Genomic DNA, 57,671 nt, shown 5'->3' on the forward strand with positions numbered 1-57,671 from the left:
CCGCATAAGCTCCGCTCAGGCGCCATTTGCTGCGCTTACGTTCCGGTTTTTCTTCTTCGGCGGCATCCTGGGGAGCACTTATTGCCGCTTGGGCCAACATGCCAGCTGACACCGGAAGCGCTTCGGCCTGCAAGGTTTCGGGGCGACGAAATGCGGCTGCTACCGTGTTTTGCGCCGCGGCCGCAGACACTGGCCGTACGGTTAGCCAATTTGCCCCCCGCTCATTCTGTGAGCTTCCAATGCCTGGCACCGATGAGGCAAAGGCAGAACCATAGGCCCCATTTCCAGCCTGACGCTCAGCAGCAGTCAGCGAAGTACCCGTAGCGCCTGAGCCTGAGCGGGTGCTGTTGGTAGCCACGCTGCTGCCTGACTCAGACTGCCTGATTCCTACAGCCGATTTAGCGGCCCGCAATAAGGTAGTGGCTACATCATTCGTTGCTGATTGCGCCGTGGCTGCCCGGGTTGCCGAAGCGGTGGCAGCTGAATTCCGTTGCTGGGTCACTGCTGCCAAATCAGTGGACGTGGTAGCGCTATTTCGTGACTGACTAGTGGTGGCGCTACTGCGCGGTGTGCGCAGCGGAGTATCAGCAGCTGCCTCAGTAGTAGTTGCCTCCACGGGGCGAGTAGTGGCAGCTATTTCTGTGCCGGGGGGCAAATGTGTGGCATTATGGAGCAGCAGCCAGGTGCCGCAGCCCAGCACCAGCAGGGCGCAGGCCGCCGCCACCCAGCGGTGCAGCAGCAGACGCCGCCGATACGAGTCGTTCTGCCGTACCAGCATCTCATGGTCGAGCTGCTCCCAGACGTGCTGACGAGGCGCTACTTCTGCCTCGCCGAGCTTCTGTCGGAACAAGTGCTCCAGGTCGCCGGTGGACCGGGGCTCGTTGGGCGTATGATTATTTGCGGAAGATGCCATTGCTGCGATGCGCGTCGAGGCGCTCTAATTTAGTTTTCAAGATGACCCGGGCCCGGGAGTACTGCGATTTGCTGGTGCCTTCGGAAATGCCCAGCAACTCACCAATTTCCTTGTGCCCATAGCCTTCGATGGCAAACAGGTTGAATACCATGCGGTAGCGCGGCGCCAACTCCTGCACGAGGGTCAAAAGCTCTTCAAATGCGTAGTTGGAAAGCGTAAACTCCTCCCCCGCCAGATCCTCGGGGTACTCGCCCTCACTCATGGCTACCAGCCCGCTATTGCGACGGTGCTGACGCAGAGCAGCATTAATCATGATGCGCCGAATCCAGAACTCCAGGGGGCATTCGCGGCGAAACTTGCTGAGGTTGGTAAACACCGTTACGAAGCCTTCCTGCAATACATCCTCCGCCTCAAAGGTGGTTTGGGCGTAGCGCAGACACACGGCCATCATGCGGGCTGCAAACCTGTCGTACAAATGCTTCTGCATCAGACGGCTTCCGGCCAGGCAACCATCAATGATTTCGGCCTCGGTGAGCTGGGAAGGCGGCACAAGCGAGCGGACAGGAGCAGGCGGAGGCGAAGCAGCCACCGAAGCCGACGAATTGCCCCCCGCAAGCAGGTTGCGCAGCCCTCCGCCACCCATCGCAAACGATAAGGCGCTCATCGAGTGAGGTGGCCGCCTGGGCCGCTGTGGCTGAACATAAAGTCGATTGGGCCAGGATAAAGTGGCTGCATACGCTGCGTTTCGTAATAACGTATCGGTAGAATAATCCGCCATATACTAGCGGGCTTCGGTGAGTAGAGGCTGCTACCCGCCCCAAGGGTTGCATGCCTGTGCCCGAATATTTTTTAAAGTTGCTTTAAAGCGCTGGGGGGCTTTTTTAGCCGTGAGGAAAATAATTTTCGAAACAATGTTAGTACATTTAATGTACATACATATATTTGCAAGCCACCTCTTTCCGCTGCCTTGCGTAAATCAGCACCCTGCTTCAGGAAAGCTGCTTACATCCGTACCAACTCATTTTTCATCTTTCATCCGTTCCTCATGAAAACTATTGTTCTGTTCTATTCCACGTATGGCCACGTGTGGAAATTGGCCGAGGCCGTAGCCGAAGGCGCCCGCCAGGTAGAAGGCAATGAAGTAGTAGTAAAGCGCGTACCCGAGACGCTGTCGAAAGAAATTCTCGACAAGGTTGGAGCCACGCAGGCCCAGCAAGCTTTCAACCATGTGCCTGTAGCTACCCCCGAGGAATTGGAGCAGTACGATGCCATCATTATTGGTACGCCTACCCGCTACGGCAATGCTTGCGGCCAGATTCAGGCCTACCTCGACTCAACCGGCGGCTTGTGGGCTCGCGGCGCCCTTGTGGGCAAAGCAGGTGGCGCATTCGTGAGCACCGCTACCCAGCACGGCGGCCAGGAAACAACGCTACGCGCGCTGCACACGGCATTGCTTCACCATGGCATGGTCATCGTGGGCTTGCCTTACGCTTGGCAGGGTCAGATGGGCCACGAAGAAGTAACCGGCGGTACCCCTTACGGCGCCAGCACAGTAGCTGGTGGACAAGGTGAGCGCCAGCCCAGCGCAAACGAATTGGAAGGTGCCCGTCATCAAGGCAAGTACACCGCCGAAATTGCTAGCAAGCTTTCCAGAAAATAAGCGTTACTTGCGACCTATACCCTGAACGCACATATTGCAACAACCAGCAAGCCACCCATTTGAGGTGGCTTGTTGTGTTTTAGGGCATTCCTGTAGCATTTGCTCTTTACTGGCTCCAAATTTCCCAGGCAGCCTCGGCCTGTAGGCAGAGCATCTCGAAGCCGTTTTTGGTTTGAGCACCGGCTTCGCGACCTTTTTGGAGGAACAAAGTTTCGCTCGGATTATAAATCAGGTCGTAGAGGTAGTGGGCTGGCGTGAGAGCCTCGTACGGGATAGGAGCGCACGCATCTACCTGCGGAAAAGTACCCAACGGCGTGGCGTTGATAATCAGCGAATGCCCTACAAGTACGTCGGGCGTGAGGTCATTATAGGTAAGGCCAGTCCCGAGTGGGTTACGTGACACCAGCCAATACGGAATCTCTAGTTCCCGCAAGGCTGCCTCTACTGCCTTCGATGAGCCACCGGTGCCAAGCACTAGTGCTCGTGCTGCAGCGCCACGCAATGGATAAAAAGCGCGCAACGACTCCCGGAAGCCAATGTAATCGGTGTTATGCCCAATATAGCGGCCGTCGGGCGTGCAATCGATGACGTTGATGGCGCCAATACGGGCCGCCGCCGATGATATCTCACTCAGGTACGGCCATATCTGCTCTTTATATGGAATGGTTACGTTGAGCCCCCGCAGGCTGGGGTGCTCAGCCAACAGCTCCGGCAAGGCCGAGATAGTGGGCAGCTCAAAGAGCTCGTAGTGGTGGTCGTCGAGGCCCAGATTCTCAAATTTCTGGGTGAAATAGGTTTGCGAGAACGAGTGGACAAGCGACTTGCCAATGAGGCCAAATTCCTTCATACAATAATTCACACTAGCTAGACTGAACTCTGACGCTTACCGCATGCAATAATAGAAAACCGCCCCAACGGATTACCATTGGGGCGGTTTATTTCACGAATAAAATCAGGAATTAAGCTACGGGCCGCCGGCTGTTTTGGCGCGACTTTACAAACTCAAATATCACGGGCAGTATTGATAAGCCGATGATGGCCAATACGACCAGCGAGAAGTTTTTCTGTACAATCGGGATGGTACCGAAGAAATAGCCCGCGCCCGTCAGCGAAACGACCCACAAAACGCCCCCCACCACATTGTACGACAGGAACTTGGTGTAGCTCATGGTACCCACGCCCGCCACAAAGGGCGCAAACGTGCGAATGATCGGGATGAAGCGGGCCAGAATGATGGTTTTGGCGCCGTGCTTCTCATAAAACTCCTGGGTACGAATGAGATGCTCACGCTTCAGGAAGCGGGAATTCTCGCGAAATACCCGCGGCCCCAGATAGTCACCGATATGATAGTTGAGCGTGTCGCCAAGCACTGCCGCTACGATAAGCAGACCCATCATTACCCACACATTCAGGGGAGAGCCGGGCAGGGCGGCCAGCGAGCCAGCCGCGAACAGCAGCGAGTCGCCGGGCAAAAAGGGCAGCACTACTACGCCGGTTTCCACGAAGATAATCAGGAAGAGAATGGCGTATGTCCACGTTCCGTAATCCTGGATAATGGCCCCGAGATGCTTGTCGAGATGAAGAATGAAATCAATGATGTCCTTGAGGATTTCCATGAACCAGGAATAGAAGACGAAGTTATTTTACTGCAAAGAAAGCAGGCAGCCGGCAAAGTTTCTGGCTGGGGGGCTTTTTCGGCTGGCTTTAGTGTATAGCTGGGGCAACTGTTGCCTTACTATCGGCGCGTCGGCTCAGGGCCTGGGCTACAATGCTGGCCACCAGAATTTGGAGGGCGTGATAAATCATCAGGGGCAAAAGAATCAGGCCGGCCGTGCGCGCATCCGGGAAAAGCACCTTCGACATTACGGTACCCTGAACCAAGGACTTTTTGGAGCCACAAAACAGCGCTGTGATGGTGTCTTCGCGGTTAAAACCTACTAACCGGCTCAGCAGCAGTACGCACCCGTACACTAAAAAGAACAGCACCAACATAGCCGCGCCCAGCCCAAAAAGGTCGCCGGCGGAGTAGCCCCGGAAAATGCCTTGGTCAAACGACTCACAAAACGAGGTATATACAATCAGCAGAATAATAGCCTGGTCGAGCATGCGCAAGGGCCCGGCAAAGCGCTGCGCAAACTGATGCAAGCGCGAATGCAACAGTATACCCACCGCCACGGGCAGTAGCACCTGCAACGCCAAATCTAAGATAGTGGAGCCTAGGCCGCCGGAAGTACCAGACGTTAGAAAGAGCGCCATCCAAACGGGCGTAATAAACACGCCCAGCAAGCTGGAAATACTGGCATTGAAAATTGCCGCCGGCAGATTACCCTTGGCAATTGAAACCATCACGACGGAAGAGGAAACCGTGGAAGGTAAGGCAGCCAAATAAAAGCCCCCCAGCCACAGTAACTGGCTTTTTTCCGAATCAAAAAGCGGCTTTACTACTAATAAGAGCAGCGGAAACAACAGAAAAGTAGTACCCTGCACAACTAGGTGTAAGCGCCAGTTGCTCAGGCCAGCCTTCAGTTTTTCGCGACTCAGGCGCAAGCCGTAGAAGAAGAAAATGACCGATACGCCATAGTGCGCAATGCGCCCCAGCGGCAGTGGCCCCTCTTCAGCCCCAAACTCCGGCCACAGGTAAGCCAGGCCAATAACGCCGATCAAGCCCAGCAGGAACCCATCGAGCCCCGCCCGCAGCGCCAGCTCCCGCAAGCGTTGCATGGGACTGCTGGGGGGCATTTTAGCGGTCGGAGCGGATGGGGACATTAGCTGCAATCAATTTATATAAGTACCTTTTTTGTAAGAATGTCATGCAGAGCAACGCGAAGCATCTCGCGTGCTGATGGCTGATTAGTAACCTTACTAAACACGCGAGATGCTTCGCTCCGCTCTGCATGACCACCTTTTTAATTTTACAACGACTGCAAGACTTAAGACTTTGTGCCTTGAGTTGAAGATACGCGCCATATTTTGCCCCCCGCGTCATCCGCAACCAGCATCGAGCCATCGGGCAGCACGGTTACTCCTACCGGCCGGCCGTATACTTCCTTGGTGCCTTCGTTTGCCACGAAACCCGTCATAAAATCCTCGGGCTGACCAGCTGGCTTGCCGTTCTGAAAGGGCACAAACACCACTTTATACCCCGTAAACTTCGAGCTGTTCCAGGATCCATGCTGCCCTATGAAAGCGCCATTCCGGTATTTGGCCGGGAAGCCGCTGGCGTCATAAAAGGCCAGACCCAACGATGCCGTATGCGGACCCAAGGCTACATCCGGCACTATTGCTTTGGCCACTAGGTCGGGCCGCTCGCCCTTGCGGCGTGGATCTTCGTTTTGGCCGAAGTACGAGTAAGGCCAGCCATAAAAGCCGCCTTCTTTCACACTGGTCATATAATCGGGCACGAGCTCGTCGCCTAGCTCATCGCGCTCATTCACGGCGGTCCAGAGTACTTGGGTGCCGGGCTGCCAATCCATGCCCACGGGGTTGCGCAGGCCGCTGGCGTACACGCGCTTACCGGATCCATCAGGATTAATTTCCAGAATCAGGGCCCGACCTTCATCGTTTTTCTCGCCCTTCTCCATCACATTACTACCCGACCCTACCGACACGTAAATCTTGGAGCCGTCGGCGTTGGCCAATAAGTTGCGAGTCCAGTGGTTGTTGTAGCCGCCAACAGGTAAATCCAGGATTTTTTGCCCCCCGGCCGTGATTTTGGTTTGACCGGCTTTGTAAGGAAACCGCAGCACGGCGTCGGTATTGCCTACGTAAAAATTATCGCCTACTACCAGCATGCCAAAAGGCTGATTCAGGCCCGTCAGAAAGGTTTCGCGCACCTCGGGCTTGCCGTCTTTGTTGGCGTCGCGCAAGAGCGTGATGCGGTTGGCGCTGGACTCCTTCATCGACCCTGACTGCTTCAGACCTTTTGCCTTTTCGCCCTTCGCCGTGGAGGTTTTTTCTATAGAGTTAGATTCGGCAATAAAAATGTCGCCGTTTGGGGCCACATAAATCCAGCGCGGATTCTGTAAGTCAGCAGCAAATTCCGTCACTGTAAATCCGGCCGGCACCGTTGGCATTTTGCCTTTAGGCCAGCCAATTACCTTACTGAAGTTCTTTGCCGACGGCGTAGCGTATGGTTCGGGCAGCGCAGGCGCAGCCACCGAATCAGTAGATGCGGCGGTAGCGGCAGCCGTTTCTTCTGTTTTGGGCGACGATTGATTGCAGGCGAATAAGGCCGCCAACGGTAAGTAAAGCAGGTAATTTTTCATAATAACCAAGTGAGCAGTGGTTGCTTAGGTGCAACAACAGCTTACGCACGCATGCCTGCTGAGTTAATACCTCCCTCACTAACTTCCGGGCATTACCTGATAAGCTGTAGCTAAAAAAGCCCCCCAGCCACTGCACATGGCAGTCTGGGGGGCTTTTTTGAGCAACCGTATATCTTACGCAGCCTATCCGCGCGGCATGGAAGTGCCGGGTCGGCCGGTCTTTACTTCCGGCTTGAACATGGGGTCTACGCCGTCCATATCAAGGAAGTGCGTGAACGTGTCACCGCGCAAGCCCAGCCGGATGGTTTCCAGGCTTACCACCTCATTAGGCGCGATATTTCCCAGATTAACATTGCTGCCCAGCAACTTAATAAACCATACCTGCTGGGCCTTCTGAGGAGCTTCCCACAGAATTTTCTCAAAAGGAATTTTGGTCAGAATTTCCTCTACCAAACCCGAACGTACCTCGCCGGTGCTCCGAAACAAGCCCACATTGCCGGCCTCACGCGCCTCGCCAATTACCTTGATGGAGCCAGCATCCAGCTCCGTTTGCATCTGAGCAATCCACTTGTAGGGAGGAATTATTTTCTCCGCATCCTTCGAACCCACCTCCGACAATACATTCAGGTCTTTGGCCAGCGTGCGGATGTACTCGCACTTTTTGTCGTGGGGCAACTCCAAAGAGCCATCCGAAACCTCTGCGTACTCCATTCCAAACTCAGACAGTAGCCGGCGGTAGTCATCAAACTGATTACGAATAATAAAGGCCTCAAACAGGGTTCCGCCGAAGTACACCGGCACACCGGCTTCTTTATACACTTCCAGCTTGCGCTTCAGGTTAGGTACTACGTATGAGGTAGCCCAGCCCAGCTTCACAATGTCGGTGTATTCGCCGCCTACCTCCAGAAAGTCTTCTACTTCACGGATACTCAGGCCTTTATCCATAACCATGGTGTAGCCTTGTTCGCGGGGTTTGGCGGTACGCTCGGGGAGTTGATCGAGGTGATAATTCATGCGCTTTGGTTCAGATGGAGGTAAGCCATAAAACCAACTATCATCCTGAACGAGGTAGAGTTCAGGATGATAGTTGGTTTCAAAGAGTTTAAATTTGAGTTATCTACTTCCGGTACTGATCAATCAGTCGAGCCAAGGCCCGCTGCGATTCCAGCTCCGGGAAGTACTCGAAAAGCAAACGGTGCTTGTCGAAGTCCAAAACTAGCGCATTTTCCAGATTCTCGTAAGCTTCGCGGTAGCGGCCAGCCGCCAGCAGATAAGCGCACAGGCGATATTGTAGCTCAGCTTCAGCAGGTTGTATCTCCACAGCATTACGCATCAGATCGATGGCGCCGTCGTAGTTGCCCTGCTCATAGAGGATAATGCTCCAGTTTAGCCACGCATCTTTGTTGTCGGGGCCTACCTGCGTAGCGCGGTCGTAGCACTCCACGGCACTCACCACATTGCCAACCTGATATTCAGCAGCGGCCAAGGCCAGCCAATATTCCACGCTTTCGTCGTAGAGGGTAGTGGCTTTACGGAAGAAATGAGCGGCTTCAAACCAGCGCTCCTGGGCATTCAGCACGACGCCCATCCCAAACCAAGCCTCATCCATTTCTGGATCGAGGTCGATGGCCCGCTGGTAGTTGCGCCGTGCCTGGTCCCATTCGGCCATTTTCTCGTAGCACTCGCCAATGTTACACAGCGCTTCTGCCGTAGGCTCACCAGCCGAGTAGCTCAGGTTGAACTCATCAATAGCTTCCCGATACTTTTCCTGGCTTACATAGGTGCTGGCCAGAAAAGCGTGCGCCTCATAATAGGTAGCATCAACCAAAATGGCGTACTCGAAAGCCGCCACTGCCTGATCATACTGCCCCAGGCGATAGTAAGCCTGACCCAGATTATACCACGCCGGAGCCGAATAAGGATCTTCATCGGTAAAGCGACGGAAAAACTCCAAATTCTTCTCCAGACGCTCGCTCACCTCCAAACAATAGAGCAGTTCCTGCACTGCTATGTCATTGTCGGAGTTCAGGCGCAGGCTCATCTTGTAATACTTGGCCGCACTCTTAAACTTCTGCCAGCTCTGGTAAGCCAGACCGAGGTTGAAGTAAATATCCTCGCGCTCCGGTGAGTGCTCAGCGGCATCATGAAAAAAAGCTACTGCCTCAGCAAACTCGCCTTTCTGCGTGGCAATAATGCCGCGGGTAACGGCTACGTCGGGGTTGGTCGGATCGAGTTGGGCTACGTCTTCAATCTGCTGGGCCGCAGCGGAGTATTCGCCCTTCATGGCTAGTACCTGCGAGCGGTCGATGAGCAGTTCGGTAGAAAAGGGATACTGGGCTATAGCAGTCTCACAGGCATGTAACGCCTTATCGTACTGCGTGTTGGTCGTATAATGGTCGATGATATTCTCAAAATCGGCCAGATCAAAAAAGACAGATTCGTTCTGGGCTACCATGCGTTCAAACCGACGCACTGTATCCAGCACTTGCTGCCTTTCCTCAAAGTTTTCGTTCATTCTCATTCGTATGCAAGACTCAAAGGTCGCCAAAACGGCAGACTTTGCCGGCGTCGGGCGGCGGAATCACTGAAGATAACGCTGCTGGCTTATGATGCAATAACCACACCGGGCGAAGGCTGGTTCGCTGATGTCAGGCCTGCGCAACACCACTGCACTGTTTCGGCCAGCGGACGGAATTGTAAGCCCGTAGCTGCCTCTACTTTGGCTGCACTGTAAATCACTGAGCGCCTGCCCGCACGGGCAGTATCTTTGGTGATGAGTGGCCGTGCACCCGTCAGCACGGAGCGCACGTGCTCCAAGCGCCAGATCGTTTCGGCTGCCCAGGTAGGTACGGCCACTGTGGGGGGCTTTTTGCCGAAGCACTCTGCCGCCTGAATCAAGAAATCGCGCAATGGCACTGCACCGCCACTCAGAATAAAGCGCTCCCCAGCTACTTCACTTTGAAAGGTCAGGCGAAGCATGGCCTCCACGACGTCGCGCACATCTACATAGTTCAGGCAGCCTGGCGTATAAAAGGCATGTTCCTGGTGCGCATATCGGAAAAGGCGGGTACTACTGCGCTGCCAATCGGCGGGCCCGAGCACTACCGAAGGATTCACAATGACAGCAGACAGACCTTCCGAAATCCCACGCCACACTTCCAGTTCTCCGAAGTACTTGGAAGTGGCATACGCATTATGTCCAGCGCCTAAATCCCATTTAGCCGTCTCATCTACCACAATATTTGCCCCCCTTATATCCAGCTTTGCTGCTGCAGGACCACCCAACGCGGCCACCGATGATACATGGCACAGGCGAATATCCGAGCTTTGCTCCAGGCAGGCATCTACCACGGCAGCAGTGCCCTCTGCATTTGTCTGCTGCAGTTTCGCTGCATCCTGCGGAGCATACGAAACCAAGCCAGCGCAGTGAAAAACGTGGGTAACCCCGGCCAATGCGGTGCGTAGTAGGGTGGTGTCACGCAAGTCACCTTCTATCCATTCCACTTTATCGGCATGCTGTATGGCTGGCACTTGCTGCCTGTAAAGCGCCCGCACTACATAGCCCTGTGCTACCAAGGCTGGAATCAGGAAACTGCCCATCAATCCGCTACCACCAGTGACAAAAACCATACATATCAGGGAGTTAGGTAGTTGAGTGGTGACTAATTAATTGATCAGACAGCAAGCATCTGATCAACTAATTAGTCAATAGCGTATTATTTAGGAGAGGTAAAGCCAAGACCTTTTTCAAATAAGCCAAAGGCAGCACTTTACTACGCAAAGTTTCGGTGTGCTTGAGATTGTGCGCATCCGTACCGACAAAATCTACCAAGCGAGCATCAATGAGCTTCTCGGCTACACGCTGGGCCCCGGAGGAATAATAACCAGCTAATGAGTTGAGGTTAATCTGAAATAATACCCCGTTATCATGAATCTTTTCCAACTCAGAAAAGCGGCCATATAAATAAGTGTAGCGCTCAGGATGCGCCAACACTGGCTGATACCCCTGCGCTTTTAGCCGGAAGATAATATCCTGCATGTTGAAGGGTTCGTTCATGTAAGACGTTTCCAACAACAGATATTTTTTAAGGCCACCAAAGCTTAGGAGCTCTTCTCCGCTATCTAATTTGCCCCCCAGCCATTCATCTAAGTAGTATTCGGCGGCACATTCTAGCTGTATGTCCGCGAAGCCGGCAGTCGTGGCGGCTTCCTGCATCTGCGCCAATGCAGCGTGAACGGTAGTTGGAGTATTCTTATAAAAATCTCCCATAATATGGGGAGTCATAATCAGCTTACGGTAGCCTAATGCCTGCATTGCTTCCAGCAAACCCAATGATTGCTCAATGGTTTCAGCCCCATCATCCAAGCCGGGCAGCAAGTGCGAGTGCATATCAACTCCAAGCTCCGCCAGCAAGTTTTCGTAAACCAGCGACGTAGAAGCCGCTTGGCCGAAAAGCTTGCGTAGGAATGAAGCCATGTGCTAAATGAGAGTGAGAGCTGATTTTAGGAAATACGCTGCCTCAGGCGGCTAATTATTCCCTTGGGAGGTGTCGGCTCGTCGTAGTAGCCCTGACCATAGCCATAGCCATAGCCATACCCGTAGCCAGCCAAGCCAGTAGCGCTGGCGTCGTTCAGAATAGTGCTGAGGCGGGTAAAGTTATTCGTCCGCATGAGCTTATTGATGTTCTTCAGGAAGGCTTTCTTGGAATACCCTGCCCGCACAATATAAAGCGGGATATCAGCTTTACGCATAATAAGAATACCATCCGTAACGAGACCAACAGGCGGCGTATCAATCAGAATTACATCATACTGCTGATGTAATTCTGCCAGTAATTCGTCAAACTTAGGGTTTAGGATAAGCTCCGACGGATTTGGTGGTGTGGGACCAGCTGATATAAAATCCAGCGTTGGAATATCGGTATGCTGAATGCATTCCTCCACGGTGTGTTTTTCAATCAGAATAGTGCTAATGCCCCGCACATTCTCAGTACCGAAAGCTAGATTCACCTTCGGCTTCCGCATATCAAGGTCTAGGATAATAACCCGCTGCTCGGACAACGCAATTATGCCCCCCAGATTCACCGTAACAAAGGTTTTACCCTCCCCTGATACAGTTGATGTAACCGATATAATGCGCTTCTTTCGCGCTGACCCTATAAAGTCCAGATTAGTACGAATGGATCGGATTGACTCTGAAATAGCAGACTTAGGGTTTTTATCTACTACCAGCTTTGACACGGTCATCTTTTCCTTGTCGTAGGTTGGAATTACCCCGAGCAACGCCGCTGAGGTCATACGCTCCAGTTCCCGCGTATTCGTCACGGTATCATGCAAGAAGTAGCGGACTGCAATTAATCCAAGTCCTAACACAATGCCTCCCGCCAAACCAATAGCATAAACCATGGCACGAACCGGCGAAATGGGCGCGCTTGGCAAGCTAGCCGGGGAAAGAATCTGAAAATCGGCCGTCGTACCAGCCTGGCCAATCCTGAACTCTAGCTCCCTATTTATTAAACTTACATATGTCTTTTCATAAAGTTCAAATGGACGTTGCAAACGTGCTTGCTGCGTTGCTTTCTCCGGCAGTCCTGCCAGCTTAGCACTAAGCTCATCACGTTGACGGTTCATTTTATTTACCTGCTCCTGCAAAAGCTCTTTATTTTGATCTAGGAGTCGGCGAATCGTATTCTTTGTAAAATCTAGTTGAACACGTCTTTGCTTTACAGCTTCTGTCGTTTCTTTATAAGAGCGCAATACTCGACGTAGGTCCCATTGCTGATTATTTAGGGCTTCGATTTCCTGCATCAAGCGATTATCCTCCAACTCAGCCAGTCCAGGTATACTCTGGGCAACTGTGGAATCCTCATTACTGGTTATCTGATCCTGCTCTACCAAGCGCGACAAATCTTCCAGTAGACTCTGCCTTTGCAGTAGCTCTTGTCTTTTTTCTTCTTGGTCGGCTATCTTATTGATTACAGTAGCTGCATCGCCCCGCACATCATATGTTTTATTTTCACGTGCAAAAGACTGTAAATTATCTTCTGCCTGCTGCAATTTATCGTTTGTAACATCTGTCTGCTCGCCTAAAAAGCGTAGACTTTTGTCGGATGCTTCTTTCTTTTGCGCTAGTTTTTCCTGTAAGTAAACAGTGTCTATCTTATTGACAATATCCTGCGCTTTTAAAGGATTAAAATCGGCAAACGCTATCTGAACAGTATGAGCTTCAGGATTAACAATCTCAACCGAAATGTTCCTATTCAGGTAACCATTCACCGAGCCATCATCTAGAATGACAAAGTAGAACTGTGCTTCTAGCGCACTTGCGTCAAAGAAAGAGGAATCAGTAGTCAGCTTTAAACTAATACCAGGAATATTAATAGGTTGGCCTACTATATAATCTCCACTTATTTCTTCTTTAGCCTCCAAATAACTTAGTCGAAACTGAGTAGGGCTAAGAAAATTAACATTCAGCTTCCGATTATAAAACGCTGGGTCTTTAATCGCATATTCAACTTTGAAAGGGGACCTTTTATAAAGCTCTGATTCTAATACAGTTCCCTCTACATAATAATTGACGTCAAGCGCTAAAGAATCTTTGAGACGGCGATAAATTAGATTCGACTTAATTAACTCTACCTCACCTGAGAGATTAGCCAACTCCTGACGCTTCTCTACCGCGCCGCCAATACTACCCATGCCCAATACTCCAGCCTCTGTTCTCTCATCAATCTTGATGACCGATGAGGACTGATACACAGGCTTTGTATAGCGTAAAAACAGCCAAGACCCTGTCAGACCCAAAGCAATAAGCAACGCAATCCAAGGCAAGCTTTTGCGGGCTACCTGAAGCAAGGTGGTAATGTCTAACCCATCGCCAGCATCCTCTTTTTCTTCCGCTTCCATACCGCCCGCGTTGCGGATCATCTCTTCCAGCTCAGTTTCTTCTTTCGCCGCCATCAGGGCATTCTATTGGTTGAAGGGAATAAGCTTATCGTCAACAAGAAAGACAAGCTTAATTATTGTATACCCTTGTTATAATATACAGGGTACTAAGAACACTTATAAGGCTAGTCACTAGCCCAAATACTGGACCAGCATCTGTCAATGCCTCATAAAACGGCCGTCGTACAGGCTCAACATAAACTATGTCGTTGGGTTCCACCTGTAAATTCGCGCGACGCATTCCTTCAAACGTAGACAGATCAATGACTTGTATCTGCGGGTTCTTCAAATCTCCCCGAATGAGGCGGATGTTGGTCGTACGTCCTACTCGATTACCACCTGTTCCTATTGCCCCGCCATCAATGCCCCCGGCAATGGCTAAAACCTCAATCAAGTTCATATTATCATTGGTCATCGGGATGACCTGACCCCCAGTGCCCCCAACAGCCCCAAGCACGATAATACGGTTATTAGTAACCCGCGTCACGACGAAAGGCTGCTCATAATATTGGCTATAAGCCACCTGTAACACACTGTCAGCTTCTAAAAGCGTGTAACCACTTAGCTTTATATTCTCTACCATCGGCAGCTTTACTATGCCATCGTCTTGCACAAGAAACTCAGAGCCGCCACTTGTAGTACCACCTGAGCTTTGTTGACCTGTCGTGGTACGTGTACCAGCTCCTGGCCGAGTTGTGGCGCCTCTTAGTCCGCCGGGGTTGCCAAATGGCAACTCACCATTAGGATCTAATATTCGCTCGCCTTTATTAGTGTATACCCGAACATCGAGGTAATCATTGGACTGGATGATGTAGTTACGTTCCGTCCTATTTATGGTCGTACGCAGCCTAGCGGTGTCGACTGTTGTACCTTCTAAACGAAATAGTACATTTTGGCGGTATATCTTTGATGTCGTGCAGGAAAACGACAACAGAAACGATAAGCTTAGCAACCCAACGGATAGGAAGCGGCGAAAGATGGGATGTAGCATGCGGGCCAAAAAAGCCAGAGACAGATGAAATAGTGCCGGGGGAACAGCCAAGAAACAGCTTAATTTCTCCCGATAAACCTTCAAAGTAACCGAATTAGCACACCCTTTCAAAATCGGGGCTGGATACCTGCCTGTGGAAAACAGCTTCTCTTAAAGCAAAGTACTACTTTTGCGAACCCAAAACTGGCTCTTGCTGGTTATGCCATTACCACCCACCATATCACTTCCCCACCCATGGAATTAGTAGCTACCGAGAACCAAACAATGATTGCCCAGATGGTGCGCGACTTTGGCGCGACCCACATTAAACCGCGCATGATGCAGTGGGATGAAAGCCAAGAGTTTCCCATCGACGTATTCAAGCAGCTTGGTGATTTGGGCCTGATGGGCGTGCTGGTGCCACAAGAATATGGCGGCTCTGGCTTTGGCTACGTTGAGTATGTGACTGCCATAGCTGAGTTGGCTAAGATTGATGGTAGCATCGGCTTGTCGATGGCCGCTCACAACTCTTTGTGCACAGGTCACATTCTGCAATTTGGATCCGAGGAGCAAAAGCGCAAGTGGTTGCCCAAATTAGCTTCGGCTGAGTGGATCGGCGCGTGGGGCCTGACGGAACCCAATACAGGTTCTGATGCTGGCAACATGCGTACAGTGGCTGTTGAAGACGGTGACTTTTACGTGCTCAACGGAGCGAAAAACTTCATCACCCACGGTAAGAGCAGCAACATCGCTGTAGTTATTGCCCGCACTGGCGAGGTAGGTGACTCGCATGGTATGACGGCATTTGTGATTGAGAAGCCTACCGAAGGCTTCACACACGGCCGTAAGGAAGACAAGCTGGGAATGCGCGCTTCCGAGACTACTGAGCTAATTTTCACCGACTGCCGCGTACCGAAAGAGAATATTCTGGGCGAAGTAGGCGAAGGGTTTATTCAGTCGATGAAGGTGCTTGATGGGGGGCGAATTTCTATCGCAGCCCTCAGCCTGGGTATTGCTCAGGGGGCTTTTGAGGCGGCTACCCAATATTCTAAGGAGCGCCACCAGTTCAACCAGCCTATCTCCAACTTCCAAGGCATCGCGTTCAAGCTAGCTGATATGGCTACCGAGATTGAAGCCGCAGCATTGCTTACCTATCGGGCTGCGGATATGAAGGACCGTGGTCTGAATGTGACCCAAGAGTCGGCTATGGCTAAGCTTTATGCCTCGGAGGTATGCGTACGGGCTGCGAATGAAGGGGTGCAGATTTTTGGCGGCTATGGCTATACCAAAGATTATCCAGCGGAGAAGTACTACCGCGACTCCAAGCTTTGCACCATCGGTGAAGGCACTTCCGAAATCCAGAAGCTGGTTATTGCCCGCACTCTACTGAAGTAGGCTTTATTTGGTCTTATTCTTTCGGGGGCTCAAATAGCTATTGATTAGGAATCTGCGTAAGCATTTTTAAATCTTCAAAAGATGTGATTATCTTTGCCCCCCTTAATAGAAAGTTTTCAACTCCACTGCATATATGATCATCGTTCAAATCAAAGACAACGAGTCGGTTGACCGGGCTCTGAAGCGTTTCAAGAAAAAATTCGAGCGCACGGGTGTGCTGAAGGAATTGCGTCGTCGTACGTTCTTCCAAAAGCCTTCTATCACGAAGCGGAAGCAGAGAGAGAAAGCTGTGTACAAGCAGACCATGTACGCTACTGAGAATTACTAGCGTTTAGCTTATAAAGCTTTTCGTGACAACCGGCTGATTTGCTTACGTAAGCGAATCAGCCGGTTTTTTCGCGTCCAAAAATTCCGATTTAAATTCTTACATTGGATAATTGCCCCCCAGTGGCTGAACTCCTGCGTATGAATTTGTTTTTCGACTATCTGCGGTTTGAGCGGCGCTTCAGCCCGCACACCGTAATCTCTTACCAGACCGATCTTCGGCAGTTCTCTGAGTACCTGCTCGCTACTTATGAGCTGCCAGAGCCGGCGCAGGCCGATCATACTCTTATTCGGTCCTGGATAGTGGAGTTGATGCAGCAGCAGCGTGACCCACGCACGGTGAATCGTAAAATTGCTTGCCTTCGCTCCTACTACAAGTACTTATTGCGCACGGGCGCTATTCAGCGCAATCCGATGCTGCGCATTACTTCGCCCAAAACGGCCAAGAAGCTTCCCGACTTTGTGCCAGAGGATACGCTCAATGGCTTACTCAACAGCTTTGAGTTCGCCGATTCGTTTGTTGGCTCCCGCGATCAGCTTATTCTGGAATTGCTTTACGGTACTGGCATTCGTCTTTCGGAGCTGATTGGTATTCGTCACGACGATATCAGCTTGGCAGGTCGTACGGTGCGCGTAACGGGCAAAGGCAATAAACAACGGGTAGTACCTCTCAATCCGACGCTTCTTATAGCGTTGGAAAACTATATAGCGCGCAAGCAGGCTGAATTTGCCCCCCCTGACAACGCCCGCGGTTTTCTCCTCGTTACAGATAAGCTAGAGCCCCTGTACGAAAAGCTTGTGTATCGCACCGTGAAGCAGTATTTAAGCCAGATAACCACCGCTTCGTCGCAGCAGCACCCGCATGTGCTGCGCCACTCGTTTGCTACGCACCTCCTCAGTAAGGGTGCCGACCTGAATGCTATTAAAGAGTTGCTTGGGCATGCAAACCTGGCGGCTACTCAGGTGTACACCCATTTGTCCATCGACAAGCTCAAATCTGTGTTTGACAAAGCCCATCCAAAGGCTTAAGTAACTAGTTGAGTGTTTTCCTTTCTATTTACCAAACCCCTATTTCCGATGAAAGTACAGATGCATTCGGTGCATTTCACCGCCGACCAGAGCCTACTTGATTTCATCCAGAAGCGTCTCGACAAGCTCGAAACCTTCTACGACCGTGTAACCGAAGGCGAGGTTATTATGAAGCTGAACAATAAGGACGGTATTGATAACAAGACCGTTGAGCTCAAAGTGCTAGTGCCTGGCAGTACGCTGTTCAGCCAAGCGGATGCGGCTACCTTCGAAGCGGCCACCGATGAAGCGGCAGAAGGGCTACGTCGTCAGATAAAAAGACACAAAGAGAAATTGACCAGCCACTAAGGCTAATTAGGATACAACATAAGGGCGCCCTTCCACCGAGGAAGGGCGCCCTTATTATTTAACGCAAATGCCTAATTGGTTTACAGACCAAACTCGGCTTTAATCTTATCTACGTAATCTAGTTTTTCCCAGGTAAAGGTTTCATATGTGCGGGTTTCACCGTTGGCGAGCGTCACTTGGGTAGTGCCAGCTTCGCGGCCCATGTGGCCATAAGCGGCGGTTTCACCAAAAATTGGGTTCTGCAGACCGAAGCGCTGTACGATAGCGAATGGACGCATATCGAATAGCTTATTCACCTTATCGGCAATTTCCCCATCGGTAAGCAAGCTATTGCTGCCGTTGGCTTTGGTGGTCCCGTACGTAGTCACATAAAGGCCAACTGGCTGGGCTACTCCGATAGCATACGCTACCTGAACAAGTACTTGATCAGCTACGCCAGCAGCTACCAGGTTTTTAGCGATATGACGAGCAGCATAAGCTGCTGAACGGTCAACCTTCGAGGAGTCTTTACCCGAAAAAGCCCCCCCACCGTGAGCACCTTTACCGCCGTAGGTATCCACAATGATCTTACGGCCGGTTAAGCCGGAGTCGCCGTGGGGACCGCCAATAACGAATTTGCCGGTGGGGTTGATGTGATAGGTAATCTGGTCGGTGAAGAGCTTCTGGACATCGGCGCTCAGGCCAGCTTTCACACGGGGAATCAGTATGTTGCGGATATCTTCCGAAATGCACTTCAGCATGCCTGCCTCCGACTCGTCGAAGTCGTCGTGCTGGGTGCTGACCACGATCGTGTCGATTGCCTCGGGCGTATTGTCGTCGGCGTAGCGAATGGTTACCTGCGACTTGGCATCGGGGCGCAGATAGGTCATTTCCTTGCCTCCCTTGCGGATAGCGGCTAGCTCACGCAACAAACGGTGCGACAAATCCAGCGCCAGCGGCATATAGTTGTCGGTTTCGCGTGTTGCGTAGCCGAACATCATTCCCTGGTCGCCGGCACCCTGCTCCTCGGGGCTTTGGCGCTCTACTCCCTGGTTGATGTCGGGAGACTGCTCGTGCAGGGCCGACAAAATGCCGCAGCTCTCAGCTTCAAACTTATATTCAGCCTTGGTATAGCCGATACGCCGAATCACGTTGCGGGCAACTGACTGCACATCTACGTAAGCCTTGGATTTCACTTCGCCGGCTACCACTACTAAGCCAGTGGTTACCAGCGTCTCGCAAGCAACTTTAGAATCAGGATCCTGACGAAGAAACTCGTCGAGAATGGCGTCAGAGATTTGATCGGCAACTTTATCGGGATGGCCTTCCGAAACAGACTCGGAAGTGAATAAGTAGGACATCAGGGTCGGGATAGAACGTCGTCGGTAGAAAAGAAATTTGCCCGTGCGCCAAGAGGCGCAGAGGGCCGCAAAGCTAAGGGAAAATGACGAAGGAAATAATTAACTCAAAAAGCCCCCCAGCCTCAATTACACATAAGCCGGTTACCAACTTTTACTTTAAACCTGCGTTTGGGTAGCCAATCATACATTTTACCTGACTTTCCATGAATACTATTGTTCGTTCATTTTTTGTCTTTCTAACGCTTTCAGCAGCAGTGCCGGGCTTCGGTCAGCAACGCTCACCGTACCGTACCGACTTCGGCATCGACGCGCCTATTACGGGCGCTTTGATAATAGGAACGGCCGTTGGGCTAAATGGAATGCAGAAAAAAGATGGCATAAGCGACGCTGAAGCTTTTGCCCTGCGCCGCGAGGACGTGAACCGGTTTGACCGCTTTGCGGCGGGCTATTCGAGCGAAAGTGCCAAGCGCATCAGCGACTATCCATTCTATGGCTCGCTGGCTGCTCCGGTAGCGCTGTTCCTGCTTGACCGGGATATGAGCAAGAAGTTCGGGCAGTTAGGCGCACTCTATATTCAAACTCTGGCTGTTACGGGCACCTTATTCACTTCTACTGTAGCGCTGACAGAGCGCAGCCGGCCCTTGGCCTACAATGCCAGCTTAGACATAGATCAGCGCAGCAACCGCAACTCTACTAATTCATTTTTTGCGGGTCATACGGCCGCTACGGCCACGGCTACCTTCTTTATGGCCAAAGTATTCAACGACTTTCACCCCAACTCTCAAGCCCGGCCGTATGTGTGGGCTGCCGCCGCGGCCGTGCCTGCTACCGTAGGCTACTTGCGCCTGCGCGCCGGCAAGCACTTCCTTTCCGACAACCTTATTGGCTACGCGGTAGGTGCCGGGGCTGGCATACTGGTGCCGCACTTGCACAAAGTGAACCGAAGCGGCAAAGGCTTTTCGCTATTGCCAGTGCAAGGCTTCACCCCAAATGGCTATTCTTACAGCGGATTCTCACTGACGCGGCAATTGTAGGAGTCTTGCATTATGCAGCAAAAAAGCCCCCCAGAATACTCTGGGGGGCTTTTTGGTTGGATACCAATTCAGTAGCAACAAATTGTGATGTCAGTGCCTGAATTGATTCACGATCAAAACTATTTGGCGCAGTTTTAGACCCGCGGGAGGAGTTGACGGTTACCCCCACTTTTCGATTCCTATTTGCTTAAATGTTTACTCGTTTATTATTCAGTATTGTTCTGTTCGCGGCTACGAGCGCTGTCGTTCAAGCTCAGGTATTCGAACCCGGCTACTTAGTTACTTCCACAGGAGATACACTATCAGGTGAGGTAGAAAATGCGTTTTGGAGTAATCCAGCCAAGATTGTGCGCTATCGCACTACAGCGCATCACCCCATTAAGACTTATTCAGCTAATCAGTTACGGGCCATTGCTTTAGCTTCGGGCAGGCTACTGCGCTATGAATTGCTTCCACTAGACCGTGGCGCCCAAACCGATATTCATCGCCTGCCGAAGGGATTATTTTACCAACAGCGCCCTGATTCAGTATTGGCAGATGTACTCATCGATGGCCCCACCTTTTTACTAGGGGTAACTCTGGATGGAGTTCACCATTATTTCATACGCCGGCCTGAGAAGCCCTGGCTTGAGATGACTGAGCGGCTCTACATACGCAACGGTAAGTCACAGGTAATGGATGGCAATAACTACCTGAACCAACTGCAACTGTATTTTATCGACTGTCCGGAGGTATTGGCGCAGCTTGCTCATACGCCTTTCACGGAAGCTGGCATGATTGCTTTGGTGCAAACTTATACCGGAGCTTACATGCCAAATGAGCTTCAGAATCGCGTCTACTACGAGCCAGAGAAGGCTGGACGCCTGCGGACGACGATTTCGGCGGGCGTATTGGTTGGTGGACGCTTTAACTCTCACCGCCTGAAAACCACACAGGCCCTGGGGGTTGAGCGCCCTGCGCTGCAAGGCGTTGATGCAGATGGGCAAATGCATCTGCAAGGAGGAGCCTTTTTGGACGTGGTAACTCCTGCCCGCCGCTCGGGTTTACACCTCGACATCCTCCTGAGTCAATACGGACGCAGAGGCACATTATCCATGTTGCCTACCGGACGGGTAGCATCGGGTACATTTTCTTGGCGCGGTACGCTACTGGCTACTCACGTCGGTATGCGGGGTTTCCGATCATTGGGAGAACATTACCGGGCCTTCGCCGGCACTGGTATGGAGCTAAATTGGTTTTGGCAGGAAAAAAATACGCTGCATTATACCGGCCAAAGCAGTGGAGGGCCAATGCCACCTTCCTTCACGTATAAATTTGTGGATGGGTTTGCACGCTCCTTTGCTCCTTACTTGGAAGCTGGTGTCCAAACAAAACGTTTCTCATTTAGCCTCAACGGCCGAGTTTATCGCAAGAATCCTTACTGGGACCATCTTATCCTTCGGGATCCGAATGACTTGGCCAACTTCCAAGGCTACGAGTATACCGGGCGCACCTGGAGCGTAGGGCTTTTATTGGGCTACCGCCTAATAGGCAAACCAGATACTCAACTAAAGTAATACAGCAGAAAAAAGCCCCCCAGAAATCCTCTGGGGGGCTTTTTGTTAAACAATTTAATTTCCGCCAGTACTGGTACCCGTGGCACCCGATGGAGTTGACTTGAGGTTGGTGTTAAATAGCTTCAGGATGCGCTTGTACTCATCAGTCCAGGAACTGGGCTCCACGAAGCCGTGGTCTTCCACCGGGTACACGGCCAATTCCCAGTTCTCTTTCTTTAACTCGATAAGGCGCTGCGTGAGGCGCACGATGTCCTGAAAGTGCACGTTCGTATCGACCATACCGTGGCACATGAGCAGCGCGCCTTTCAGGCCTTCGGCGTGGTAGATGGGCGACGAGCGGGCGTAGGCGATGGAATCGTTGTACGGTTCGTTGAGGATGTTGTCGGTGTAACCGTGGTTGTAGTGGGCCCAGTCGGTGACGGAGCGCAGGGCAGCGCCGGCTTTGAATACGTCTGGCTCCGTGAACATGGCCATGAGCGTAATAAAGCCCCCATACGAGCCGCCATAAATGCCAATCCGCTGCGGGCTAACGCCATATTTTTCCGTAAGCAGCTTTGCGCCATCCACATGGTCGGTGAGGTCTTTGCCGCCCATAAAGCGGTAAATGCCCGTGCGCACATCGCGGCCGTAGCCGCTGGAGCCACGGTAGTCAATGTCAAGCACGGTATAACCCTGGTCGGCCAGCAGATTGTGAAACATATACTCGCGTGAGTATTGGCTCCACCACTTGTGTGCATTCTGCAAATAGCCGGCGCCGTGCACAAAAATGACGGCTGGACCTTGGGCTACAGCATTAGCTGGCCGGTAGAGGCGGGCGTACACATCGGCGCCGTCGCGGGCTTTGATGGTAATAACCTCCGGGTCGCGCCAGGCGTAGCTTTTGAACTCAGAGGTGAGTGAGTTGGTCAGCTGGCGCATTTTGGCCCCCGGCTTATTATCCATCACAAATAGCTCCCAAGGCTTATTGGAGTAACTATAACGCACGGCCAGCGTCTTCTCATCGGGCGAAACAGTGACCTCATGCGCGCCGGGCAGCGTCGTAATCTGCGTCATTTGCCCCCCAGATACCGGCATGCGGTAGAAATGCTGCTCTCCCGGATGCGTTTTGTTGGCCGAGAGGTACCACGTCTTTTTATCCTTGGAAAGCTCAGCCTTCTGAATCTCGAACTTACCACTGGTCAGAGCTTTACGCTGCTGATTGGTCACGTCCACGGTATAGAGGTGAGAGTAGCCGCTTTCCTCACTTTGAAACCACACACGCTTGTTATCCGGTAGCCAGCCCACATTGCCAGCGCCGTAGCCGATACCAGGTCCGTTGATCCAGGCTTCGTCGCGCTGACGGTCGAGCAGCGTGATTTTCTGCGTATTGGGGTCGAGGGCCACAATCCAGCGGTCCTTGTTATCAGCGGAGCGCATGACCAAGAAGGCCCGCTCGCCGTTGTCTGACCAAAATGGACCAAAAGGAGCTACGCGGCGCAGCTCCGTAGCTGGCTTTTCGGCTTTCTGGGGGGCATTTTTGGCCGTTTTAGTCGAGTCAGCAGCCGTTGGGGCTTTGGCTTTCAGTTGATATTCTTTCCGGTAAGCGGGCTGCTCGTCTAGGCCCTTCAAATCGCGGTAGCCGAGTACGAATGTGGTATCGCGGCCAATGTCGTAGATGCCCAGCTCCATAGCGGTTTGGGGGGCACCTACCTTGGTACGCGTAGACAAGTCCTCTGTGAAGCCCGAAGCTGTTACGAAATTAGGTACGATGGCTACTTTCTCGCTGCCTGGCTCCTGCACCAAAGAGTACGTTACAAAGCGACCATCGGGGCTAAGCTGGAGGTTTCGTACCGTTTTGAGGCCCAGATAAATGGCTTTCGGACGCAGCTTGTTCAGGGCTTTTTGCACGCGCTGCCGATCCTGCTGGTCTTTGTCGCGCTGCTTAATTACCTCAAACAAAGCCAGCTGCTGAGCCTTCAGATACTTCTCCGACTGATCAGTGGGCGAGCCTTTCGTGGGGTTGTTGCCCTTACGAAAATCGGTGCGCTGCACGGTTTCGCCATTGGCCGGATTCCAGGTAAATAAATTGCCCCCCCGCGTGTAGCTCACCAACTGACCTTGCAGGGCAAATGCCGCATCCGACTCACGCTCCGCCGTGTTGGTCACGCGCCGGGCCTTGTTGGTTTTCAAATCGAGCAGGTAGATGTCGCCCTCCTTCTCGTACACTTTGCGGGCGAATTTCTGGTCGTACACACCCGTGCTGGGGGGCAAATTTAGCTGGTCGCGGAAGCTGATTTTGCGGGGCGTGCCACCGCTGGGCGCAACTGCATAAAGCGAATCGCGACGATTTTTGTCGGGGTTCCAGCTGAAATAGATGCGTTTGCCATCTTCACCCCAATAAATATTTGAAGGAGCCGTACCAATCCACTGCGCCGGGTCGCGCATGATTTTATCGACCGTAAGCGGCGCGAGCGAAGCAGCCGGCGCGGCGGTGGGAGTTTGAGCAAAAGCAGCAGAAACCGGCCCCAACAAAGCCAGCGCCCGCACGACGAACGAAACGCGCATCAGGTATTTAAGAAAGATGAAACATGAAAGCTTACCGCAAAATACACAAGCTTGCGGCAAGGACAGGCTAAAGCAGCGGGCGTTGCAGTCGTGTGCCGCTAGTGCAAACTAAAAGTTCGCGCTAGAGCCTAGTGGCTGGTCGGCACGCCGTACGGATTCGAGAAGCGTATCTCCAAAAACCGCTCGGGCTCAGCCAGGGGGCTAAATCCGAACTGCGTATAGAGCGTGTGCGCATCCAGCGTTGCGAGCAGATGCCGCCGCTGCCCCTGCAAATCGGGGTGAGACCACACGCACTCCATCAGCCACTTCGATAAGCCTTGGCCGCGAAACTCAGGCAGCACAAACACGTCGCAGAGCCAGGTAAATGTTGCGCGGTCGGTAACGACGCGGGCAAAGCCCGCCTGGCGGCCATCGGGAGCGAACAGGCCAAAGTTGAGCGAGTGGTGAATGGCCCGATCTAGTAGCTCGCGGGGCATATTGCGAGCCCAATACGAGTCATTTGCCAGGAAACTGTGAATGACGGCCAGGTCTAGGCGGGCGGGATCTGTGGAGATGAAGTAGCCGTCGGTGCGTTGGTGAAGGCTGGAAGGCATTGCTTGAAAGGGTAATTAAGTGTTAGGCGGTCATGCAGAGCGGTAGCGAAGCATCACTAAAAGTTAAGCGGGGGGTGTTTTTCATCAAAATCCGTTGCGTCCTGATAGGCTTTGACCAGCGCCAGCAGTTTGCCTTCTTCGAAAAGCTGCCCGCCAAAAGTGATAGTGCTGGGCAGACCGTTGGTGCGGAAGCCATTGGGCACTACCACCGCTGGGTGACCTGTGAGGTTGGTAATCACCAGGTTAGGACCACCAAATGAAGGCGCTACATACACATCAAAGCCCTGCATGCGCTTGTCTACCTCTTCAATCAACTGACGCCGAACCCTTTGGGCCTGGATATATTCCACGGCTGGAACAAAACGAGCCGTCCGAAATGAATTTGGCCAAGCATTGCGGCCTTGGTTCACCATTTGGGTAACGCGGCCCGAACGGGTGAGTTCGTCGAAGGCAGCAGCGCCCTCGGTACTAAGCAGGAATGTTAGCTCCCCAGCAGGTAGCCCCTGCAAGTCGAGCGGAACGAGCTGGACGCCTAGCTTACGCAGCACTTCCAGCGAGGCCTGATCGTTGGCTTTGGTGGGATAGTCGCGGTCAAAATCTGCTTTCAGATAGCCAACACGCAACTTTTTGATATCGGTATCGAAAGCATACTTGAAGCCGGCAGGTACAATAGTAGTGGCAGGGTCGCGGGCATCGGCGCCTACGAGGGCAGCAAAAACCAAAGCACAATCTTCGGCTGAGCGCGCCAAGGGGCCTACTTTATCCATGCTCCAGCTAAGCGCCATTGCTCCGGCCCTACTTATGCGCCCATACGACGGCCGCAAACCCGTTACGCCGCAGGCGGTGCTAGGACTCACGATGGAACCCAAGGTCTCGGTGCCAATGGCGTACGGCACCAGCCCCGCCCCCACTGCCGATGCGGAACCGGCTGAAGAGCCGCTGCTGCCTTGCGTAATATTCCAGGGCGAGCGGGTTTTGCCCCCATACCATACATCGCCCATGGCCAGCTCGCCCAAGGTGAATTTGGCTACCAAAACGCCCCCCGCTTCACGCAAACGCGTCACCACGGCTGCGTCTTCGTCCAGCATCTGGTCTTTGTAAGGCACCGAACCCCAAGTGGTTTTGTAGGTTTTGGTGCTGAATAAATCCTTGACGCCGAAAGGTATGCCGTGCAGCGGACCGCGGTATTTACCGGCCTTAATCTCTTTATCGGCCTGCCGGGCCTGCTGCATGGCCAGCTCTTCGGTAAGGGTAGTGACGCAGAGCAGCTTGGGGTCGTATTTTTTGAGGCGAGCCAGGAAAAACTGGGTTAGCTCCTCCGAGGAAATCTGCTTGGTGCGCACCAGCTCGCTTAGTTGGCGCACGGTGTAAAAAGCCAGATCGTCGCGGTTGGCGGGCAGCTTTATTTTGGCCGTGGGGGGCAATTTTCCGGCGTCATCCTTGGCTTTGGGCAACATAGATTGGCGCAGGCGCAGCGGCACGGGGTCAAAGACGAGCGTAGGCGCTACGCTGTTGGGCAGCTTCGCCTGGCGCAGCTGCTCGTAGTCTTTGCGGTTGTCTTCGAGGTCGCGGCGGGTGGAGTCGAGTTGGGCGTCGGTGAAATTCAGGCCCAACAGGCCCTGCGCCGCCTGAAGCATGGGAACTGTGATGGGAGGCAAATCGGCGGCGGGGCGGGGCAGCATGGCACCCGCGCCGAAGCTGACGGCACCGATTGCCAGCAGGGGCAGTATTTTTTTCATCATCTGAAAGAAGAGTGGGTAGGCGAAGAAGGAGATGGGAAAGTACGGGAGAATAAAAATAATCCCTTGCAGGGCAATACTAAGCTAATCCGAAGGTGTTATTCATTCGTTAGTTTCTGTACACTGTTCAGCTTCAGCTATTTATTCAAGCCATGAAAACCCTCGCCGCTTCGCTTTTGCTGGTCAGCAGTTTGCTAACTACCGCTGCCTCCGCCCAAACCATTACGTTTCCGGTCGGCAGTACTACGGTGTCGGCCACACCGCTGGCTACCGGCCTTAATATCCCGTGGGAGCTGATCTGGGGGCCGGATGACTTCATCTGGATGACGGAGCGCGGTGGGCGTATTAGTCGCGTGAACCCAACCACGGGGCAAGTGCTGCCCTTGCTGAATGTGCCCGACGTCGCACCCACCGGCGAAAGCGGCTTACTAGGCATGGTGCTCCACCCGGATTTTGCCACTACCTCGCCCTACCTTTACATCGTGTACAATTACAACGATAACGGGCTGAAAGAAAAGGTGGTACGCTACACGTACAATGCGGCTACTACCTCACTTAGCGCCCCGTTGGTGCTGCTGGGCAATATTACCTCCACCACCACGCACAGCGGCTCCCGCCTGCTCATCCTCCCCGACCGCACCCTGCTCATGACCACCGGCGATGCTCAGCTTCGCTCTGACTCGCAGAATCCGGCTTCACTCAACGGCAAGATTTTGCGGATGAACCTGGATGGCAGCATTCCCGCCGACAATCCTACGCCGGGCAGTCGGGTGTATACGTTGGGCCACCGCAATGCGCAGGGCTTAGTGCGGTTACCGTCGGGCCGCATTTACAGCTCGGAACACGGGGAAAACTCCGATGATGAACTAAACCTGATAGAGCCGGGCCGCAATTATGGCTGGCCCAACGTTCCCGGCAAATGCGACGGCAGCGAAACTGCCTTTTGCGCCGCCAATAATGTTCGTGAGCCTCTTTTCATCTGGACCCCTACTTTGGCCGTGGCTGGGCTGACTTATTATGATTCGCCCGCTATTCCGGAGTGGCGCGGCAGCCTGCTGATGGCGACGCTGAAAGCTTCCAGGCTGGTGCAGCTTCCGCTCAATGCTGCCGGCGACGCCATTTCAACGGTTACTCCGCCGGAGTTTTTGATAAACAGATATGGCCGCTTGCGGGCTTTGTGCGTTTCGCCGGCCGGGCGCGTGTATGTGGCTACCAGCAACGGCGGCAACGACCAGATTGTGACGCTGGAAAACCGGGGGTTTGTGCTGAGCACGAAGTCGGAGGCGCGGAATGTGGCATTGGGGCTTTGGCCGAATCCGGCGCGCCAAACGGTAGCGTTACGCTTACCGGCCGCGCCTACATCGGCTACCTCCGCCACGATTCATGATGCGCTGGGACGCGTGGTGCGCACGGCCAGATTTGCCCCCCAGCAAGCAGAACTGAATCTAAGCTTGGCTGGATTACGGGCTGGCGTATATGTAGTGCAGGTGCGCAACGCGACGGAGCAATACGCGCGGCGGCTGGTGATTGAGTAACGCTATTGGGCTTGCTCTACTACGAGCTGGTGCCGCTCGTTCTTCACGGCATTGGTCAATGTCCAGCCGATTTCCTGGCTAAATGGATGCTGGCGCACCGGGCACTCCGACATGTGGCAGTGGGCGCAGGCAGTAGCGTTGCAAGGGTCGGCGTGCACAAACATCTCCACATCCACATCGAAGCGCTGGCGAATGAGGGCTTCGATGTCGTTTAGCTCATTGTGAATTTCATCGAGGCTGAAGTAATACGGCATGGTCATGTGGCAGTCGATGTGCAGATTAGCGCCATAGCGTAGCACGCGCAGGTTGTGCACATCAATCCAGGCCGGGCGGCGAAACTGCTGCAGCTCCCCTATTACCTCCCGGACTATTACTACATCCGACTCATCCATGAGGCCGCCCACCGAGCGGCGCACCATACGCAGCCCATTTACCACAATAAAGCCCCCCAGCAGCAATGCCGCTCCCGCGTCGAAGAGTACGTTGCCGGTAGCGGCCACCAGCAGCAAGGCCACGCAGGACACAATGGTACTTACCGCATCAAGATAGAGGTGCTGCCCATCGCCCACCAAAGCCACTGACTTAAGCTTACGGCCGGATTTAATTAGCAGAAAGCCAACGGCTAAGTTGGCCAATGCCGTAATGCCAAGCAGGGCCATGCCTAAGTCGGGGCGAGCAACGGCGTGCGACTCCAGAAAGGCCAGCGTGGCGCTATAGAAAATATAAACGCCGGCAATCAGGATTAGGGCGCCCTCAAAGCCCACCGACAGATACTCCACTTTGCCGTGGCCGTAGGGGTGGTTTTCATCTTTGGGCAAGCCCGATAAGTACAGACTATACAGCGCAAAGCCACTGGTAAACACGTTGATAATAGATTCCAACGCGTCGGTGAGTACGGCTTGGGAGGCCGTGAGCATATAGGCGTAGAACTTCACGGCTACCAGCACGGCACTCACTACAAGCGACAGGATGCCAAGGCGTAGCTTAGATTCGGAAAGCGTCATAGGGGGGTGAACACGAAAGCGGGGGGCAAAAGTCCATTAAAAAATCTACTTCGCCGGTGAACGAAACATTTTAACTATAAATCAGTAGTTAAGGTAAATTGAAAAATATATTTAGGTTAGTCTAAAAATAGCGTACTTTGTGAATAACTCTTCTACTAATACAGTGTCTCAACCTGTTAAGGATTTTATAGAAACGCCCCCCAAGCCGCCTGTTTCCGAGCATCCGGGCTGGCGGCAGGCGCGTCATGCGCCTTCTTTGCAGGAAGTATATGCGAGCATAAAGGTGCCGGCTCACGATGCCTCCTTCTGGCGCAAGCTTTTTGCTTTCTGGGGGCCGGGGCTTATGGTGGCCGTGGGCTACATGGACCCCGGCAACTGGGCCACCGATATTGCCGGTGGTGCCCGCTATGGCTATACACTGCTGTCGGTTATCCTGATTTCCAACTTGTTTGCCATGCTGCTCCAGCACTTGGCGGCCAAACTGGGCATCGTGACGGGCCGCGACTTGGCCCAGGCCTGCCGCGACCATTACTCTAAGCCTGTAGCGATGGTGCTGTGGGTGCTCTGCGAAATTGCCATTGCCGCCTGCGACTTGGCAGAGGTTATCGGATCGGCTATTGCTTTGAATCTGCTGTTTGGGCTGCCGCTGCCGTGGGGCGTGGTGCTCACCATTCTGGATGTGCTGGTAGTGCTGTATTTCCAGAATAAGGGCTTCCGCATCATTGAGAGCATTGTGGCAGGCCTGATTGTGGTCATTTTTGGCTGCTTTCTGTATGAAATCATCGCCTCCAATCCCGATTGGCTGGGTATTGCGGCCGGTCTGGTGCCTCAGACCAGAGTAGTAACGGACCCCGGCATGCTTTATATCGCCATCGGTATTCTGGGTGCTACCGTGATGCCGCACAACCTGTATCTGCACTCCAGCATCGTGCAGACCCGCGCCATCGAGCAGACGGAGGAAGGCAAGCGCATGGCCATCAAGTTCGCTACCATCGACTCGACGGTAGCGCTGTTCCTGGCATTTTTCGTGAATGCGGCCATTCTGGTAACCGCTGCGGCGGCGTTTCACCGCAATGGCTACTTCAATGTAGCCGACATTAATGATGCGCATAAGCTGCTGGCGCCGGTGCTGGGCGCGGGCGCGGCCAGTGTGCTGTTTGCCGTAGCCTTGCTGGCCTCCGGCCAAAACTCAACCCTGACTGGTACGCTGGCGGGGCAAATCGTGATGGAGGGCTTTCTGCACATTCGTCTGAAGCCTTGGATGCGCCGCCTGATAACCCGCGCTATTGCTGTAATTCCTGCACTCATTGTCACCATTCTGTATGGAGAGAAAGGAACGGGTGAGCTGCTTGTGCTTAGCCAGGTTATCCTGTCGCTACAGCTAAGCTTCGCGGTGGTGCCGCTGGTACTTTTTACGGGCAGTAAGCTCAAAATGGGCGTATTCACCAATTCGCTGCTGGTCAAAGTACTTGCCTGGACCGTTTCGGCTATTATCATTACCCTGAACGCTTATCTGCTGCTCGAGATGTTTCTGGGCTAACCCGAAAGCGCAGCTGTTCTAAAAAGCAACTGCGCTTTTTTCGCTTCACAGATTTAGACTAACCTAAATAAAAATTATTACCCGATCTAAACTTCTTTTTCGCTTTAGCTATGAAACACTTTTTCCTGCTGATTTTCAGTTGCCTGCTTACTCTCGCAGCAATGGCACAGTCGGGCAAGGTGCGCGGCCGGATACAAGCGGAAGGCAAGCCGGTGCCTTTTGCGAGCGTCGGGGTGAAAGGCACCACGTTGGGCGCCACGGCCATGGAAGACGGCATATTTATTCTCGACAATTTGCCCCCCGGCAACCACCGCTTAGCTATCAGTGCTATCGGGTACACTGCTACTGAGCGGGCCGTGAGCGTAACAAGTGGACAAACGAGTAACCTAAACGTAACGCTGCAAGCCAGTACCGGGCAAGAGCTGGGCGAGGTGGTCGTATCGGGCACATTGCATCCCGTATCGCGGCTGGAGTCGGCGGTGCCGGTGGAGGTGTACAACCCCACTTATTTTAAGAAGAACCCCACTCCTTCCGTATTTGAAGCCTTGCAGACGGTAAACGGGGTGCGGCCTCAGCTCAACTGCAACATCTGCAACACCGGCGATATCCACATCAATGGCCTGGAAGGCCCTTATACCATGGTGCTCCTGGATGGCATGCCCATCGTGAGCGGCCTGAGCACGGTATATGGCCTGACGGGTATTCCGAATAGCCTCGTGGAGCGCATTGAGGTAGTGAAAGGTCCGGCGTCTACGCTCTACGGTTCCGAAGCGGTGGGCGGCGTTATCAACATTATTACCCGCGATCCGGAAAAAGCCCCCCAGGTGTCGGCCGATGCCTTTAGCACGGGTTGGGGCGAGCACAACGTCGATCTGGCGCTGAAGACGCGGGTGGGCAAGGTTACTTCTTTGCTCGGGGCCAACGGATTCGTTTACGACTCGCCCCGCGATGCCAATGGCGACGGCTTTACCGATATTGCCCTGGCCAAGCGCATTTCGGTGTTTGACAAGCTAACGCTGGCCCGGCCCGAAAACCGGGTGGCTTCGCTGGCAGCGCGCTACTTATACGAAGACCGCTGGGGCGGACAGATGCAGTGGTCGCCGGAGTTTCGGGGCGGCGACAGCCTCTATGCCGAGTCTATTTATACGAGTCGGGCCGAGGTAATCAGCGCGTATCAGTTGCCTATCCGGGGGCCGCAGGTAATGCTGAGTACTTCGTTGAATACCCATAATCAGAACTCCGTGTATGGCACCACGGTGTATAAGGCGCAGCAGAACATTGCCTTCGGACAGCTTACGGCGGCTCACACGGCTGGCCACCATCATCTGCTGCTGGGCTCAGCGCTACGCTTCACGTACTTCGACGACAACACGCCCGCCACGGCCACCGGCGACACGCTGGCATCCAAAAATGCCCCCCAGCGCATCTGGCTGCCGGGTATATTCATGCAGGATGAGCTGCGCTTCAACTCCAGGCACACGCTGCTACTGGGTTTGCGCTACGATCATAACTCGTACCACGGCAGCATTTTTACCCCGCGCCTCAACTATAAGTTTTCGCCCAACGACCGCCAGACGTTCCGGCTGAGCATGGGCAATGGCTACCGGGTGGTGAACGTGTTTACGGAAGATCACGCGGCACTTACCGGGGCCCGCACCGTTGTTATTCGCAACTCCCTTCGGCCCGAGCGCAGCTACAACGCTAACCTGAACTACCAGCGGCTGCTGCCGATTGGGCAAAGCCTGCTGAGCTTCGATGCCAGCGCTTTCTACACTTATTTCACGAATAAGATTACACCCGACTACACCTCTGACCCTACGCTGCTGATTTATGACAACCTGCGCGGGCACGCCGTGTCGCGGGGCCTCACGCTGAATGCCGACCTCACGTTTGGCTTTCCGCTAACTGCCATTCTGGGGGTTACGGCGCTGGATGTATACCAGGTCAGCGCTGACGCCAGCGGCCAGACGCGGAAGCAGCGCCAACTACTCACGGAGCGCATATCGGGTACGTTCGCGCTGAGCTACCGCTTTGCTGCAGCCGGCCTGAGCGTAGATTATACGGGCAACGTGTACGGGCCCATGCGCTTGCCTTTACTGGGGGCGCTGGACCCACGGCCGGCTTCGTCGCCCGCGTTTAGTATTCAGAACATTCAGGTAACCAAGCGGCTGGGCGATAAGCTGGAAGTATACGGGGGCGTAAAAAACCTGCTCAACTTCCGCCCCACTTCCGCAGCCATTGCCCGCGCCTTCGACCCTTTCGACAAGCAAGTGCAGTTTGACGCGGCCGGACAACCCGCAGCGACTGCCGAAAACCCGAATGCCCTGACGTTTGACCCAAGCTACGTGTACGCCTCCAACCAAGGTATTCGGGGCTTTCTGGGGTTGCGGTACACCGTGTTCGGGGGGCAAAAATGAGTGAGCTTGCGAGACAGTTTTACCAGTAACATAGAAATAAATCCATCTTCCAGACTGGTTCTGCGTAATGTGGCCCGCTCCGGGTTGGGGTTTTGCTTTCAAATCAAATGAATAAGCTCTACTGGCTATTGTTGGCCTTGCTGCCCCTAACTACGGCATATGCCCAAAAGCCTGAAAAAGGCACCAAGATGGATGGGTACTCGCTGTTTCGGCCGGTACCCCGCGATTCTATGCGGGAGCTGCACCCCGACCGGCCAGGTATCACGGAAAGTCCTTTCACCATCGACCCGGGCCATTTTCAGGTAGAAGGCGACTTTTTACGTCTTCTCACCAGCCGCAGCGCCGGCAACCGGAGCCGTACCTGGCAGGTGGCGCCCCTCGTGCTCAAGGTCGGCATATCCGATCAAATAGATTTTCAGGTTGCGCTGGAGTCGTATACGATAGAAAAAGAATGGGCTGAAAACGAGCCCCAGCAGCGTCGCAGCGGCTTTGGCGACGTGACGCTACGCCTCAAACGCAACCTCTTCGGCGATGACGATGAAACCCGCGCGGCAATGTCGGTCACGGGTTTTGTGCGCTTGCCAATGGGCGGAAGTCAGGGCGCGGGCAGCACCGAGATGGGGCTGGTGCTGCCGCTTAACTATCATCTGACCAAAACCTGGGAGGTAACGGCTCAGCTGGAAGGCGACCGGGCCTATGATCGGGAAGCCGAGCGCCACTACTTTCAGTTTGTACCCGGAATCACTGCCGAGCATGCATTTTCGGAGGCATTGGGCCTGTTTGGCGAAGTAATAGGCCGCTGGAATGCCCGCGAGAATGACTGGCAGGCCACCTTCAACATTGGTCCGGAGCTGAAAGTGGGCGAAAATACTCAGTTCGATGTGGGAGCCATACTACCCCTCACGCCCGGTGCGGAGCGCGAGTTTTTTGTGGGTGTCACCGTCAGGATATAGACTGCGGAAGTTAAGTCACTGCAGTAAACAGGGGCTGAAGCATTTGGTAGTACTTCAGCCCCTTTTTAGTTCCGTATCGTTCAGGAGTGGCGGATCAGGTATTCTTATCTGTCATTAGGGAACGAGTGTTGGCCTTCCAATCAGTTATAAACCAGGTAACTACAGATACCACACCTAACGCCAGGGAAAGGTTGCGCTCAGCGCTGCCAGCTTCGAAATTGAACAAAAACGGTGCAGCCAACAGGGCAATTCCCGTCAGCAAATCGAGCCAGCCATGCACAGGGAATGGCACCAAGCGGAGAAGGCCAAATCGGAAGTCGGTCATAAGGGTGAGCAGCAAATAGCCCCCCGCCATCAAATAGCACGCGGTGTCTACAGCGGGCTCCAAATCAAACATGATGGGTGCCATTGCCAGGACGGTGATGAAGGCTATATCAATGACGCCATGCGCTATTGGTGATAGGATTTTCATAGATAACCAGGTTAGTTAATAAAGAAGGAATGACTGAGATCAGTACGATAAGCATGGTGGAAGGATACTATCGATCTTGTAGGAATCACGTCTCATTCTGAAGCAAAAAGCCCCCCAGCGGAGTAGCTGGGGGGCTTTTCTGCTTGGTAAAAGTTGCTAATGATTCGACATAACCGTTTTATGGCTGCGAGTTTGAGCGCGCCAATCGGTCAGGAGCCATGCGCCCAGAAACACGCCCCCCATTATCATGAAGAAGTTACGGGCAGTTTCGTTGTCGTCGTTGAAACCGAAGATGAAGGGCGAAGCCAGCAACACCAAGCCGCTTACCAGCTCCAAGCCGCCGTGCACGGGGAATGGAATTACGTGCGCTATGCCCATTGGGAAATCGGTGAGCAGCGTGACAACTAAGTAGCCAGCAGCCAAGATATAGCAGACAGTGGCGTACATACCTTCAAAGCCGAATATGGTAGGCGCCAAGGCAAAAAGGAGTATCGTGCCATAGTCGAGGATACCATGTACACGAGGCGAGATTACTTTCATAGCTGGTAGGAGTTAAGATGGACAGGAATCTCTTAACTCTTACGGACTTGATAATCAAAGGGTATTGCTCAACTGCCACGCTCTCACCTAACCTCATGTGTAGAATAGACACCTCGGGAAAAGCTACTAAAATCGCCCCCCCAGCACCACGTTACGCTTATAAGTATGCGTCTCGCCCCCAGCCACCCGATACAGCTCAATCAGCAGCACATAGGGCCCGATAGCAGCTTTACGGCCTTGATCGGTGAGGCCATCCCACCGCAAAAACCCACTATTAGGTAAGGTTTCGTTGCGCAGCAGGCGACGAGTCAGCCGCCCTTGCGCATCATAAACGGTAATAGAGGCCGCGTAGCCTGGGTAGTCGAAGCGGTAAGTGAGCGTCGTAAAATCTTGCTGGCCGTCTTCGTCGGGGGTAAATATCTCGGGTTCAATCTGGAAGAGCTTCGCCCCGGTAGGGTCGGCCTGGTACTGCGAGTTGGGCCGGCCAGGGGTACCGTACCCAACGGCGCTGGCCGCGGAGTGAAAATTGCCCCCCACGCTAGGTTCCGCCGCCCGAATTCGCTCCAGCGACACGCCGTTGCGGTCGCTGAGTAAGGGCAGATGCAGCTTTTCGTCGTAGCTGAAGCGGTCAATTGTCTGGCCCTTTGCGTCCAGTACTACTACCGTAGCGGCATCGTCGGGGAGGCTGGGAAAGCTGGCCATGGTCAGGAACGCCGCCGGGTCATGGGTTGGATATTCACTTTGCACCACGTCGGGGCGGGTAGTGAGCACCAGCAGCTGGCCCGGCGCCAAGCCATACGGTTCTGCGCTGATAGGGCTGGCGCTCAGGCCCGCGGCTTGCTCCACGCCCAACTGCCAGCCCTGCACATCCAGATAATTGGCCGAACGATTCAGCAGCTCCACAAAATCGACGCCTCCCGTGCGTGGATTGAACAGGATTTCATTGATTACAACGTCGCCAGCTGTGGCCGCTATGGGCAAGGCAAAGGCTGTGGAGGTAATCGGCCCCGCGCCATTCCCCGCGCAATCGGTGGCGCGGTGCACGGCCACGGTCAGCGGCTGGTTGGGGGGCAAATTGGTAGCCAGCAGCAAATCGACAGCACGGAAATCGGGGCCCTGCGGTACTATCCGCGTGATAGGCACAGCGGGTGTTAAGGCATACAGCCCAACGTTGGTGTTGGCCAAGCTATCCAGCTTCTCCCCGAAAACCAGGCGCACCGTAGTCGGAGTCAGGGCCACGGCCCGCTGTAAGGTGGGCGCGGTACGGTCAGGGTTAGTAGTCCGCACCGCGTTGACGCGGCCGGGCGTCCCGCCACTGTCGTTGGTGCTGGCGGTCCAGTTGCTGCTGCCGGCGCAGGGGTTGGCAGCATCTACCATTTCCAGCGACCAGCCGCCTTCTTTTTTGCGCAAATCCTTGTACCAGGTATCCGAATACGTGATTTCAAACAAGGTTTGTCCGTTGCGGGCGCGCAATACAAGCTGGTCGCCGGCATTTGAAAGGCTGGGGAAATTCGTCAGCCCAAAGACTTTCCCGAAAGCGGCAAACTGACTAACGCGCGTGCTGCCACAGACCACAGCATACTCGCCCGGCAGCAGCACGGCCCCAGCCAGAAAGACAGCGGCCGTAGCGCTGCCCGGCTTCAGCAGCCGCAGACCCGCCAAATCAAGCACCGTACTTGCCGTGGGGTTATGAATCTCGATGTACTCCGACGCGGGCAGCCCCACCACCGGGGTGTCATCGGCCATTATTTCGGTAATGAGCACCTGATTGAAAGCCGGCACCACGGCAAAACCCTGATTTACAAAAGCAGCAGTAAGCGGCCCAGCAGCCACTATTCCGTTAGCATCGGTGATATTGCGCGCTTCGAGCGTATTGTTTCCCAAGGGAAAATTGCCCCCCAGCGTCAGGTGTACCAGGGCCGGATTGTCTGCATCGGTTTGGGCCGTAAGTACTGCCGGCCCGGCTACGAGGCGGAAGCTGGCAGCGCTGATAGCATCAAGGTTTTCACTGAATAAAGCATCCAGCTGGTGGGGGCCGGTGGGCGTAGCGCTCAGCAGAGCGGGCGGTACCGTATCAGTAATCCGAAAATCGTCGAAGTAAAAGTTGCGGTTGTTGGCGGAAGAGTAGGTCAGGCGCACCCCGAAAAAGGCGCTGCGCTGGTGCGTGGCATCGGTAGCCGTGCCGCCGGAAGCAAAATTTTGCCCCCCAGCCAGGTCGTGTTCCAGCACCCAGACATTCTGAGCAGAGCGAGTCACACGCACACGCACTACGTTATTGTTAGCAGACTTCAGCGTACCATCCTGACCATTAATAACATATACAGGACTACCCGTGGCATCTTGCCGGAACAAGCTAATCTCATCTGGCGTACCTCCCAGCCGCACGAAGTAGCCTTTGGTGCCGCTCGTTTTTAAGCTGGCCTGATCGGCCATGAGCCAGACATCGGCCAAATTGCCCCCCGAGGTAGCCAGGCGCAGATTAGCATAAAACTCCCACGTAACGCCGCTGGCCGCGGTGCTGGCCGTTACCAGTTGCAGCGTAGTGCCGGTGGTGGCGGGTCCGTTGCTTTGCAGCTGTTCGCCGCTTACCTGAAAACTGCCTTCATCGCCGGCCCAGGTTGGGTTTTGGTTGAGATTACCGTCGGCAAAAGACTCAACAAGCTGAGCATTAGCAGCTATGGAAAAAACTAAAGGAATTAAACCCAGTATGAATGCTCGCATGCTTACTATCGTCGGCGGTATCGCTACCTATATAAGTTTGTGTGCTGACCGGAGAAGCGGTATAACAAGCTGCCTATAATTTGCCCCCCAGCGCGCCGCGCGCCTATGCAAGAAGGATACCGCGAAATGAAAGTCGCTTCGCCCCTATCTTTGTGTAGGAGCCGTAGGTGCGGCCAATGTTTAGAAACCCAATTTTCCTATGAAAATCGCCGTAGTTGGTGCCACCGGCCTGGTCGGGGGCGAAATGTTGAAAGTGCTGGCCGAGCGCAATTTCCCGGTCACTGAACTGCTGCCCGTGGCTTCCGAAAAATCGGTAGGCCAGGAAATCGAGTTTCAGGGTAAAAAATATAAGGTAGTAAGCATGGACGCGGCCATTGCGGCTCGACCGGCGGTGGCTATTTTTTCGGCGGGCGGCGGCGTTTCAAAAGAACAGGCTCCACGCTTCGCAGAGGTTGGCACCGTCGTTATCGACAATTCCTCGGCCTGGCGCATGGACCCTACTAAGAAGCTAGTCGTGCCCGAAATCAACGCCAAAGAGCTTACCTCAGCCGATAAGATTATCGCTAACCCCAACTGCTCTACTATTCAGATGGTATTGGCCCTGCACCAGCTGCACGAGGCTTTCCAGATCAAGCGCATTGTAGTAAGCACCTATCAAAGCGTAACCGGTACCGGCAAAAAAGCTGTTGATCAATTGATGGAGGAGCGGGCGGGCCAGACGGCTTCCAACCCCGCCTACCCCCACCCCATCGACCTGAATGTGCTGCCTCACATCGACGTATTTGAGGACAATGGCTACACGAAGGAGGAAATGAAAATGGTACGCGAAACCAAGAAAATCCTCGGCGACGACACTATTCAGGTAACCGCCACGGCCGTGCGGATTCCCGTAATGGGGGGTCACTCGGAGGCTGTAAACGTAGAGTTTGCGCAGGAGTTTGAGCTTTCCGACGTGTACCGTATTTTGCGCGAAACCGATGGCGTGGAAGTGGTTGACGACGTAGCCCAAAACCAGTACCCAATGCCCAAAGACGCTCACGGCAAGGACGCTGTACTGGTCGGCCGACTCCGCCGTGATGAGTCGCAGCCGCGCACGCTCAATATGTGGGTAGTGGCGGATAACCTCCGTAAAGGAGCTGCCACCAACGCCGTGCAGATTGCGGAGGCAATGATGAAAATGGGATTATTAAGGAGTTAACGCCTCTTTATGCTATATGCCGCATTTCTGATAAAGACATGCAAGGGACTAGTTCCTAGTGCACAGGGCTATAACCTTACCGACAAAGCTAATTTGTGCATCATGTCGCTAGAGGGAGCACCCACTAGCCTGCGTGATAAAATGGTACCAGTTCAGTAGGCATTTCTTTGCCTAGAAAAAAGCCCTGCTAGTTTGCTAGCAGGGCTTTTTATTTGTTTGCTGATGATCCTATTACGTTCCAAAAATGCCCCCCACGAAGTCTAGCACTGCCCGTCGGGTAACTTGCGGCCGCTCAAAGAACCCAACGTGACCCACGCGCTCCAGAAACAGGGCTGTGCTCACAGGCGGCAGTGCTACCTGCTCCAAAGACGTAGCTAACGGCACCGCCGCATCTTCCTTACCCACTATAAATAGCACTGGAAACGTGGCTTTGCGCAACACTTCCGTACGGTCGGGCCGGTTGCGCATGGCTCGCATACCCCCAACTATACTAGCCTGTGAGGTGGCGGCACCTATTTCTTCCAACTGGCGCCGGTAGGGCATCATGGCTTCCTCGTTGGCATTGGCAAACAGCGGTCGGATGAAGGTCTCCATAAACTTTGCCACGCCGTGGCGCTCCACAAAGCTGATGTTCTTGTCGCGGTTGGCCTTCTTCTCCTCGCTATCTGCCTGGGCTGACGAGTGAAAGAGGCACAAACCCGCCACCCGCGCCGGATACTTCTCGGCAAAGGCCAACGCCACGTATCCGCCCATAGAGTGACCAATAAAAATGGCTTGTTGAATACCGGTCTGATCTAGCTCTTCTTGTACAAACTCAGCCAGCGCTTCCATAGAGTAGTCAGCAACAGGTGGCTCCTTTTGGTTGCCATAACCGGGGAAGTTGGGTGTGAGAATCCGGTACTCTGGGGGGTAATCTTGGGTAAACTCAGCCCAGATGTTGCGGCTTTCAGCAAAGCCGTGGAGGAAGATAATAACTGGTTTTTTATATGCTTCAATCATAGTTACTAGTTCGTTAATTAAAATCTAAAACCTTGGTAATTTGAAGAGCAAGGTAACGCCAGCAAAAAGGCCAGGACCGTATACGGTCCTGGCCTTTTTGCTGGCGTTTATGTTTCGTTTTAAGGCTTATGAAGGGCAGCTTTATTACGAATTTGATCACCTAACTATTTGCCAGCTGTAACTACCTGCCGAACTGTAAATCGGCCCTGCTTCGTCGTGAGACGGAAAAGGTACACGCCCGTTGGGAGAGAAGGAATTACGACATCAGCATTTTCCGTTGATACAGCTTGCGAGAACACAGGCTTACCAGTTACGTCTAGCACGGAGAAGCGGCTATCCCCGTCCAGTTGGCTCTGAATTGTAAAATGGCGGGGTGAAGAGGTAGAAACAAGCCAATCAGTGGTTCGCTGGGGTTTGCCCAAGGAAATAATGGTTGAATACGTGGCTTTGCCATCGTAATCTACCTGCCGTAGGCGATAGTAGGAAGAAGAAGTTAAAGGGCTAACATCAGTGTAAGCATAATTCCGCAGCATGGTAGAGCTACCCGCACCTGCTACCTGAGCTATCTTCTCGAACGTAATTCCATCAACCGAACGCTCCACTGCGAAATGAGCATTATTAACCTCAGTAACTGTGGTCCATTTCAGGTTAACTGCAGTACCACCAGAAGCCCAGTTGCCAACAAAGCGAGTAAGCGTCACAGGCAACACCGAAATGCATGATGGGTCGTTGCTAGAGTTGACTGGGGTTACATTTGGTCCAGTTGAGACAGTACAGGGAATCTCTTTTTGCTGTATACAAGTAATCAATAGATCATTAGGCGCGAAAAGGTCTGCTCCTCCATTATTAGTGCGAATAGCACCGGCAACGCGTAACCCTGCAGGTGACCCCCCCTGAGTGGGGTCTGGACCAGTGATCAGAACATTACCATTCTGAACATCTATATCACCAAGTACATTGAGTAAGGAATTATTACCTAACCCGACGTATGACTGATTAATCAACTGCAAGGTGCAATTCACCCGTAAAATAGAATTATCATCTACTATAATATTAGCCTTATTACCTATAAGAACCGATACACTTACCTGTGGAGAATTTATAACACGCTCTGCACTAGCTTCTATTGCCAAAAAACCTGCTACGTTACCTTGGGTATTTATTGTTAAGGTCCGTCTGGTGCCGTCTTCTATCAATGAGCCCCCAGCTTTTATTCTAATTTCACCTGTGGTGGTAAAATCACCATTGAGGATTACATTATCATCAATAATAATGGTGCTATTACTGGGCGTATCTTGAGTGCCACAGCCAGTTAAAGATCGCTGTATAACGGCTGGATTAATGGTTGTTGTACCTGGAAGAAAAAAGTTTCCATTAGAGATACTAGTGTACACACATTGAGCTGAGGCATTGCTACTGGCAAAGGCCATTAACACAAAGGTTAAGCAGAGGAGTAGATAATGTTTCAAAATGCAAAAGGGTTAGGTAAGCGAGATCAGATAAAGGAAAGTAAGAAGTTGGAAAACCATTTTGTAGTTCAGCAAGCAATATTTCACCTTGACAAATTTATACTCAATAGTTATATATACAAGCTAATTCTATGCCTTATTTTATTATAATTCAAAGTTTGGGCATGAACCATCGTTTACTATTTCAGCCGTAGAACATTACAAAGGGCATAGATTCAAGGCCTATGCAGCACTATTATAGCATTCATTTTTAACTGTTTATATACAATAAGCTCAACTGGTGATAATAGTATAATAAAGAACACCAAAAAAAGTCCGAGCCTATAGAAAGCCCGGACAAGTATAATAATTCTCAATAATAGTGTAATGAATACTGACAGAGGTTAGCACACTACTGCCGCATTACGAAAAGCGTTAATATGCAAGAATAGCCTAGCTGAAGATGTGTAAATTTTCCTTTTAGAGAGCGAACCGCTCAACAGAAGCTTTCGCTACCACCCTACTAGTCAATTCCCGCACCGCGTTAGCAATACCAGTGGCGTCGAAGCCGCACTCCTTATATAATTCATCCTGAGAGCCGTGTTCTACAACTCGGTCAGGAATACCCAGGCGCTTAACAGGAACGCTGTGGCCATGGTCAACCATAAACTCCAGCACGGCAGCCCCAAAGCCGCCTTGCAGGCAGCCATCCTCTACCGTCACAATAGCTTGGTAGCGGCTGAGTACATCGGCAAGCATTGCTTCGTCTAATGGTTTAGCGAAGCGCATATCGTAGTGGCCGGCAGGAATACCTTCAGCAGCCAAAGCAGCGGTAGCCTTCACTGCGTAGTTGCCGATATGGCCGAAACTCAAGATAGCGACACCCTGCCCTTCGCGCACTACGCGGCCCGTACCAACAGTGATTTTTTGGAAAGGAGTACGCCACTTAGGCATCACGCCCTCACCTCGTGGATAGCGGATACTAAAAGGACCCATGTCGGGCTGCTGGGCGGTATACATTAGGTTACGCAGTTCCTGTTCATTCATGGGTGCCGAAACCACCATGTTGGGTACGCAACGCATAAAGGCTATGTCGTAGCAGCCGTGGTGAGTGGGACCGTCGGCACCGGCAAATCCGGCACGGTCGAGGCAGAAAACCACGTTTAGATTCTGCAATGCCACATCGTGCACTACCTGATCGTAGGCACGCTGCATAAAGGAAGAATAGATGTTGCAGAACGGTACCAAGCCCTGTGTAGCCAAGCCCGCAGAGAACGTAACAGCGTGCTGCTCGGCAATGCCCACGTCGAAGGCACGATCCGGCATGGCCTTCATCATGATATTCAGGGAGCAGCCGGAGGGCATGGCGGGCGTTACACCCATCACTTTTTCGTTTTGCTCGGCAAGTTCTACGATAGTGTGGCCGAACACATCCTGATACTTAGGTGGCTGGGGACTATCGTAGGTTTTCTTATGGATCTCACCCGTTATTTTGTCGAACAGACCAGGCGCGTGCCATAGCGTTTGGTCCTTTTCAGCTAAGGCATAGCCTTTTCCTTTTACCGTTACGCAATGCAGAATTTTGGGACCTGGAATGCTTTTCAGGTCGCGCAGAATGGTAGTCAGATGCTGCACATCGTGGCCATCCACGGGGCCGAAATAGCGGAAGTTGAGGGCCTCAAACAGATTACTTTGCTTGAGCAGCGTTGCCTTCATGGCCTGCTCTACTTTGCGGGCAATCTGCTGGGGATTCGGGCCGAACTTGCTGAGCTTGCCCAATACGTTCCACAACTCATCGCGCACTTTATTGTACGTGCGGGAGGTGGTGATGTCGGTAAGATATTCTTTGAGCGCACCCACATTGGGGTCAATGCTCATGCAGTTATCGTTAAGAATAACCAGTAGGTTAGACTTGGCAACGCCGGCATGATTGAGGGCTTCAAAGGCCATACCGGCCGTCATGGCACCATCGCCGATTACGGCGATGTGCTGACGGTCCTGCTCATTCTTGTACTCGGAAGCTACTGCCATGCCTAAGGCAGCGCCGATACTGGTGCTGCTGTGACCTACGCCAAAGGCATCGTACTCGCTTTCCTTGCGCTTGGGAAAGCCCGACATGCCGCCGTAGCGACGATTCGTAGGGAACTGGTTGCGGCGACCCGTCAGGATTTTGTGACCGTAGGCTTGGTGGCCCACATCCCACACTAGCTGGTCGTAGGGGGTGTTAAAGACATAATGCAGAGCTACCGTTAGCTCTACTACGCCAAGAGAAGCACCAAAATGCCCCCCATAAATCGAAACTGAATCAATGATGAACTGGCGCAGCTCTTGGCTTACCTGGACAAGTTGGTCCTCGCTGAGCTTCTTGAGGTCATCAGGCGAGTCAATGGCCGCCAGTAGTTCACCGGGTTCAACAATCATCTTTCAGAAAAGCAAAAAGTAAAATATAGCACCATAACCTACTAGCAATGTAAAAGGTTGGAACCGTCCAAGTTTCCTGCCGAAGTTACCAGACAAAGGTACGACTTTTCATTAGGGCCGGTTGTTGATGGAAGTCGCAAACGCTCACCTTTCTTCCACCTACTTCTAACCTCATGCGTTGGCCTCGTCCGAGGCAACACTTAACGCGTATTTGGTAGGGGCCGCTCTCATTATTGCCTACTTTTACCCCACCACCCGCCTTTTACCCATGCCGCTCACCCAGGATAGTCAGGAAAAGCAACTTCTTGATAAGCTAAAGCCTTCTCGCATCGTTCTGCCGGTTCTTATTGGCCTGAGCGTAGTAGGCTTTATGTTCTGGCGCAGCTACCGGCCAGGGGATTTGGCGCCCTTAGCAAATGCCAAGCTGCATTGGCTATTGGTGATGGTAGCAGTACTGGTAGCGCGCGATTGGGGCTACATCTACCGCATCCGACACATCTCGGAGAAAGTACTGAGCTGGCGCCAGAGCCTGGATGTGATTATGATCTGGGAATTTGCCTCCTGCGTATTGCCTTCCGCTGTGGGTGGCACCTCCGTAGCGCCGTTTCTGCTGAATAAAGAAGGAATTTCTCTCGGCAAATCACTTGCCTACGTGATGGTTACGGCATTGCTCGACAACGTTTATTATGTCGTGACGGTGCCATTGGTGGTGTGGCTGGCGGGCGATGCGCTGTACCCACACGAGGCGCTTCAGGGAGGTTTTGTAACTACCCTGAAGGTGGCTTTCGTGCTGAGCTACCTGTTGGTTTCGCTGTACTCGGGCGTAATGCTTTATGCGCTTTTTATTAATCCGCAGTCGGTTAAGCGGTTATTGGTGCGGCTGTTTTCCCTGAAAGGCTTACGGCGCTGGCGAGCCAAAGCCTATCAGCATGGCAACGAGATGGTGTGGGCCTCGGCTCAGCTCCGTGGCAACGGACCGAGATATTGGGTAGAAGCGGCCCTTTCTACGGCTTTCGTCTGGACGGCTCGCTACTTGGTAATCGGTTGCATTATTGCTGCCTTTGTGGATCTAAGCTGGGGGGAATTTGGTCTGATTTTCAGCCGCAACCTGATCTATAAAGTGGTGCTACTGGTGGCCATTACGCCGGGTGGCGCGGGCATTGCGGAGGGCGCTTTCCCCACCTTTTTTGGCAAGTTTATCGGCACGCCCACCATGACAAATTTTGTGGTTCTGCTGTATCGTATTGTTACGTATTACCTGTATCTGGTGCTGGGGGCCATTTTCCTGCCCCGCTGGGTAGCCCGGGTATTCGGCCGAAATCAGGTAAAGAAGGTCATGAACTCCTAAAGCAAAAAAGCCCCCCAGTGTACTACTGGGGGGCTTTTTTATAAGTAAGCGAAATCCGATTACTCAGACTCCAGCATCATTTGCTCGCCATTTACGCCGCGCAACGTGATTTTGTCGTCCGTCAGGTTTACCACATCAAAGCTCATGGATGTAGTGCCGCCGTCGGGGGTAAGGGTGATTTTCTTGCCGGGCTGATCGAAGGTGTACTTGCCCTGCATTGACTGCTGAGGCGACGTCATGTTGAAGTTACCGTTGGCGTAGAAACGCAGCTCAGTATCTTTATCAGCATCGGTTTGGGCCACTTTGTCGCCGCTGGCAGTGGTTTCTTTATCCGTTTTCCAGACCTTGCTTTCGGTGCCATACAGCATATTGGTTTCACCAACTTTGTCTTTCTGGCTACAAGCAGCCGTGAATAGCGACAACAGCATAATGAGGCTGGCCAAATAGCGGAAAGGAAGTGCAATAGTTTTCATGAGGAGTGACCTTAGGGTTAACGAAAAATGGAAAGGAGCGACTTCAGCTGGTCCTATATTCCAGCAAAGCAATGTTGCGCTTCTTACGCGCCTCGCCGGAAAGAGTTAACAACGGATAAGCCTTTTTGAGACCCGCAACTTATTTTCAGTGGGGGCGTAATACGGCGTGACAGCATAGCTATCAAGCACATGCGCCTTTTTCTCCTTAATCAACCACGACTATGGGACTGTTCGATTTCTTAACCAATAAAGGCGACGAAAAACCGGTTCAGCCGGCTGCCAACCCTAACCAGAAGGCTAATACTGACTTCTTTGGCAACGCCAACCAGCCCGCTGCCCCTACGGCCGCTCAAGGCACGCAATACACAGTAGTTAGCGGCGATTCACTTTCTAAAATCGCGAAGAAGCACTACGGTGACGCCGCTAAGTGGCACCAGATTTATGACGCCAACAAGTCAACCATTGGTTCGAACCCCGATCATATCGAAGTAGGCCAGGTTTTGACCTTGCCCCAAGCTTAAGTACACCCGAGGCTAAATTGTAGTCAAAAAGCCCCCCAGCAAAATGTTGGGGGGCTTTTTTGCTTGTTACTCATTGAGTTAGCCTCCGTAAAAACTTTTTATTGCATTTGGCGTTCTCATTTCGAACTGTACATTTGCACTTACCAACCCGGTACTCCTCGTTATCGACGAGACAGTTTTTCAGATTTTATACAGAAGCGGCGAGAGAACAGGCTCCCTGACCCGCTGGCAACCTTCATTGTTTTGAAAGGTGCCAATTCCTGCCCGTTCGGCCATTTTGCCAGCGGGAGATATAAGCTGAGTGCCATGAAAAACACTGCTTTTTCCTTCTTACTTCACCCGTTTGTCCCGGCTGCTTCCTTGCGCCTTGGTTGGCTTGCGGGTTTCTGCGTTTTGCCCCCTGCCGTTGGCAGTTATGAGGCTACGCGAATGTGCTGTTGTTGCGCATGCTGTTGCTAAGCTGGCTTCCGGTTTAGACCCTTTCCTCTTTAGTCGTTTCAAAACCGTGTCGCACGCTGGGCTTTATGCTCGCTCCGACGGTAGGTTTTCGCCCGTCTCTGTCTAGCTCTTTTGGCTACGGAGCCCGCTCAGCTTGCCGCCTCCTGCGGCCCTGATGCGCCTAACTATCTGCATCTTCTCATCTCTTCCTAGTTCAAATAAAACTCAATCAGACTTACTATGTCCACGCAAAACCTGCACTTCGAAACGCTCCAACTACACGCTGGCCAGCAGCCCGATCCCACTACTGGCTCGCGCGCCGTTCCTCTCTACCAGACCACTTCTTACGTGTTTAAAAACGCTGAACACGGGGCTAATCTATTTGCCCTTAAGGAGTTCGGCAACATTTATACGCGCCTCATGAACCCCACCACCGATGTGTTTGAGCAACGGGTGGCAGCCTTGGAAGGTGGCGTGGCCGCGTTGGCTACCAGTTCGGGGCAGGCAGCCCAGTTTCTGGCGCTGAACAACATCCTACAGGGCGGCGATAACTTCGTGAGCACCCAGCACCTCTACGGTGGTACCTACAACCAATTCAAGGTGGCTTTCAAGCGCTTAGGTATCGAAGCCCGCTTTGCCGATGGCGACACCCCCGAAAGCTTTGAGGCACTGATCGACGACAACACCAAGGCGCTTTACCTCGAAACCATTGGCAATCCCAGCTTCAGCATCCCCGATTTTGAGCGCATTGCTGCCATTGCTGACAAGCACGACCTACCCCTCATCGTTGATAACACGTTCGGCGCGGGCGGTTACTTGTTTCGCCCCCTGGAGCACGGCGCGCACATCGTGGTAGAGTCGGCCACAAAATGGATTGGCGGCCACGGCACCAGCATTGGCGGCGTGATTGTGGACGGGGGCAAATACGACTTCGGCAACGGCAAGTTTCCGCAGTTTACGGAGCCATCAGAAGGCTACCACGGCCTCGTCTTCAACGATGTCTTCGGCAAAGGCGGACCGTTTGGCAACATTGCCTTTATCATTAGGGCACGGGTAGAAGGCCTGCGCGATTTTGGTCCTGCTATTAGCCCCTTCAACTCATTCCTGCTGTTGCAAGGCCTCGAAACCCTGTCGTTGCGCGTAGACCGGACGGTAGAAAATGCGCAAAAGCTGGCCGAATGGCTGGAACAGCATCCGCAGGTGGAAGCCGTAAATTACCCGGGCTTGAAAAGCAGCCGCTACCACACCTTAGCCCAGAAATACCTGAAGCGCGGCGCAGGTGGCGTACTGACTTTCAGCATAAAAGGCAGCAAAGAAACAGCCACGCACTTCATCGACAACTTAAAGCTGGTGAGTCATCTGGCTAACGTGGGCGATGCGAAAACGCTGATCATTCAGCCCGCTGCCACTACCCACCAGCAGCTCTCCGATCAGGAGCAAATAGCGGCTGGCGTGACGCCCACGCTGCTGCGCATTTCTCTGGGCTTGGAGCACATCGAAGACATCAAAGCTGACCTGCAGAACGCCTTCGACGCGGTAGCGGAAAAAGCCCCCCAGCGTCAGCAAAGCGAAAGCGACGCGCTCCCAGAGCCAGCTCTCGAACACCCCGTAGTGCTGGAAGTATAACTGCGGCAAGCAGAAAGTACGGAGCGCGGCCGTTGCAGCAACCGGCGCTCCGTTTTCCAGTCCTACGGTTTGGCGGGGTGACAAGGTAGAAACGGAAGAAAGATACCGCCTTGCCCATCCTTCAATAGCTCCCGAACCAACCCCCTGATCGGGTTAACCTCACTCGGTTTGGGAGCTATTGAAAATCTGCTTTACCATTCGTCATGAGTCTGACTGCTGTATTGGCAGCTTCAACAATCCCCTCTTGGCTCGGGAATCCGCTAGCGTCGCATGACTGATTATCAGATGTTTATTCTTCCCGCGCCGCTTCAGCTCGAAAGTGGCGCCACCTTGCCTCAGGTGCAGATAGCTTACCAGACCTATGGAACGCTGAATGCCGCCCGCGACAATGTGGTATGGGTATGCCATGCGCTTACGGCCAACGCTGATGTGCTCAGCTGGTGGCCCGGTCTGTTTGGTAATAACTGCTACTTCGATCCGGCAAATCATTTCATCGTATGCGCCAACATATTGGGCTCCTGCTACGGATCTTCCGGCCCGCTCACCCCCACCGATTCGCAGGAACGGCTCTACCATAATTTTCCGCTGCTTACCGTGCGCGATATGGTCGCGGCGCACGAAGCGTTGCGCCAGCATTTGGGTATAGGCCATATTCACACGCTGATTGGCGGCTCATTAGGTGGGCAGCAGGCATTGGAGTGGGCGATTCAGCGACCCACTGTGTTCGAGCACCTTGTTGTGCTGGCTACCAACGCGCAGCATTCGCCCTGGGGCATTGCTTTTAACGAAGCGCAGCGCCTGGCCATTTTCGCCGACCCTACTTACCAGTCGGCCACGCCGACTGGGGGGCAATTTGGCTTAAAAGCAGCCCGCGCCATAGCCCTGCTCAGCTACCGCAGCTACGAGGCATATGGCAATACCCAGCATGAACCCGAGGAAAACAAAATCACGGATTTTCGGGCCAGCTCTTATCAGCAATATCAGGGCGATAAGCTAGTGGCGCGCTTCAATGCGTACACCTATGTGGCGCTGTCCAGAGCGATGGACTCGCATAATGTGGGCCGAGGCCGAGGGGGCGTACCTGCTGCGCTGGGCCAGATCAGGGCTCGCACGTTGGTGCTAAGCATCACGTCTGATGTATTATTTCCACCCAGTGAGCAGCAGCTTTTGGCTCGCCACATCCCCGGCGCTATCTACGCCGAAATGGATTCCGGCTACGGCCACGATGGCTTTCTGATCGAAACCGCCCAAATCACTCAGTTCCTCGAAAGCTTCTACGTGCAGAAGCTCGCGCAGAAATGCGCCTTAAGCGTTTCACAGCCGCTGGGGGCAAATATGCTGGCATCTGGCAGCTCAGCTCGCACCTAAACTGTCTTTGAGCTTTACTTCTGTCCCAGCCAGCTTTCGGGGTTCAGGTTGGAGCTGTTGCGCCACACCTGAAACTGTAGCTCCGACGTACCCTCCGAATTGGTGTACACAGTCCCGATTGACTGCTTGGCCTGCACTTGGTCGCCCTCACTTACGCTTACGCTGCGCAGCTTGGCATACACGGTGAAGTACTCTCCGTGCTGCACCATCACGATGTTATTCATGCCCGCAATACTGGTAACGGTAAGCACTTTACCGGCTGAAACAGCTCGCACAGCTTCTCCGGCGCTTGTTTGGATATCGACGCCGCGGTTCTCAACAATCACGTTTTTTAGCACTGGATGCGCATGACGGCCGAAGTGCTGAGAAATAAATCCGCGGGCTACAGGCCACAGCATGCGCCCCCTGTTCTCGGCAAATGATGAGGAAATACTGGCTATTTCGGGTGTGAGCGTAATGCGGTCGACGCGGGTAGCGGCCGCTTCGGCTGCCGGACTGGTGCGGGCGGTACTGCCAGGGCTACTGCTACCAGCTGCGGCACGTTCGGCGGCCGCTTTTGCGGCTGCTTTGGCTGCGGCCACCCGGGCAGCTCGGGCTATCTCTTCACGCACTCGCTGAGCAATCAAATTATCCAGCTTCCTGACGGCTTCCTGACGATTGGCCAGCTCTTGGCGCAGGTTTTCCTCCTGGCGGCTCAGCTTCGTAACTACCTGGTCCTGCTGCACCTTCAATGTGCTGAGGTTGCGGTTCTCGGCCAGCTGCGTAGTAAGCAAACTGCTTTTTTCCTGCTTCTTCTCCGTCAGGCCCGTAAGCTGGCGGTTGAGGCGCTGCTGTACGCTCGTAATTTGAGCCGCCTGCGTTTTGCGTACCTCCGAGTACTGCCGAACATAGCGCATGCGCAGCATGAGTTGGTTGAACGACTCGGCCGCAAACAAAAACATGAGGCGGTTGTAGCTATTGGCCGTTTTGGAGGACGCGTAGATCAGCCGGGCATATTCGCTCTTGAGCTGCTCCAGACTCTGCTGCGTTTGCTGCACCTGGGTTTCTGTCTGCCGTACATCCGACTCAATGTACTTCAGCTCCGAGGAGATGTTGCGGATTACGCCCTTCTGCACGTCCAGCTTTTCTTTGAGCGCATTCAGCTGACCAAGCGAAGCCTCTTTCTGCTTTTGTGTCTGACTCAAAATGCGGCTGGCTTCCCGAATCCGGCGCAGGTTAGCTAACCGCTCGCGTTCCAGCTGTGCTTTCGATTTAGTGGTGCTTTTCCGGACAGGGGCTTTGCGCGTGGTTGTTTTTTTACTGCGCTGCTGAGCCACCGATGGCGCAGCCTGCACCAACATCAATCCCAATAGCAGCCAGCAAAGCCAGTGCTTACTTTTTGCGTACATAGCCCGAAGGTACCGAGAACGGGAAATCCAAACGCTCGGTGTCTACGTCCACATTGCGATAGTTAATAGCGGCCGATGAGTTGGTCTTACCATTGGCCTGCTGCACCTGAACCACCGTATTATGAGCAAAACTCTGATTAGTAGGCATCAACGTGCGAAAGTCAGAGTAATCTACCAGCAGATTATTTTTACTGGCATCATCACGCACGCTGAGCTTTTGTAGCTTACCCAGGCTCATTTCAATAAGCTGCTCAATAAATAAACTGGCTTGGTTGTACTGTATGCGCTGCGTAGCTCCCTCCGTCGTTATTGTGGGCTCCGTTCCGTTGGTGGCGGGCAGGTAGTTGCCAAGCAGCAAAGCTTGAACCTGAGCAAAGGAAACAGGCACGTTAAGCTGACGACTTAAGTAGGCAAAATCACCTACATAATATTCGTGCTGCAGCTTATTCAGTACCCGAACCGAATCTTGGGTAATGGAAGCGCGCACGCCCTCAAATCCAGCCACCGATACCGATAACCAGATCACGCTATCGCGGCGCATGCGAAGCGTCAGATTCGCATTGGGGAGCTTATTGCCGTTTTGCTCAATCTGAGCTTTGCCCTTGGCCGAGAGGTACCGAAACTCTACGTTGTTGGCCTTAACTGCATTGGCAGTTGGTGGAATAACAGTTTTGGCGGGAATGGCCTTGCGGGCGCAGCTTCCCAGGATAATGAGGACTACAAAAAGCAGCAAAAAGCGGTTACTCATACAATTTTTGGTCTTTGATCTTGCGGACGATGAACGCCGATGCGCCGCCGGCCTTTTGGGCGCGTTGCCACTGAGTCACGGCCTTGTCTTTTTCGCCCAGTTGAAATAACACATCCCCGTAATGCTCTATTACAGTGGCATCAGTAGTCGTCTTGAGGGCCTTTTCCAGCGCTTGCTTGGCCCCTTGGTAATCCTTAAGCTTGTATAAAACCCAAGCGTACGTATCCAGGTAGGTATCATTGTCAGGAAACTGCTTAACTAGCTTACCCGACATTTCCTTCGCCTTTTCCAGCTTATCGCCTCTCAACGATAGATAGTAGCTGTAATTGTTCAGCGCCTGCGCATTGTTGGCATCAAAGCTCAACGCAGCCTCGTAGGCAGCATCCGACTTGGCATACTCTTTCAACTCGTGGTAAGCATCGCCCAGCTGCGTGTCAAACTGCGATAGTAGCTCCGGATTGTCAGTGGCCAGCTTCCGCCCATATTCAAGTGACTTCACGCCTTTTACTGGCTGCTTGTCTAGAATATAAGCTACCCCGTTGTAGAACCACATGGCAGCCTGGTTGGGGAAAAGCTCCAAAGCCCGCTCGGTGTGACGCAAGAGAGAATCCGTTTGGTTTAGCTCCGCGTCAATCAGCACGACTTGCTGCCAAAGCAGAAACTTGGAATCGTCGAGCTGAATGGCCTGCAAATAAGCCTCCCGCCCAGCAGCCTTATGGCCCGTGATAGTTTGTAAATCGCCAGCTACTGAAAACGCTTTGGCTTCCTTTGGGTGAACTTTGGTAGTAATAGTTGCCAGATCAAGGGCCGTTTGCTCGATAGCTGGATTAGGCAGTTGCTTGATGTAATCAACCAGGATGCGCACCTTATCATCTATGTCGAGCGCCGGGCTGGCAAAGGCCAGCTTGATCTGCTTGGCCGACTCCACTGAGTTGCCTTGTATGCGATAGACATCCGCCAGAATCATGCGGGCCTGCGGATTATCTGGGTCTTGCTTCAGCGCCTGCTCACTTAGCCGAATAGCATCAGTGAAACGATTATTGGAAGCATACATCTCTGCCTGCGCCAGCACATAGCGCACCTCTTCCGGGTTGGTCTTTATGAGGACCTCGCCCTCCTGGAGGGCTTTTTCTAAGTTATTCTGCTTGAGATATATCTGCTGCTTCTTGAAAGAGACCTCATCAAGGGGGCCAAATTTCTTCTCTGCTTGCTCGAATGTAGCCAGCGCCTCATTCAGCTTGCCCTGAGCCATGTATAAGTCGGCCAGATTGAACAGATAGTAATCAGAATCTGGTACTTCCTTGATCAGGCTGGTATACACCTGCGTAGCCTTATCAAACTGCTTCTGCGAAGTATATACCTGCGCCAGCAGCAAGTAGTAATAAGCATTCTGGGGGGCATATCTGACGGCGGCCTGCGCAAAGTTAGTGGCATCTTTCAGATTGCCGCTCAGCAAGTTCGTCTCGGCTATCTTGTAGTTGATGGCTGCGTTGGTAGGGTTCAGTGCGTAGGCTTTCAGCAGGCGCTCCAACGCTTTATTGTAGTCTTCCAGCAGCACATACTTCACCCCATCCACGAAGTAAGACTCGCTCATGTCCCGGTCGCGGTCCGATAAGTTTGCTCCTACCCGAAGCTGGGCAGCCTCTACTTCCGCGCGCCGGCTAAGTTCCTTCTTCTCCCGTCGGCTAAGCTTACGCGGCTTTTCCGGTTTCTCAGACTTTTTACTAGGCGCATCCTTTTTGGCGGGCGCAGATTGCTGCGCCCACGCCGGAACGGCAAACAGCAGGCTGATCAGCAAAAAAACAAGGGCAGAAATACGACTCATGGACGCAAGAGCGCGGACCAATAATCCGCTGTTCAGAAGGTACTAAAACGAAGCAGGCTTCGCACTAAACAAACCAGCGAACATAAGTCCGCGCTATTGCTAACGTCCGAGAGGCGGAAAATGTCACACGCGCAGCGTGTTATAGTCGCCAAGGCTCAAATCATGAGGCACACCGGTAACGGTAGCGTGGTTGCCAATCATAGAATTGGTCACGTTGGTGTTCAATACAGTAGCCGATTCCTGCACGATTGAGTTAGAAACAACTGATTGGCGCACGTTGGCATTGTTGCCCAATGAAACGTGCGGGCCAACCACTGAATCAGTAATCTTCACATTCTCACCAATATACACTGGTGGAATCACGATGGAATTGGTCAGAGTAGCCGATTCAGATACCAGCTTTTCGCCCCGCTCCTGCAAGTACTCCAGGTAGCGCTGATTGGTAAACACCGTGGCGTCCTTGTTACCGCAGTCGAGCCACTCGGTTACGCGGCCGGGCACGAAGGTTGTGCCCTTGTTTTTCATGTTTTCGAGGGCATTGGTAAGCTGAAACTCGCCTTTGTCCTTGATATCATTGTCGAGCAAGAATTGTAACTCGTCGCGCAGATAGTCGCCATCCTGGAAATAGTAGATGCCGATAATGGCCAGATCTGACACAAACTCTGTGGGCTTTTCTACGAAGTCCGTAATCTGGCCATGGTCATCCAGCTTCACCACGCCAAAGGGCTTCGGGTCGTCGACGCGCTGTACCCAGATGGTACCGGCAGCGGAGCTATCCAGCGTAAAATCGGCTTTAAACAAAGTGTCGGCAAAAGCTACTACGAGCGGTCCGCTGAGCGAGTCCTTCGCACACAGAATAGCATGAGCAGTACCCAGGGGCTCATCCTGATAGTAAATAGAGCCTTTGGCCCCTACCGACTCGGCAATTTTCACCAAGCTTTTCTCTACTGTCTCGCCAAAGCGTCCGATGATAAAAGCCACCTCTTCTACTTGCTCTCCACAAACTTTCGCGATGTCCTCCACGAGGCGCTGCACGATTGGCTTGCCCGCAATCGGAATCAGAGGCTTAGGAACGGTGAGTGTGTGGGGGCGCATGCGCTTGCCCATGCCGGCCATCGGGACGATGATTTTCATGTAGTAGGTTGTTTGGGTTGCTAGTTTGAGTTGATCGGAATGTATACTAACTGAAATACTGTAGTTGGGTTGCTTCCGCTGGGATTTAACGTTCGCAAAGTCAATGCTAATTAACTCCGGTGCTGCCGTAGCCACCCGTTCCGCGCGTGGTTTCGCTTAGCGTGGCAGCTTCCTGCCAAACGGCCGTTTCGTGGCGGGCTACTACCAACTGAGCAATGCGCTCCCCATCCTGCACCACAAACTCTTCATCTGAGAGGTTGACCAGCAGCACTTTCAGCTCGCCGCGGTAATCGGCGTCGATGGTGCCAGGACTGTTGACGATGCCGATGCCGTGCTTAAAAGCCAAGCCGCTGCGGGGCCGTACCTGTACCTCATAGCCCACGGGAATCTCCATGAAAAGCCCCGTTGGAATGAGGGCACGCTGCAAAGGGTGCAGCGTAACGGGTTCTGAAAGATAAGCGCGCACGTCCATGCCCGCGGCATGAGCAGTCTGGTAAGCTGGCAATGGATGCGTAGAGCGATTAATAATAGGAATCAGCATGCGACAAATATAGCCCGAACAGCAGAGTAAACGATTTGGGGGCAACTAAACGAATATAAGGCACTCGCTGCTAAAAGCGAAGTGTAAAAGCGACGGTCTGAGAGTTGATATCATGTCTGGGGGGCTTTTTTGCGACTCCCGGCCGTTGTGCTAAGCCTGCTTCACCTGGGGCCTGGTCTTACGCGTCAGGTCGGCGCGCTCAACTAAAAAAATGCCCCCCACAAACCCTAAGCACACTACCAAATGAAAAGCATGCCGCAGCCAGTAGTCTTCGATATTGATAAACCACGTGGCGGCTACCAGCCCGACAGCCAGCAGCAGCCACACACTAATACGCAGCACCGGATAGGGTATGGGGAAGTAGCGGTTGCCCAGCCACCAGCAGATAGCCGCCATCGTAAAGTAGCACGCCAGCGTGGCAAGGGCGCTGCCCATGTAACCTAATATCGGGATGAGCAGCAGGTTGAGCACGACAGTCAGTATGGCGCCGCCAACACTGATATAGGTACCGAAGTAGGTTCTATCGGTGAGCTTAAACCAGACCGACAAATTGTAATAAACACCTAAAAATAAGTTTGCGAGCAGCAAAACCGGCACTATCGCCAGGCCCGTGCGGTACTCAGGACTACGCAGCAGCAAACCAAAGTCTTCGATAAAAACGCTGATGACCACGAAAATAACGGCGCAGCAGAGCGTAAACCACTTTAAAACGACAGCAAACGTAGCCGGCGAGTTTTTGTCATCTGCCTGAGAAAAGAAGAAAGGCTCGGCCGCATAGCGGAAGGCCTGAATGACCAGCGACATAAAAATGGCCAGCTTGTAGCAGGCACCGTAGATTCCGACGGCCGTCAGGTTGCTTTGTCCGGGATAAAAGCCTTCGGGCAGCCAGTACTTGAGCAGAATACGGTCGACTACCTCGTTTACCATGCCCGCTAAGCCCATCAACATCAGCGGGTAAGCGTATTGCAGCATAGGCCGCAGCGGCGCCAGATTCAGGCGGAAGCGAAAGTCCAGCAGTTCGCGCCAGAGCAGCGGAATGTACAGGGCATTGGCTATCAGATTAATCAAAAAGATATAGCCAACGCCTAACTCCGGATTGTAGATGCGCGCCACCAAGGGCCGCAACTCGGGAAGCATGCGTCCCTCGTACACATCGCGGCAGAAAACGATGAAAAACAAGGATAAACCTACATTCACCAGGGTATTGGTGAAGCGAATAGCGGCAAACTTCTTAGCTTTATTCTCTAAGCGCAGCCGGGCGAACGGCACGGCCACTATGGCATCGAGGCCCAGCACCAAAGCAAGCCACACGATGTAGGTGGTGCGGTCGGGGTAGCGGAGGGCATCGGCTAACGGACCAGATAGTAGCACCAGAAATGCGCTGAGCAACAGGCTACTAGTTAGTAGCATGCTCATCACCTGGTTATATAGCTGGCGGCGGTCGGTGCCCGGACGGTTGGCAAAGCGGAAGTAAGCCGTTTCCATTCCGTAGGTGAATACGATATTCAGGAAGGCCACGTAAGCATACAGATCCGTAACGATACCATACTCGCTAGGTGCAAACCGAGCCGTATACAGCGGCACCAGGGCGAACGTAAGCGCCCGCCCCAGTATGCTGCTAAGGCCGTACACAGCCGTCTGGCTGGCCAGCTTTTTGGCGACGCTCATGCTAGCTTAATTTCCCGTGAAAGCGGCTGGGCGCTTATCGAGGAAAGCGCTGGTGCCCTCGCGGAAGTCGTCGGAGCCGCAGCACCGGCTGAAAGAGTTGGCTTCGGTCTGGTAGCCGTGGCGCTCAGGATCGTAAAATGCATTCACGCAGTCAATCACTAAGCCCACGGCTAAGGGAGCTTTGCTGAGGATGCGCATGAGCAGCAGCTGGCAAAAGCCCAACAGCTCGGCCTGGGGCACTACATGATTTACTAAACCCAAGCGCAGGGCTTCGTCGGCTTTGATGGGGTCGCCGGTGAGCATCATTTCCAACGCTTTGCCTTTGCCTACTAATTGGGCCAAGCGCTGGGTGCCGCCGTAGCCCGGAATCAATCCTAGGTTTACTTCAGGCTGCCCAAAGCGGGCGTTTTCGCTGGCTACCCGCAGATGGCAGGCCATAGCCAACTCAGCGCCGCCACCCAAAGCAAAGCCATTGACGGCGGCAATAACGGGCTTCGTGCTTTCCTCAATCAGGGCAAAGGCATCCTGACCCTGCTCGGCAAAGCGGCGGCCACTGATTTCGTTCAGCCCCGCCAGCTCGGCAATATCGGCACCGGCCACAAAGGCCTTTTCGCCGCTTCCCGTCATAATTATTCCTCGCACCTGCTCATCATCAAGAGCTTGCTGCATGGCTCCGTGGATATCACTGAT

Annotated in this window: 47 protein-coding genes and 1 riboswitch (2 of these 48 running past the window's edge); of the genes, 16 read left to right on the forward strand and 31 right to left on the reverse strand. The window is 53.2% G+C overall.

The features are described from left to right. Together IEW06_RS02685 and IEW06_RS02690 are read right to left on the reverse strand one after the other, a co-directional pair. On the reverse strand, positions 1 to 913 hold the 5' portion of the coding sequence (locus IEW06_RS02685) for a hypothetical protein (RefSeq protein WP_188547368.1). The gene continues 761 nt to the left of window position 1, outside the view; only the first 913 of its 1,674 coding nucleotides appear in the window; it begins with the start codon at positions 911 to 913; its stop codon lies off the left edge, out of view. Next, on the reverse strand, positions 894 to 1,577 hold the full coding sequence (locus IEW06_RS02690; RefSeq protein ID WP_188547371.1) for an RNA polymerase sigma factor: 684 nt from the start codon (positions 1,575 to 1,577) through the stop codon (positions 894 to 896). Before IEW06_RS02690 ends, IEW06_RS02685 begins: the two co-directional genes overlap by 20 nt. Positions 1,578 to 1,958: 381 nt before the next feature. Here IEW06_RS02690 and wrbA point away from each other — a divergent pair, with 381 nt between their 5' ends. Then, the gene (gene wrbA, locus IEW06_RS02695) at positions 1,959 to 2,573 is read left to right on the forward strand and encodes an NAD(P)H:quinone oxidoreductase (protein WP_187734023.1); all 615 of its coding nucleotides are present in this window, start codon (positions 1,959 to 1,961) and stop codon (positions 2,571 to 2,573) included. A gap of 106 nt (positions 2,574 to 2,679) precedes the next feature. Here the strand turns inward: wrbA and IEW06_RS02700 are convergent, their stop codons facing one another. The 10 genes from IEW06_RS02700 to IEW06_RS02745 all read right to left on the reverse strand — a co-directional run bounded on the left by IEW06_RS02700 (position 2,680) and on the right by IEW06_RS02745 (position 14,774). Then, the gene (locus IEW06_RS02700; protein WP_187734022.1) at positions 2,680 to 3,420 is read right to left on the reverse strand and encodes a shikimate dehydrogenase family protein; all 741 of its coding nucleotides are present in this window, start codon (positions 3,418 to 3,420) and stop codon (positions 2,680 to 2,682) included. Positions 3,421 to 3,532: 112 nt separating this feature from the next. Then, complete coding sequence (locus IEW06_RS02705; RefSeq protein ID WP_187734021.1) at positions 3,533 to 4,189, reverse strand: DedA family protein; 657 nt, start codon at positions 4,187 to 4,189, stop codon at positions 3,533 to 3,535. Between the two features lie 88 nt (positions 4,190 to 4,277). Beyond that, positions 4,278 to 5,339, reverse strand: a complete 1,062-nt coding sequence (locus IEW06_RS02710) for a bile acid:sodium symporter family protein (RefSeq protein ID WP_373285327.1) — start codon at positions 5,337 to 5,339, stop codon at positions 4,278 to 4,280. 164 nt (positions 5,340 to 5,503) lie between these two features. Further along, positions 5,504 to 6,838, reverse strand: a complete 1,335-nt coding sequence (locus tag IEW06_RS02715; RefSeq protein WP_187734020.1) for a PQQ-dependent sugar dehydrogenase — start codon at positions 6,836 to 6,838, stop codon at positions 5,504 to 5,506. Positions 6,839 to 7,021: 183 nt separating this feature from the next. Continuing rightward, the gene (locus IEW06_RS02720; protein ID WP_133274587.1) at positions 7,022 to 7,852 is read right to left on the reverse strand and encodes a phosphosulfolactate synthase; all 831 of its coding nucleotides are present in this window, start codon (positions 7,850 to 7,852) and stop codon (positions 7,022 to 7,024) included. Between the two features lie 103 nt (positions 7,853 to 7,955). Beyond that, positions 7,956 to 9,353: a tetratricopeptide repeat protein gene (locus tag IEW06_RS02725; protein WP_187734019.1), complete on the reverse strand. Its 1,398-nt coding sequence runs from the start codon at positions 9,351 to 9,353 to the stop codon at positions 7,956 to 7,958. 89 nt (positions 9,354 to 9,442) lie between these two features. After that, positions 9,443 to 10,468 (reverse strand): NAD-dependent epimerase/dehydratase family protein, encoded by a 1,026-nt coding sequence (locus IEW06_RS02730; RefSeq protein ID WP_187734018.1) that lies wholly within the window; start codon positions 10,466 to 10,468, stop codon positions 9,443 to 9,445. Between the two features lie 67 nt (positions 10,469 to 10,535). After that, positions 10,536 to 11,315, reverse strand: a complete 780-nt coding sequence (locus IEW06_RS02735; RefSeq protein ID WP_187734017.1) for a tyrosine-protein phosphatase — start codon at positions 11,313 to 11,315, stop codon at positions 10,536 to 10,538. Positions 11,316 to 11,341: 26 nt separating this feature from the next. Beyond that, entirely contained in the window at positions 11,342 to 13,798 is a 2,457-nt protein-coding gene (locus IEW06_RS02740) for a GumC family protein (protein ID WP_188547373.1), read from the reverse strand. A 55-nt stretch (positions 13,799 to 13,853) separates the two neighbouring features. Continuing rightward, entirely contained in the window at positions 13,854 to 14,774 is a 921-nt protein-coding gene (locus tag IEW06_RS02745) for a polysaccharide biosynthesis/export family protein (protein ID WP_187734237.1), read from the reverse strand. 234 nt (positions 14,775 to 15,008) lie between these two features. On the opposite strand from IEW06_RS02745, the gene IEW06_RS02750 reads away from it, so the two are divergent. From IEW06_RS02750 to hpf, 4 genes are all read left to right on the forward strand, one after another. Continuing rightward, positions 15,009 to 16,148 carry an acyl-CoA dehydrogenase gene (locus tag IEW06_RS02750; protein ID WP_187734013.1) on the forward strand — a complete coding sequence of 380 codons (1,140 nt, stop codon included), beginning with the start codon at positions 15,009 to 15,011 and terminating at the stop codon, positions 16,146 to 16,148. A gap of 133 nt (positions 16,149 to 16,281) precedes the next feature. Continuing rightward, positions 16,282 to 16,476, forward strand: coding sequence for a 30S ribosomal protein S21 (gene rpsU, locus IEW06_RS02755; protein ID WP_084445790.1), 195 nt, complete (start codon positions 16,282 to 16,284; stop codon positions 16,474 to 16,476). A gap of 137 nt (positions 16,477 to 16,613) precedes the next feature. Further along, positions 16,614 to 17,501 (forward strand): tyrosine-type recombinase/integrase, encoded by an 888-nt coding sequence (locus IEW06_RS02760; RefSeq protein ID WP_188547376.1) that lies wholly within the window; start codon positions 16,614 to 16,616, stop codon positions 17,499 to 17,501. A gap of 48 nt (positions 17,502 to 17,549) precedes the next feature. Then, entirely contained in the window at positions 17,550 to 17,849 is a 300-nt protein-coding gene (hpf, locus tag IEW06_RS02765; protein ID WP_187309808.1) for a ribosome hibernation-promoting factor, HPF/YfiA family, read from the forward strand. Positions 17,850 to 17,929: 80 nt separating this feature from the next. Here the strand turns inward: hpf and metK are convergent, their stop codons facing one another. Beyond that, positions 17,930 to 19,189, reverse strand: coding sequence for a methionine adenosyltransferase (gene metK, locus IEW06_RS02770; protein WP_188547378.1), 1,260 nt, complete (start codon positions 19,187 to 19,189; stop codon positions 17,930 to 17,932). A 203-nt stretch (positions 19,190 to 19,392) separates the two neighbouring features. On the opposite strand from metK, the gene IEW06_RS02775 reads away from it, so the two are divergent. Next, positions 19,393 to 20,223, forward strand: a complete 831-nt coding sequence (locus IEW06_RS02775; protein WP_187734012.1) for a phosphatase PAP2 family protein — start codon at positions 19,393 to 19,395, stop codon at positions 20,221 to 20,223. A gap of 446 nt (positions 20,224 to 20,669) precedes the next feature. Further along, positions 20,670 to 21,779 carry a hypothetical protein gene (locus tag IEW06_RS02780; protein WP_188547380.1) on the forward strand — a complete coding sequence of 370 codons (1,110 nt, stop codon included), beginning with the start codon at positions 20,670 to 20,672 and terminating at the stop codon, positions 21,777 to 21,779. A gap of 54 nt (positions 21,780 to 21,833) precedes the next feature. Here the strand turns inward: IEW06_RS02780 and IEW06_RS02785 are convergent, their stop codons facing one another. The 3 genes from IEW06_RS02785 to IEW06_RS02795 form a co-directional block, all read right to left on the reverse strand. Then, positions 21,834 to 24,323, reverse strand: a complete 2,490-nt coding sequence (locus IEW06_RS02785; protein ID WP_188547382.1) for a prolyl oligopeptidase family serine peptidase — start codon at positions 24,321 to 24,323, stop codon at positions 21,834 to 21,836. Positions 24,324 to 24,451: 128 nt separating this feature from the next. Then, entirely contained in the window at positions 24,452 to 24,916 is a 465-nt protein-coding gene (locus IEW06_RS02790; RefSeq protein WP_187734009.1) for a GNAT family N-acetyltransferase, read from the reverse strand. Positions 24,917 to 24,972: 56 nt separating this feature from the next. Beyond that, the gene (locus IEW06_RS02795; protein ID WP_308421979.1) at positions 24,973 to 26,658 is read right to left on the reverse strand and encodes an amidase; all 1,686 of its coding nucleotides are present in this window, start codon (positions 26,656 to 26,658) and stop codon (positions 24,973 to 24,975) included. Between the two features lie 149 nt (positions 26,659 to 26,807). Between IEW06_RS02795 and IEW06_RS02800 the strand changes: the two genes are divergently transcribed. Next, positions 26,808 to 28,190 carry a PQQ-dependent sugar dehydrogenase gene (locus tag IEW06_RS02800; protein ID WP_187734008.1) on the forward strand — a complete coding sequence of 461 codons (1,383 nt, stop codon included), beginning with the start codon at positions 26,808 to 26,810 and terminating at the stop codon, positions 28,188 to 28,190. Positions 28,191 to 28,192: 2 nt separating this feature from the next. Here the strand turns inward: IEW06_RS02800 and IEW06_RS02805 are convergent, their stop codons facing one another. After that, a complete protein-coding gene (locus IEW06_RS02805; RefSeq protein WP_187734007.1) occupies positions 28,193 to 29,194 on the reverse strand; it encodes a cation diffusion facilitator family transporter in 1,002 nt (333 codons plus the stop codon). Between the two features lie 187 nt (positions 29,195 to 29,381). Between IEW06_RS02805 and IEW06_RS02810 the strand changes: the two genes are divergently transcribed. The 3 genes from IEW06_RS02810 (at position 29,382) to IEW06_RS02820 (ending at position 34,104) form a co-directional block, all read left to right on the forward strand. Then, positions 29,382 to 30,734, forward strand: a complete 1,353-nt coding sequence (locus IEW06_RS02810; protein ID WP_187734235.1) for an Nramp family divalent metal transporter — start codon at positions 29,382 to 29,384, stop codon at positions 30,732 to 30,734. 110 nt (positions 30,735 to 30,844) lie between these two features. Next, complete coding sequence (locus IEW06_RS02815; protein WP_188547384.1) at positions 30,845 to 33,151, forward strand: TonB-dependent receptor; 2,307 nt, start codon at positions 30,845 to 30,847, stop codon at positions 33,149 to 33,151. A gap of 107 nt (positions 33,152 to 33,258) precedes the next feature. Continuing rightward, positions 33,259 to 34,104, forward strand: coding sequence for a transporter (locus tag IEW06_RS02820; RefSeq protein ID WP_187734006.1), 846 nt, complete (start codon positions 33,259 to 33,261; stop codon positions 34,102 to 34,104). A 94-nt stretch (positions 34,105 to 34,198) separates the two neighbouring features. On the opposite strand, the gene IEW06_RS02825 is transcribed toward IEW06_RS02820, so the two are convergent. The 3 genes from IEW06_RS02825 to IEW06_RS02835 form a co-directional block, all read right to left on the reverse strand. After that, a complete protein-coding gene (locus IEW06_RS02825) occupies positions 34,199 to 34,576 on the reverse strand; it encodes an SPW repeat domain-containing protein (protein WP_188547385.1) in 378 nt (125 codons plus the stop codon). 156 nt (positions 34,577 to 34,732) lie between these two features. Continuing rightward, positions 34,733 to 35,116, reverse strand: a complete 384-nt coding sequence (locus IEW06_RS02830; protein WP_187734004.1) for an SPW repeat domain-containing protein — start codon at positions 35,114 to 35,116, stop codon at positions 34,733 to 34,735. A 126-nt stretch (positions 35,117 to 35,242) separates the two neighbouring features. Next, positions 35,243 to 37,837, reverse strand: a complete 2,595-nt coding sequence (locus tag IEW06_RS02835) for a lamin tail domain-containing protein (RefSeq protein ID WP_188547387.1) — start codon at positions 37,835 to 37,837, stop codon at positions 35,243 to 35,245. 199 nt (positions 37,838 to 38,036) lie between these two features. On the opposite strand from IEW06_RS02835, the gene IEW06_RS02840 reads away from it, so the two are divergent. After that, entirely contained in the window at positions 38,037 to 39,035 is a 999-nt protein-coding gene (locus IEW06_RS02840; protein WP_187734000.1) for an aspartate-semialdehyde dehydrogenase, read from the forward strand. Positions 39,036 to 39,266: 231 nt separating this feature from the next. Here the strand turns inward: IEW06_RS02840 and IEW06_RS02845 are convergent, their stop codons facing one another. From IEW06_RS02845 to dxs, 3 genes are all read right to left on the reverse strand, one after another. Further along, positions 39,267 to 40,034: an alpha/beta fold hydrolase gene (locus IEW06_RS02845; protein WP_188547389.1), complete on the reverse strand. Its 768-nt coding sequence runs from the start codon at positions 40,032 to 40,034 to the stop codon at positions 39,267 to 39,269. Positions 40,035 to 40,198: 164 nt separating this feature from the next. Next, a complete protein-coding gene (locus tag IEW06_RS02850; protein ID WP_188547391.1) occupies positions 40,199 to 41,503 on the reverse strand; it encodes a T9SS type A sorting domain-containing protein in 1,305 nt (434 codons plus the stop codon). A gap of 459 nt (positions 41,504 to 41,962) precedes the next feature. Beyond that, positions 41,963 to 43,903, reverse strand: coding sequence for a 1-deoxy-D-xylulose-5-phosphate synthase (dxs, locus tag IEW06_RS02855; RefSeq protein WP_187733996.1), 1,941 nt, complete (start codon positions 43,901 to 43,903; stop codon positions 41,963 to 41,965). 178 nt (positions 43,904 to 44,081) lie between these two features. On the opposite strand from dxs, the gene IEW06_RS02860 reads away from it, so the two are divergent. Next, on the forward strand, positions 44,082 to 45,251 hold the full coding sequence (locus tag IEW06_RS02860; protein ID WP_223284850.1) for a lysylphosphatidylglycerol synthase transmembrane domain-containing protein: 1,170 nt from the start codon (positions 44,082 to 44,084) through the stop codon (positions 45,249 to 45,251). Positions 45,252 to 45,310: 59 nt separating this feature from the next. On the opposite strand, the gene IEW06_RS20665 is transcribed toward IEW06_RS02860, so the two are convergent. After that, the gene (locus IEW06_RS20665; RefSeq protein ID WP_187309790.1) at positions 45,311 to 45,724 is read right to left on the reverse strand and encodes a hypothetical protein; all 414 of its coding nucleotides are present in this window, start codon (positions 45,722 to 45,724) and stop codon (positions 45,311 to 45,313) included. 221 nt (positions 45,725 to 45,945) lie between these two features. Between IEW06_RS20665 and IEW06_RS02870 the strand changes: the two genes are divergently transcribed. From IEW06_RS02870 to IEW06_RS02880, 3 genes are all read left to right on the forward strand, one after another. Then, positions 45,946 to 46,245, forward strand: a complete 300-nt coding sequence (locus tag IEW06_RS02870) for a LysM peptidoglycan-binding domain-containing protein (RefSeq protein WP_187309789.1) — start codon at positions 45,946 to 45,948, stop codon at positions 46,243 to 46,245. 184 nt (positions 46,246 to 46,429) lie between these two features. Then, a riboswitch (SAM riboswitch) is annotated at positions 46,430 to 46,544 on the forward strand. A gap of 379 nt (positions 46,545 to 46,923) precedes the next feature. Further along, positions 46,924 to 48,309: an O-acetylhomoserine aminocarboxypropyltransferase/cysteine synthase family protein gene (locus IEW06_RS02875; protein ID WP_187733994.1), complete on the forward strand. Its 1,386-nt coding sequence runs from the start codon at positions 46,924 to 46,926 to the stop codon at positions 48,307 to 48,309. Between the two features lie 270 nt (positions 48,310 to 48,579). Continuing rightward, entirely contained in the window at positions 48,580 to 49,677 is a 1,098-nt protein-coding gene (locus IEW06_RS02880; protein ID WP_188547393.1) for a homoserine O-acetyltransferase family protein, read from the forward strand. A gap of 14 nt (positions 49,678 to 49,691) precedes the next feature. Here the strand turns inward: IEW06_RS02880 and IEW06_RS02885 are convergent, their stop codons facing one another. The 7 genes from IEW06_RS02885 to IEW06_RS02915 all read right to left on the reverse strand — a co-directional run. Then, complete coding sequence (locus IEW06_RS02885) at positions 49,692 to 51,065, reverse strand: murein hydrolase activator EnvC family protein (protein WP_187733993.1); 1,374 nt, start codon at positions 51,063 to 51,065, stop codon at positions 49,692 to 49,694. Then, positions 51,049 to 51,813, reverse strand: coding sequence for a lipoprotein insertase outer membrane protein LolB1 (gene lolB1, locus IEW06_RS02890; RefSeq protein WP_187733992.1), 765 nt, complete (start codon positions 51,811 to 51,813; stop codon positions 51,049 to 51,051). The genes IEW06_RS02885 and lolB1 overlap by 17 nt, the downstream gene beginning before the upstream one ends. Next, positions 51,806 to 53,638 carry a tetratricopeptide repeat protein gene (locus tag IEW06_RS02895; protein ID WP_188547395.1) on the reverse strand — a complete coding sequence of 611 codons (1,833 nt, stop codon included), beginning with the start codon at positions 53,636 to 53,638 and terminating at the stop codon, positions 51,806 to 51,808. Before IEW06_RS02895 ends, lolB1 begins: the two co-directional genes overlap by 8 nt. A gap of 123 nt (positions 53,639 to 53,761) precedes the next feature. Next, positions 53,762 to 54,772, reverse strand: a complete 1,011-nt coding sequence (locus IEW06_RS02900) for a sugar phosphate nucleotidyltransferase (protein WP_187733989.1) — start codon at positions 54,770 to 54,772, stop codon at positions 53,762 to 53,764. A 106-nt stretch (positions 54,773 to 54,878) separates the two neighbouring features. Further along, entirely contained in the window at positions 54,879 to 55,313 is a 435-nt protein-coding gene (gene dut / locus IEW06_RS02905) for a dUTP diphosphatase (protein WP_187733988.1), read from the reverse strand. A gap of 150 nt (positions 55,314 to 55,463) precedes the next feature. Then, positions 55,464 to 56,981 carry a lipopolysaccharide biosynthesis protein gene (locus tag IEW06_RS02910; protein WP_187733987.1) on the reverse strand — a complete coding sequence of 506 codons (1,518 nt, stop codon included), beginning with the start codon at positions 56,979 to 56,981 and terminating at the stop codon, positions 55,464 to 55,466. Positions 56,982 to 56,987: 6 nt separating this feature from the next. Beyond that, on the reverse strand, positions 56,988 to 57,671 hold the 3' portion of the coding sequence (locus IEW06_RS02915) for an enoyl-CoA hydratase/isomerase family protein (protein ID WP_187733986.1). Its footprint extends 105 nt past the window's final position; only the last 684 of its 789 coding nucleotides appear in the window; its start codon lies off the right edge, out of view; its stop codon occupies positions 56,988 to 56,990.

Origin of the sequence: Hymenobacter qilianensis (genome assembly GCF_014638675.1) — a bacterium.
Lineage (GTDB): Bacteria > Bacteroidota > Bacteroidia > Cytophagales > Hymenobacteraceae > Hymenobacter > Hymenobacter qilianensis.

Coding starts and splice junctions, on each gene's coding strand:
- IEW06_RS02690 (WP_188547371.1), bottom strand. CDS start 1,577: ATGAGCGCCTTATCGTTTGCGATGGGTGGCGGAGGGCTGCGCAACCTG.
- wrbA (WP_187734023.1), top strand. CDS start 1,959: ATGAAAACTATTGTTCTGTTCTATTCCACGTATGGCCACGTGTGGAAA.
- IEW06_RS02700 (WP_187734022.1), bottom strand. CDS start 3,420: ATGAAGGAATTTGGCCTCATTGGCAAGTCGCTTGTCCACTCGTTCTCG.
- IEW06_RS02705 (WP_187734021.1), bottom strand. CDS start 4,189: ATGGAAATCCTCAAGGACATCATTGATTTCATTCTTCATCTCGACAAG.
- IEW06_RS02710 (WP_373285327.1), bottom strand. CDS start 5,339: ATGTCCCCATCCGCTCCGACCGCTAAAATGCCCCCCAGCAGTCCCATG.
- IEW06_RS02715 (WP_187734020.1), bottom strand. CDS start 6,838: ATGAAAAATTACCTGCTTTACTTACCGTTGGCGGCCTTATTCGCCTGC.
- IEW06_RS02720 (WP_133274587.1), bottom strand. CDS start 7,852: ATGAATTATCACCTCGATCAACTCCCCGAGCGTACCGCCAAACCCCGC.
- IEW06_RS02725 (WP_187734019.1), bottom strand. CDS start 9,353: ATGAACGAAAACTTTGAGGAAAGGCAGCAAGTGCTGGATACAGTGCGT.
- IEW06_RS02730 (WP_187734018.1), bottom strand. CDS start 10,468: ATGGTTTTTGTCACTGGTGGTAGCGGATTGATGGGCAGTTTCCTGATT.
- IEW06_RS02735 (WP_187734017.1), bottom strand. CDS start 11,315: ATGGCTTCATTCCTACGCAAGCTTTTCGGCCAAGCGGCTTCTACGTCG.
- IEW06_RS02740 (WP_188547373.1), bottom strand. CDS start 13,798: ATGGCGGCGAAAGAAGAAACTGAGCTGGAAGAGATGATCCGCAACGCG.
- IEW06_RS02745 (WP_187734237.1), bottom strand. CDS start 14,774: ATGCTACATCCCATCTTTCGCCGCTTCCTATCCGTTGGGTTGCTAAGC.
- IEW06_RS02750 (WP_187734013.1), top strand. CDS start 15,009: ATGGAATTAGTAGCTACCGAGAACCAAACAATGATTGCCCAGATGGTG.
- rpsU (WP_084445790.1), top strand. CDS start 16,282: ATGATCATCGTTCAAATCAAAGACAACGAGTCGGTTGACCGGGCTCTG.
- IEW06_RS02760 (WP_188547376.1), top strand. CDS start 16,614: ATGAATTTGTTTTTCGACTATCTGCGGTTTGAGCGGCGCTTCAGCCCG.
- hpf (WP_187309808.1), top strand. CDS start 17,550: ATGAAAGTACAGATGCATTCGGTGCATTTCACCGCCGACCAGAGCCTA.
- metK (WP_188547378.1), bottom strand. CDS start 19,189: ATGTCCTACTTATTCACTTCCGAGTCTGTTTCGGAAGGCCATCCCGAT.
- IEW06_RS02775 (WP_187734012.1), top strand. CDS start 19,393: ATGAATACTATTGTTCGTTCATTTTTTGTCTTTCTAACGCTTTCAGCA.
- IEW06_RS02785 (WP_188547382.1), bottom strand. CDS start 24,323: ATGCGCGTTTCGTTCGTCGTGCGGGCGCTGGCTTTGTTGGGGCCGGTT.
- IEW06_RS02790 (WP_187734009.1), bottom strand. CDS start 24,916: ATGCCTTCCAGCCTTCACCAACGCACCGACGGCTACTTCATCTCCACA.
- IEW06_RS02795 (WP_308421979.1), bottom strand. CDS start 26,658: ATGATGAAAAAAATACTGCCCCTGCTGGCAATCGGTGCCGTCAGCTTC.
- IEW06_RS02800 (WP_187734008.1), top strand. CDS start 26,808: ATGAAAACCCTCGCCGCTTCGCTTTTGCTGGTCAGCAGTTTGCTAACT.
- IEW06_RS02805 (WP_187734007.1), bottom strand. CDS start 29,194: ATGACGCTTTCCGAATCTAAGCTACGCCTTGGCATCCTGTCGCTTGTA.
- IEW06_RS02815 (WP_188547384.1), top strand. CDS start 30,845: ATGAAACACTTTTTCCTGCTGATTTTCAGTTGCCTGCTTACTCTCGCA.
- IEW06_RS02820 (WP_187734006.1), top strand. CDS start 33,259: ATGAATAAGCTCTACTGGCTATTGTTGGCCTTGCTGCCCCTAACTACG.
- IEW06_RS02825 (WP_188547385.1), bottom strand. CDS start 34,576: ATGAAAATCCTATCACCAATAGCGCATGGCGTCATTGATATAGCCTTC.
- IEW06_RS02830 (WP_187734004.1), bottom strand. CDS start 35,116: ATGAAAGTAATCTCGCCTCGTGTACATGGTATCCTCGACTATGGCACG.
- IEW06_RS02835 (WP_188547387.1), bottom strand. CDS start 37,837: ATGCGAGCATTCATACTGGGTTTAATTCCTTTAGTTTTTTCCATAGCT.
- IEW06_RS02840 (WP_187734000.1), top strand. CDS start 38,037: ATGAAAATCGCCGTAGTTGGTGCCACCGGCCTGGTCGGGGGCGAAATG.
- IEW06_RS02845 (WP_188547389.1), bottom strand. CDS start 40,034: ATGATTGAAGCATATAAAAAACCAGTTATTATCTTCCTCCACGGCTTT.
- dxs (WP_187733996.1), bottom strand. CDS start 43,903: ATGATTGTTGAACCCGGTGAACTACTGGCGGCCATTGACTCGCCTGAT.
- IEW06_RS20665 (WP_187309790.1), bottom strand. CDS start 45,724: ATGAAAACTATTGCACTTCCTTTCCGCTATTTGGCCAGCCTCATTATG.
- IEW06_RS02870 (WP_187309789.1), top strand. CDS start 45,946: ATGGGACTGTTCGATTTCTTAACCAATAAAGGCGACGAAAAACCGGTT.
- IEW06_RS02875 (WP_187733994.1), top strand. CDS start 46,924: ATGTCCACGCAAAACCTGCACTTCGAAACGCTCCAACTACACGCTGGC.
- IEW06_RS02880 (WP_188547393.1), top strand. CDS start 48,580: ATGACTGATTATCAGATGTTTATTCTTCCCGCGCCGCTTCAGCTCGAA.
- IEW06_RS02885 (WP_187733993.1), bottom strand. CDS start 51,065: ATGTACGCAAAAAGTAAGCACTGGCTTTGCTGGCTGCTATTGGGATTG.
- lolB1 (WP_187733992.1), bottom strand. CDS start 51,813: ATGAGTAACCGCTTTTTGCTGCTTTTTGTAGTCCTCATTATCCTGGGA.
- IEW06_RS02895 (WP_188547395.1), bottom strand. CDS start 53,638: ATGAGTCGTATTTCTGCCCTTGTTTTTTTGCTGATCAGCCTGCTGTTT.
- IEW06_RS02900 (WP_187733989.1), bottom strand. CDS start 54,772: ATGAAAATCATCGTCCCGATGGCCGGCATGGGCAAGCGCATGCGCCCC.
- dut (WP_187733988.1), bottom strand. CDS start 55,313: ATGCTGATTCCTATTATTAATCGCTCTACGCATCCATTGCCAGCTTAC.
- IEW06_RS02910 (WP_187733987.1), bottom strand. CDS start 56,981: ATGAGCGTCGCCAAAAAGCTGGCCAGCCAGACGGCTGTGTACGGCCTT.